The 54,970-nt window shown below is 43.7% G+C and carries 66 protein-coding genes (1 of these 66 running past the window's edge); 54 read left to right on the top strand and 12 right to left on the bottom strand.

Annotated features, from left to right (window positions below; translation table 11 throughout):
- Positions 1-204: 204 nt before the first annotated feature.
- The 6 genes from ybaK (at position 205) to RT034_RS03525 (ending at position 7,357) form a co-directional block, all read left to right on the top strand.
- Positions 205-675: a Cys-tRNA(Pro) deacylase gene (gene ybaK / locus RT034_RS03550; RefSeq protein ID WP_239743112.1), complete on the top strand. Its 471-nt coding sequence runs from the start codon at positions 205-207 to the stop codon at positions 673-675.
- A gap of 11 nt (positions 676-686) precedes the next feature.
- The gene (locus RT034_RS03545; RefSeq protein ID WP_313013755.1) at positions 687-1,067 is read left to right on the top strand and encodes a 5-carboxymethyl-2-hydroxymuconate Delta-isomerase; all 381 of its coding nucleotides are present in this window, start codon (positions 687-689) and stop codon (positions 1,065-1,067) included.
- Between the two features lie 319 nt (positions 1,068-1,386).
- On the top strand, positions 1,387-3,543 hold the full coding sequence (gene fadB / locus RT034_RS03540) for a fatty acid oxidation complex subunit alpha FadB (protein WP_313013752.1): 2,157 nt from the start codon (positions 1,387-1,389) through the stop codon (positions 3,541-3,543).
- Positions 3,544-3,573: 30 nt separating this feature from the next.
- Positions 3,574-4,746: an acetyl-CoA C-acyltransferase FadA gene (fadA, locus tag RT034_RS03535; RefSeq protein ID WP_007115528.1), complete on the top strand. Its 1,173-nt coding sequence runs from the start codon at positions 3,574-3,576 to the stop codon at positions 4,744-4,746.
- 234 nt (positions 4,747-4,980) lie between these two features.
- Positions 4,981-6,303 carry a polyamine export protein PaeA gene (gene paeA / locus RT034_RS03530; protein ID WP_050324660.1) on the top strand — a complete coding sequence of 441 codons (1,323 nt, stop codon included), beginning with the start codon at positions 4,981-4,983 and terminating at the stop codon, positions 6,301-6,303.
- A gap of 136 nt (positions 6,304-6,439) precedes the next feature.
- Positions 6,440-7,357: a LysR family transcriptional regulator gene (locus RT034_RS03525; protein ID WP_312535114.1), complete on the top strand. Its 918-nt coding sequence runs from the start codon at positions 6,440-6,442 to the stop codon at positions 7,355-7,357.
- Between the two features lie 156 nt (positions 7,358-7,513).
- Here the strand turns inward: RT034_RS03525 and RT034_RS03520 are convergent, their stop codons facing one another.
- Both RT034_RS03520 and RT034_RS03515 read right to left on the bottom strand, forming a co-directional pair.
- Positions 7,514-8,077 (bottom strand): DUF2382 domain-containing protein, encoded by a 564-nt coding sequence (locus RT034_RS03520; RefSeq protein WP_313013744.1) that lies wholly within the window; start codon positions 8,075-8,077, stop codon positions 7,514-7,516.
- 170 nt (positions 8,078-8,247) lie between these two features.
- A complete protein-coding gene (locus RT034_RS03515; RefSeq protein WP_313013742.1) occupies positions 8,248-9,081 on the bottom strand; it encodes a DUF2382 domain-containing protein in 834 nt (277 codons plus the stop codon).
- 497 nt (positions 9,082-9,578) lie between these two features.
- On the opposite strand from RT034_RS03515, the gene RT034_RS03510 reads away from it, so the two are divergent.
- Positions 9,579-10,220: a DUF1294 domain-containing protein gene (locus tag RT034_RS03510; RefSeq protein ID WP_313013739.1), complete on the top strand. Its 642-nt coding sequence runs from the start codon at positions 9,579-9,581 to the stop codon at positions 10,218-10,220.
- Positions 10,221-10,306: 86 nt separating this feature from the next.
- On the opposite strand, the gene RT034_RS03505 is transcribed toward RT034_RS03510, so the two are convergent.
- The 3 genes from RT034_RS03505 to RT034_RS03495 form a co-directional block, all read right to left on the bottom strand.
- Positions 10,307-11,485, bottom strand: coding sequence for a thiolase family protein (locus RT034_RS03505; protein WP_312522427.1), 1,179 nt, complete (start codon positions 11,483-11,485; stop codon positions 10,307-10,309).
- A 214-nt stretch (positions 11,486-11,699) separates the two neighbouring features.
- Positions 11,700-13,037 carry a homoserine dehydrogenase gene (locus RT034_RS03500; protein ID WP_313013736.1) on the bottom strand — a complete coding sequence of 446 codons (1,338 nt, stop codon included), beginning with the start codon at positions 13,035-13,037 and terminating at the stop codon, positions 11,700-11,702.
- 173 nt (positions 13,038-13,210) lie between these two features.
- A complete protein-coding gene (locus RT034_RS03495) occupies positions 13,211-14,053 on the bottom strand; it encodes a DsbC family protein (protein ID WP_313013733.1) in 843 nt (280 codons plus the stop codon).
- Between the two features lie 399 nt (positions 14,054-14,452).
- Between RT034_RS03495 and RT034_RS03490 the strand changes: the two genes are divergently transcribed.
- Positions 14,453-15,370, top strand: coding sequence for a DUF808 domain-containing protein (locus RT034_RS03490; protein WP_313013730.1), 918 nt, complete (start codon positions 14,453-14,455; stop codon positions 15,368-15,370).
- A 105-nt stretch (positions 15,371-15,475) separates the two neighbouring features.
- Here the strand turns inward: RT034_RS03490 and RT034_RS03485 are convergent, their stop codons facing one another.
- The gene (locus tag RT034_RS03485) at positions 15,476-19,255 is read right to left on the bottom strand and encodes an Rne/Rng family ribonuclease (RefSeq protein ID WP_313013727.1); all 3,780 of its coding nucleotides are present in this window, start codon (positions 19,253-19,255) and stop codon (positions 15,476-15,478) included.
- An 835-nt stretch (positions 19,256-20,090) separates the two neighbouring features.
- On the opposite strand from RT034_RS03485, the gene RT034_RS03480 reads away from it, so the two are divergent.
- The 34 genes from RT034_RS03480 (at position 20,091) to RT034_RS03315 (ending at position 39,415) form a co-directional block, all read left to right on the top strand.
- Positions 20,091-21,173, top strand: coding sequence for an RluA family pseudouridine synthase (locus RT034_RS03480; RefSeq protein ID WP_313013723.1), 1,083 nt, complete (start codon positions 20,091-20,093; stop codon positions 21,171-21,173).
- Positions 21,166-21,576: an Imm7 family immunity protein gene (locus RT034_RS03475; RefSeq protein WP_313013720.1), complete on the top strand. Its 411-nt coding sequence runs from the start codon at positions 21,166-21,168 to the stop codon at positions 21,574-21,576. Before RT034_RS03480 ends, RT034_RS03475 begins: the two co-directional genes overlap by 8 nt.
- Positions 21,573-22,226 carry an HAD family hydrolase gene (locus RT034_RS03470; RefSeq protein WP_313013718.1) on the top strand — a complete coding sequence of 218 codons (654 nt, stop codon included), beginning with the start codon at positions 21,573-21,575 and terminating at the stop codon, positions 22,224-22,226. The genes RT034_RS03475 and RT034_RS03470 overlap by 4 nt, the downstream gene beginning before the upstream one ends.
- A gap of 70 nt (positions 22,227-22,296) precedes the next feature.
- Positions 22,297-23,862 carry an Rne/Rng family ribonuclease gene (locus RT034_RS03465; RefSeq protein ID WP_050324672.1) on the top strand — a complete coding sequence of 522 codons (1,566 nt, stop codon included), beginning with the start codon at positions 22,297-22,299 and terminating at the stop codon, positions 23,860-23,862.
- Positions 23,863-24,196: 334 nt separating this feature from the next.
- Positions 24,197-24,508, top strand: a complete 312-nt coding sequence (rpsJ, locus tag RT034_RS03460; RefSeq protein ID WP_007115544.1) for a 30S ribosomal protein S10 — start codon at positions 24,197-24,199, stop codon at positions 24,506-24,508.
- 54 nt (positions 24,509-24,562) lie between these two features.
- Positions 24,563-25,201 carry a 50S ribosomal protein L3 gene (gene rplC, locus RT034_RS03455; protein ID WP_099834379.1) on the top strand — a complete coding sequence of 213 codons (639 nt, stop codon included), beginning with the start codon at positions 24,563-24,565 and terminating at the stop codon, positions 25,199-25,201.
- A gap of 14 nt (positions 25,202-25,215) precedes the next feature.
- Positions 25,216-25,818, top strand: a complete 603-nt coding sequence (gene rplD, locus RT034_RS03450; RefSeq protein ID WP_313013714.1) for a 50S ribosomal protein L4 — start codon at positions 25,216-25,218, stop codon at positions 25,816-25,818.
- On the top strand, positions 25,815-26,138 hold the full coding sequence (gene rplW / locus RT034_RS03445) for a 50S ribosomal protein L23 (RefSeq protein ID WP_007115547.1): 324 nt from the start codon (positions 25,815-25,817) through the stop codon (positions 26,136-26,138). The genes rplD and rplW overlap by 4 nt, the downstream gene beginning before the upstream one ends.
- A 10-nt stretch (positions 26,139-26,148) precedes the next feature.
- The gene (gene rplB, locus RT034_RS03440; RefSeq protein WP_007115548.1) at positions 26,149-26,979 is read left to right on the top strand and encodes a 50S ribosomal protein L2; all 831 of its coding nucleotides are present in this window, start codon (positions 26,149-26,151) and stop codon (positions 26,977-26,979) included.
- Between the two features lie 11 nt (positions 26,980-26,990).
- On the top strand, positions 26,991-27,266 hold the full coding sequence (rpsS, locus tag RT034_RS03435; RefSeq protein ID WP_007115549.1) for a 30S ribosomal protein S19: 276 nt from the start codon (positions 26,991-26,993) through the stop codon (positions 27,264-27,266).
- Between the two features lie 10 nt (positions 27,267-27,276).
- On the top strand, positions 27,277-27,606 hold the full coding sequence (gene rplV, locus RT034_RS03430; RefSeq protein ID WP_007115550.1) for a 50S ribosomal protein L22: 330 nt from the start codon (positions 27,277-27,279) through the stop codon (positions 27,604-27,606).
- A 1-nt stretch (position 27,607) separates the two neighbouring features.
- Positions 27,608-28,360 (top strand): 30S ribosomal protein S3, encoded by a 753-nt coding sequence (rpsC, locus tag RT034_RS03425; RefSeq protein ID WP_007115551.1) that lies wholly within the window; start codon positions 27,608-27,610, stop codon positions 28,358-28,360.
- Between the two features lie 5 nt (positions 28,361-28,365).
- Positions 28,366-28,779 (top strand): 50S ribosomal protein L16, encoded by a 414-nt coding sequence (gene rplP, locus RT034_RS03420; protein ID WP_007115552.1) that lies wholly within the window; start codon positions 28,366-28,368, stop codon positions 28,777-28,779.
- The gene (rpmC, locus tag RT034_RS03415) at positions 28,779-28,985 is read left to right on the top strand and encodes a 50S ribosomal protein L29 (RefSeq protein ID WP_007115553.1); all 207 of its coding nucleotides are present in this window, start codon (positions 28,779-28,781) and stop codon (positions 28,983-28,985) included. The genes rplP and rpmC overlap by 1 nt, the downstream gene beginning before the upstream one ends.
- A gap of 2 nt (positions 28,986-28,987) precedes the next feature.
- The gene (rpsQ, locus tag RT034_RS03410) at positions 28,988-29,272 is read left to right on the top strand and encodes a 30S ribosomal protein S17 (RefSeq protein WP_007115554.1); all 285 of its coding nucleotides are present in this window, start codon (positions 28,988-28,990) and stop codon (positions 29,270-29,272) included.
- Between the two features lie 116 nt (positions 29,273-29,388).
- Positions 29,389-29,757, top strand: a complete 369-nt coding sequence (gene rplN / locus RT034_RS03405) for a 50S ribosomal protein L14 (protein WP_007115555.1) — start codon at positions 29,389-29,391, stop codon at positions 29,755-29,757.
- 7 nt (positions 29,758-29,764) lie between these two features.
- Positions 29,765-30,082: a 50S ribosomal protein L24 gene (rplX, locus tag RT034_RS03400; RefSeq protein WP_036593426.1), complete on the top strand. Its 318-nt coding sequence runs from the start codon at positions 29,765-29,767 to the stop codon at positions 30,080-30,082.
- A 19-nt stretch (positions 30,083-30,101) separates the two neighbouring features.
- Positions 30,102-30,641 (top strand): 50S ribosomal protein L5, encoded by a 540-nt coding sequence (gene rplE, locus RT034_RS03395; RefSeq protein WP_007115557.1) that lies wholly within the window; start codon positions 30,102-30,104, stop codon positions 30,639-30,641.
- 18 nt (positions 30,642-30,659) lie between these two features.
- Positions 30,660-30,965, top strand: a complete 306-nt coding sequence (gene rpsN / locus RT034_RS03390; protein WP_313013697.1) for a 30S ribosomal protein S14 — start codon at positions 30,660-30,662, stop codon at positions 30,963-30,965.
- An 11-nt stretch (positions 30,966-30,976) separates the two neighbouring features.
- Positions 30,977-31,375 carry a 30S ribosomal protein S8 gene (gene rpsH / locus RT034_RS03385; protein ID WP_188874902.1) on the top strand — a complete coding sequence of 133 codons (399 nt, stop codon included), beginning with the start codon at positions 30,977-30,979 and terminating at the stop codon, positions 31,373-31,375.
- A 73-nt stretch (positions 31,376-31,448) separates the two neighbouring features.
- Entirely contained in the window at positions 31,449-31,982 is a 534-nt protein-coding gene (gene rplF / locus RT034_RS03380; RefSeq protein ID WP_036593421.1) for a 50S ribosomal protein L6, read from the top strand.
- Positions 31,983-31,993: 11 nt separating this feature from the next.
- On the top strand, positions 31,994-32,344 hold the full coding sequence (rplR, locus tag RT034_RS03375) for a 50S ribosomal protein L18 (RefSeq protein WP_007115561.1): 351 nt from the start codon (positions 31,994-31,996) through the stop codon (positions 32,342-32,344).
- A 2-nt stretch (positions 32,345-32,346) separates the two neighbouring features.
- Complete coding sequence (gene rpsE, locus RT034_RS03370) at positions 32,347-32,844, top strand: 30S ribosomal protein S5 (protein ID WP_007115562.1); 498 nt, start codon at positions 32,347-32,349, stop codon at positions 32,842-32,844.
- Between the two features lie 16 nt (positions 32,845-32,860).
- Positions 32,861-33,040: a 50S ribosomal protein L30 gene (gene rpmD, locus RT034_RS03365; protein ID WP_007115563.1), complete on the top strand. Its 180-nt coding sequence runs from the start codon at positions 32,861-32,863 to the stop codon at positions 33,038-33,040.
- Positions 33,040-33,480 carry a 50S ribosomal protein L15 gene (rplO, locus tag RT034_RS03360; protein ID WP_313013689.1) on the top strand — a complete coding sequence of 147 codons (441 nt, stop codon included), beginning with the start codon at positions 33,040-33,042 and terminating at the stop codon, positions 33,478-33,480. The genes rpmD and rplO overlap by 1 nt, the downstream gene beginning before the upstream one ends.
- 6 nt (positions 33,481-33,486) lie before the next feature.
- Entirely contained in the window at positions 33,487-34,824 is a 1,338-nt protein-coding gene (gene secY / locus RT034_RS03355; RefSeq protein WP_313013684.1) for a preprotein translocase subunit SecY, read from the top strand.
- A 19-nt stretch (positions 34,825-34,843) separates the two neighbouring features.
- Positions 34,844-34,960, top strand: a complete 117-nt coding sequence (gene rpmJ, locus RT034_RS03350; protein WP_040403280.1) for a 50S ribosomal protein L36 — start codon at positions 34,844-34,846, stop codon at positions 34,958-34,960.
- A 155-nt stretch (positions 34,961-35,115) separates the two neighbouring features.
- Entirely contained in the window at positions 35,116-35,472 is a 357-nt protein-coding gene (gene rpsM, locus RT034_RS03345; protein ID WP_007115566.1) for a 30S ribosomal protein S13, read from the top strand.
- A gap of 20 nt (positions 35,473-35,492) precedes the next feature.
- Positions 35,493-35,882, top strand: coding sequence for a 30S ribosomal protein S11 (rpsK, locus tag RT034_RS03340; RefSeq protein WP_007115567.1), 390 nt, complete (start codon positions 35,493-35,495; stop codon positions 35,880-35,882).
- A 10-nt stretch (positions 35,883-35,892) separates the two neighbouring features.
- Positions 35,893-36,534 (top strand): 30S ribosomal protein S4, encoded by a 642-nt coding sequence (rpsD, locus tag RT034_RS03335; protein ID WP_007115568.1) that lies wholly within the window; start codon positions 35,893-35,895, stop codon positions 36,532-36,534.
- Between the two features lie 29 nt (positions 36,535-36,563).
- Positions 36,564-37,571, top strand: coding sequence for a DNA-directed RNA polymerase subunit alpha (locus tag RT034_RS03330; protein ID WP_313013676.1), 1,008 nt, complete (start codon positions 36,564-36,566; stop codon positions 37,569-37,571).
- Between the two features lie 20 nt (positions 37,572-37,591).
- Positions 37,592-37,951 carry a 50S ribosomal protein L17 gene (gene rplQ, locus RT034_RS03325; protein ID WP_036593417.1) on the top strand — a complete coding sequence of 120 codons (360 nt, stop codon included), beginning with the start codon at positions 37,592-37,594 and terminating at the stop codon, positions 37,949-37,951.
- An 88-nt stretch (positions 37,952-38,039) separates the two neighbouring features.
- Positions 38,040-38,792 carry a TSUP family transporter gene (locus RT034_RS03320; RefSeq protein WP_313014134.1) on the top strand — a complete coding sequence of 251 codons (753 nt, stop codon included), beginning with the start codon at positions 38,040-38,042 and terminating at the stop codon, positions 38,790-38,792.
- 53 nt (positions 38,793-38,845) lie between these two features.
- Positions 38,846-39,415, top strand: a complete 570-nt coding sequence (locus RT034_RS03315) for a DUF4126 domain-containing protein (protein ID WP_313013671.1) — start codon at positions 38,846-38,848, stop codon at positions 39,413-39,415.
- On the opposite strand, the gene radC is transcribed toward RT034_RS03315, so the two are convergent.
- Positions 39,412-40,089: a RadC family protein gene (gene radC, locus RT034_RS03310; protein ID WP_313013668.1), complete on the bottom strand. Its 678-nt coding sequence runs from the start codon at positions 40,087-40,089 to the stop codon at positions 39,412-39,414. The two genes, RT034_RS03315 and radC, sit on opposite strands and share 4 nt — an antisense overlap.
- Positions 40,090-40,176: 87 nt before the next feature.
- On the opposite strand from radC, the gene coaBC reads away from it, so the two are divergent.
- Together coaBC and RT034_RS03300 are read left to right on the top strand one after the other, a co-directional pair.
- The gene (gene coaBC / locus RT034_RS03305; RefSeq protein WP_313013663.1) at positions 40,177-41,514 is read left to right on the top strand and encodes a bifunctional phosphopantothenoylcysteine decarboxylase/phosphopantothenate--cysteine ligase CoaBC; all 1,338 of its coding nucleotides are present in this window, start codon (positions 40,177-40,179) and stop codon (positions 41,512-41,514) included.
- Positions 41,515-41,559: 45 nt separating this feature from the next.
- On the top strand, positions 41,560-42,309 hold the full coding sequence (locus RT034_RS03300; protein WP_313013661.1) for a TSUP family transporter: 750 nt from the start codon (positions 41,560-41,562) through the stop codon (positions 42,307-42,309).
- On the opposite strand, the gene rsmI is transcribed toward RT034_RS03300, so the two are convergent.
- On the bottom strand, positions 42,306-43,151 hold the full coding sequence (gene rsmI, locus RT034_RS03295) for a 16S rRNA (cytidine(1402)-2'-O)-methyltransferase (RefSeq protein WP_313013658.1): 846 nt from the start codon (positions 43,149-43,151) through the stop codon (positions 42,306-42,308). The two genes, RT034_RS03300 and rsmI, sit on opposite strands and share 4 nt — an antisense overlap.
- 68 nt (positions 43,152-43,219) lie before the next feature.
- Here rsmI and RT034_RS03290 point away from each other — a divergent pair, with 68 nt between their 5' ends.
- The 9 genes from RT034_RS03290 to hisD all read left to right on the top strand — a co-directional run bounded on the left by RT034_RS03290 (position 43,220) and on the right by hisD (position 49,832).
- On the top strand, positions 43,220-43,777 hold the full coding sequence (locus RT034_RS03290; RefSeq protein ID WP_203172247.1) for a hypothetical protein: 558 nt from the start codon (positions 43,220-43,222) through the stop codon (positions 43,775-43,777).
- A 7-nt stretch (positions 43,778-43,784) separates the two neighbouring features.
- Entirely contained in the window at positions 43,785-44,189 is a 405-nt protein-coding gene (locus RT034_RS03285) for a YraN family protein (protein WP_313013653.1), read from the top strand.
- A 92-nt stretch (positions 44,190-44,281) separates the two neighbouring features.
- Positions 44,282-44,539 (top strand): BolA/IbaG family iron-sulfur metabolism protein, encoded by a 258-nt coding sequence (locus RT034_RS03280; RefSeq protein ID WP_065263076.1) that lies wholly within the window; start codon positions 44,282-44,284, stop codon positions 44,537-44,539.
- 20 nt (positions 44,540-44,559) lie between these two features.
- Positions 44,560-45,822, top strand: coding sequence for a UDP-N-acetylglucosamine 1-carboxyvinyltransferase (gene murA, locus RT034_RS03275; protein WP_313013649.1), 1,263 nt, complete (start codon positions 44,560-44,562; stop codon positions 45,820-45,822).
- On the top strand, positions 45,819-46,295 hold the full coding sequence (locus RT034_RS03270) for an Lcl domain-containing protein (protein WP_050324684.1): 477 nt from the start codon (positions 45,819-45,821) through the stop codon (positions 46,293-46,295). The genes murA and RT034_RS03270 overlap by 4 nt, the downstream gene beginning before the upstream one ends.
- A 10-nt stretch (positions 46,296-46,305) precedes the next feature.
- Positions 46,306-46,926, top strand: coding sequence for an Lcl C-terminal domain-containing protein (locus tag RT034_RS03265; RefSeq protein WP_050324685.1), 621 nt, complete (start codon positions 46,306-46,308; stop codon positions 46,924-46,926).
- Between the two features lie 293 nt (positions 46,927-47,219).
- Positions 47,220-47,870: an ATP phosphoribosyltransferase gene (gene hisG / locus RT034_RS03260; RefSeq protein WP_313013643.1), complete on the top strand. Its 651-nt coding sequence runs from the start codon at positions 47,220-47,222 to the stop codon at positions 47,868-47,870.
- 16 nt (positions 47,871-47,886) lie between these two features.
- On the top strand, positions 47,887-48,234 hold the full coding sequence (locus RT034_RS03255; protein ID WP_313013640.1) for a gamma-glutamylcyclotransferase family protein: 348 nt from the start codon (positions 47,887-47,889) through the stop codon (positions 48,232-48,234).
- A 302-nt stretch (positions 48,235-48,536) separates the two neighbouring features.
- Positions 48,537-49,832 (top strand): histidinol dehydrogenase, encoded by a 1,296-nt coding sequence (hisD, locus tag RT034_RS03250; protein ID WP_313013636.1) that lies wholly within the window; start codon positions 48,537-48,539, stop codon positions 49,830-49,832.
- 74 nt (positions 49,833-49,906) lie between these two features.
- On the opposite strand, the gene RT034_RS03245 is transcribed toward hisD, so the two are convergent.
- Both RT034_RS03245 and RT034_RS03240 read right to left on the bottom strand, forming a co-directional pair.
- Positions 49,907-51,007, bottom strand: a complete 1,101-nt coding sequence (locus tag RT034_RS03245) for a lipase secretion chaperone (RefSeq protein WP_313013633.1) — start codon at positions 51,005-51,007, stop codon at positions 49,907-49,909.
- Positions 51,008-51,017: 10 nt separating this feature from the next.
- On the bottom strand, positions 51,018-52,067 hold the full coding sequence (locus RT034_RS03240) for an esterase/lipase family protein (protein ID WP_313013631.1): 1,050 nt from the start codon (positions 52,065-52,067) through the stop codon (positions 51,018-51,020).
- A 304-nt stretch (positions 52,068-52,371) separates the two neighbouring features.
- Between RT034_RS03240 and RT034_RS03235 the strand changes: the two genes are divergently transcribed.
- Positions 52,372-53,940, top strand: a complete 1,569-nt coding sequence (locus RT034_RS03235) for a TerC family protein (protein WP_313013629.1) — start codon at positions 52,372-52,374, stop codon at positions 53,938-53,940.
- Between the two features lie 71 nt (positions 53,941-54,011).
- Here RT034_RS03235 and RT034_RS03230 read toward each other — a convergent pair whose 3' ends face one another.
- Together RT034_RS03230 and RT034_RS03225 are read right to left on the bottom strand one after the other, a co-directional pair.
- Entirely contained in the window at positions 54,012-54,485 is a 474-nt protein-coding gene (locus RT034_RS03230; RefSeq protein ID WP_313013626.1) for a hypothetical protein, read from the bottom strand.
- A 52-nt stretch (positions 54,486-54,537) separates the two neighbouring features.
- Positions 54,538-54,970 carry the 3' portion of a pantothenate kinase gene (locus tag RT034_RS03225; protein WP_313013624.1) on the bottom strand. Its footprint extends 308 nt past the window's final position, so the window shows 433 of its 741 coding nt (coding positions 309-741); its start codon lies off the right edge, out of view — the gene reads right to left on this strand; it ends in the stop codon at positions 54,538-54,540.

The raw sequence follows: 54,970 nt of genomic DNA, 5'->3' as shown, positions 1-54,970 counted from the left end.
GTAGTGCGCCATTTATAAAATCAAGGTTATACATTCAAGCCTAGGCAAAAACTAGCATCGAGCCTCTCACTAAATCCAGTCACTAGTAAAATAGTTGGCTGGTTTTTTTATACGTTTTTTATACCCAATGTGCTTTGTTTTAACCCGCAGTTTGGTTATGATGAATGACTATGTTCAATCACCAAACCCTGTTAAGAAACCGCCATGACACCTGCCGTTAATCTTGCCAAAAAACTAAAAATCAACTTCCAATTACATGAATACCATCATGACGCTAATAGTGAAAGCTATGGGCTTGAAGCAGCAGAAAAACTACAAGTTGAAGCTAAGCGGGTATTTAAAACCTTGGTGGTACAAGATGACAATGACAAACTCGCTGTTGCGATACTGCCTGTTGAGCATTTATTAAACCTAAAAAAAATCGCCAAGGCCATTGGCAGTAAAAAAGCCCAAATGGCAGACCCCAAATTGGTAGAACGTACCACAGGCTATGTGCTAGGTGGGGTAAGCCCGCTCGGTCAAAAAAAACGCCTGCCCACGGTCATCGATCAGTCGGCACAACACTTTGCAACCATTTATTGTAGTGGCGGTAGACGCGGCTTAGAGATTGAGTTGTCACCGTCAGATTTAGCAGGCGCAGTAAACGCCAAATTTGCAGATTTAATTCAAGAATAAAGGATAACACCATGCCCAATGTCATTATTGAAGTGAGTCACGACCATCTTATTAGTCAGCCTGATAACCTGCTAGCGCGGGTCAATGATACGCTATGGCAGTCTGGCAATTTTAAGCTACAAAGTGATATTAAATCACGTATTTACTACCCAAACCACGCTTTAGTAGGACTGACCGATAGCGGAGATGAAGCCTTTGTTATGGCGCATTTTTATCTGATGCCAGGGCGTGATGACGCTACCATTCAATCATTGGCGCAGCGCATCGCCGACGCTATCAAAGCGCATCTGCAGGAATTTAAAAGTGAGGTGCCTGCTGGCAATTTACAGATTTGCGTCAATTCCACCACGCTAAGCGCCAATTATGTCAAGCAGTATGTCGAATTCAAATAGAGGGGTTAGTGATAAAAATTGGCTGCTTCAAGGACATTTTTGCTGACTTTTGCCCAGTGGCAAGATAATAAGTTTGGCAACAAAACCCGCAGCAGCAGCGGCCCCGTTGCTAGCCAATGACTAAACAGTCATTTGCGTTATTCTCAACTTACCGCAAACATAGTAAACTAGTCAAGATTTTGTTTTGTCTGCGGTATGTAAAAATTTTAACAAGCATCTTTTCACAAGCATCTTTTAAAGACATCATATAAAGACATCGTGCAAAACATCATTTTTTCGGTTTTCCCCGTTGATTTCAACATAACTCAAGGAGTTAGCAATGATTTATCAAGGAAATAGCATCTCGGTATCGCTACTCGAAGACGGTATTGCTAAATTAAACTACGATAATCAAACTGAGAGCGTTAATAAATTTGACCAAGCCACCATCAAAGAATTTGGCGAAGCAGTCACGGCATTAGAACAATCTTCAGACGTTAAAGGTCTAATCGTTACTTCAGGAAAAAAAGTTTTCATCGCTGGTGCAGATATCACTGAATTTGTTGGTAACTTCAAAAAACCAGAAGGCGAGATTGCTTCTTGGGTATTTGACATCAACAAAACATTCAACCGTTTTGAAGATTTGCCTTTTCCAAAAGTTGCGGCAATCAATGGCGCATCCATGGGCGGTGGTACAGAGATGACGTTGGTGTGTGACTACCGTGTCATGAGTGACAAAGCAAGCATCGGTTTACCCGAAGTTAAATTGGGCATATTCCCAGGCTTTGGTGGTTCAGTGCGCTTGCCACGTATCATCGGTATCGATAACGCGCTTGAAATCATCGCAACTGGCGAAGCACAAAAACCAGCCGCTGCATTGAAAGTCGGTATGGTGGATGCGGTTGTTGCCGCTGACCAGTTAGAAGCTTCAGCGATTGATTTAGTCAAAAAATGTATCGCAGGCGATCTAGATTGGAAAGCACGCCATGACGAAAAAATCAATCCAGTCAAATTAAACGCCCTAGAACAAACCATGGCATTTAACTCAGCCAAAGGTGTACTGTTCTCAAAAGCCAATCCAGCCCAGTACCCAGCACCAAAAATTGCCTTAGAGTCCATCGAAAGACACGTGAACCTACCACGTGACAAAGCGTTAGAAATTGAATCTGCAGGTTTTGCAAAAGCAGCAAAAACCCCACAAGCAGAAAGCCTAGTCGGTCTATTCTTAAACGACCAAGCGGTTCGTAAACTCGCTAAAACTCACAGCGCCAAAGCGCATGATATTAAAGAAGCTGCTGTATTGGGCGCAGGTATCATGGGTGGCGGTATCGCTTACCAAGCTGCCTCAAAAGGCTTGCCCATCATCATGAAAGACATCAAGGCAGAGCAACTTGACTTAGGTATGCGCGAGGCCAGCAAACACCTATCAAGCGGTATGGCACGCGGTAAAGTAACCCCAGCACAAATGGGCGAAACTTTAAGCCGTATCCGTCCTACGCTCAACTACGGTGATTTTGGTGAGACTGACATCGTGATTGAAGCGGTTGTTGAAAATCCAAAAGTTAAACACGCGGTATTAAAAGAAGTTGAAGGTTTAGTGAAAAAAGATGCAATCTTGGCATCTAACACTTCTACCATTTCAATTACTTATCTTGCATCGGTACTTGAGCGCCCAGAAAACTTCGTCGGCATGCACTTCTTTAACCCAGTCCATCGTATGCCGCTAGTTGAAGTAATTCGTGGTGAAAAATCAAGCGAAGAAGCGGTAGCGACTACGGTAGCGTTAGCAGAAAAAATGGGTAAAGTGCCCGTGGTGGTAAATGACTGCCCAGGTTTCTTAGTTAACCGCGTATTATTCCCTTACTTCGGTGCGTTTGACTTATTGATCAAACAAGGTGCTGATTTTGTTCAAATCGACAAAGTCATGGAAAAATTTGGTTGGCCAATGGGTCCTGCCTACTTGATGGACGTTGTGGGTATCGACACTGGGGTTCATGGGGCAGAAGTCATGGCGGAAGGCTTCCCAGACCGTATGAAACCAGACTACAAAGTGAGCGGTCAGATATTGTTTGAAGCCAATCGCTTAGGTCAAAAAAATGGCGTTGGTTTCTACAAATATGAAACGGATAAAAAAGGTAAGCCAGTTAAAACTGCCGATCCACAAACCGTTGAATTACTAAAACCCTTTATCGATGCGCCAAAACAGTTTGAAGACCAAGAAATCATCGATCGTTTGATGATTGCATTATGTAATGAAACGGTTCGCTGCTTAGAGGACAACATCGTATCGACGCCTGCAGAGGCAGACATGGCGATGATTATGGGTATTGGTTTCCCGCCATTCCGTGGTGGCCCATGCCGTTACATCGACCAAATCGGTCTACAAAATTACCTAGCCCTTTGCGACAAATACGCAAGCTTAGGTAAAGCCTATGAAGCGCCACAAATGATTCGTGATATGGCGGCAAATGGTAAAACTTTTTACCCACAAGCGTAATCGACGATTATAAATTTTAAGGAGAATAGAATGACTACATTAAGTCCAAAAGATGTCGTGATTGTCGATGGCGTTCGTACCGCAATGGGCAAATCAAAAAATGGTATGTTCCGCAATGTACGCGCTGACAGCATGTCTGCGGAGCTTGTTAAAGCTTTGGTAGCGCGTAACCCGTTTGATACCAAACTTGTAGAAGATGTCATCTGGGGCTGTGTCAACCAAACCCTAGAGCAAGGTATGAATATTGGTCGTAACATTGGTTTATTGGCTGAATTACCACGTACTACGGCAGGTCAAACGGTCAACCGTTTATGCGGTTCATCCATGCAAGCGCTTCACACCGCAGCGGCACAAATCATGACAGGTCAAGGTGATGTGTTCATTATTGGCGGTGTTGAGCATATGGGTCACGTGGGTATGATGCACGGTATTGACATCAATCCAGAGGCTTCAAAATACTATGCAAAAGCCTCTAACATGATGGGTTTAACCGCTGAAATGCTTGGACGTATGAATAACATCAGCCGTCAAGAACAAGATGCGTTTGGTGTAGAATCACATCGCCGTGCCTGGGAAGCGACACAGCAAGGTCGTTTCAAAAACGAAATCATCGGCATTGAAGGTCATGACGAAAACGGTAACCTACAACTTTGCACCATCGATGAAGTGATTCGTCCTGATGCCAACATGCAATCATTTGCGGCATTACGCCCCGTATTTGATCCTAAAGGCGGTACCGTAACAGCTGCCACCTCATCAGCCTTATCTGATGGTGCATCTGCGATGCTTATCATGTCTGCACAAAAAGCCAAAGATTTAGGACTAACACCGCGTGCCCGTATTCGCGGTATGGCAGTTGCAGGCTGTGATGCCGCTATCATGGGTTATGGGCCAGTGCCTGCCACCAAAAAAGCCTTAAAACGCGCTGGCATGAGCATCGACGATATGCAAACCATCGAGCTAAACGAAGCATTTGCCGCACAAGGCTTATCGGTTCTTAAGGGCTTAAACCTACAAGACAAACTAGACATCGTTAACCTAAATGGTGGTGCTATCGCGTTAGGTCACCCACTAGGCTGTTCTGGTGCGCGTATCACCACCACACTTCTAAATGTGATGGAGCAACAAGACACCCAACTCGGTCTTGCCACTATGTGTATTGGTCTGGGTCAAGGGATTGCCACCATTATTGAACGTGTATAATCATGTTGTTATTAAAAAAACCCTTGATTGAAATCAAGGGTTTTTTTATGCGTGTAGTTTTTTACCCATATTTTTTTACCAATGTTTTCTTATCCCTTTTTCTTTATCATATTTCTTTATTATCGTTTCTTTATCAATGTTTGTTTACTACTATTGCTTTACTATAAAGTCTAAGAAATTTTTTGCCAAATCTGTTATGTTGTCTAGATAAAAATAGATAAATATAGGTGTATTGTGAGTTTATTCCAAAATCTACTAATTATTTGTATATTAGTGTTGATTTCCAGTTTTTTCTCCATTTCCGAAATTGCCTTGGCAGGTGCTAGACGCATCAAGCTAAAGTTGTTGGCAGAATCGGGTGACAATCGCGCCAATAAAATTTTACATTTACAAGAAAATTCTGCCGAATTTTTTGCTACCTCACAAATAGGGCTAAATGCCGTGGCAATTTTGGGCGGTATTGTCGGTGAGTCTGCGCTTCGTCCCTACTTTATTGACCTTATTTCGCCATTTTATCAAGGCAAAATGCTTGATAATATCGGTTTTATAATGTCATTTTTGCTAGTCACTTTGTTGTTTATTTTGTTTGCTGATTTGATTCCCAAACGCATTGGCATGATTAACCCAGAACGCGTGGCGTTAGCGGTGATTGAGCCTGTCTTGTTGTCAATCAAAGTATTTAAGCCGCTGGCATGGATTATCAACGGGCTGGCAAATCTGATTTTTAGAATTTTCAAAATCAACATGGTAAGAGAAGAAAATATCACCTTTGATGATGTTTCTGCCGTGGTGGATGCAGGGGCGCAAGCGGGGGTGTTGCTCAAGCAAGAACATCACTTTATCGAAAACGTTTTTGAGCTTGAAGAACGTAATGTGCCCTCTAGCATGACCACCCGTGAAGATGTGGTGTATTTCACTCTTGGCGAGTCTGAGCAAAGTATTCGCCAAAAAATCGCCAATTACCCGTATTCAAAATTTTTGGTATGTAAAGACCATATTGATGAAGTGATTGGGTATGTCGATACCAAAGATATTTTGGTAAAACTTCTTAGTAACCAGTCGCAAATTTTGCTCAATGAAACTACGATTCGTAATGTATTAATCATCCCCGATACATTAACCTTATCTGAGCTGTTAGACCGTTTTCGCTCCAGTAAAGAAAAATTTGCTGTGGTGATGAATGAGTATGCGCTCATTGTCGGTGTCATTACGCTATCTGATATCATGATGACAGTGATGGGAGATTGGGTCGCACCGATTGAAGATGAGCAGCAGATTATCCAGCGTGATGAATTTTCATGGCTGATTGAAGGTACCACACCGATTGAAAATGTCAAACATGCGCTCGGTATCGAAGATTTTCCCGATTGGGACAATTATGAAACTTTAGCAGGTTTTATGATGTACAAACTGCGCAAAATTCCTCGCCCTGCGGATTTTGTTGAATATCAAGGTTATAAATTTGAAGTAGTCGATATTGATCATCATAAAATTGACCAGTTACTTGTGACGCGTAATTTCAAAGATGAAGAAGAGCACATTATCAGTGATAGTTAGTCAAAGTGATTGAGTAATACGGCCGCTTTGACTTGAAATTGATTAACTTTTTTCACGTTTCTTGTTAAAGTAGTTCATGGTTTCACCAAATCATGAACTTTTTTCTTTTGGGCTTGGCAAACGGTAAAATTATTTTATGCTTGAAATCCGCCACCTTCAATTATTGACCGCACTACGTGAGCAAGGCTCGCTTGCTGCCGCGGCTGAGGACTTGTATGTCACGGCATCAGCGGTGTCCCATCAGCTCAAAGAAATCGAAAATTATTATGGTGTTAGCCTCGTCAATCGCCGCTCAAGACCGCTAAGCTTTACCCCAGCAGGCAAAGAAGTACTCAAACTTGCGGACAGTGTGCTACCGCAATTTAATCGTACCACCGCCAACCTTAAAAGACTGGGTCGTGGTCAAACGGGACAATTACGTTTGGCCTCGGAATGTCATAGCTGTTTTGATTGGTTGATGCCTATTCTTAATCGTTATCGCAGGGAATGGCAAGACGTTGAGCTGGACTTTAGCTCAGGCTTTGAACCTGAGCCTCACCAAATGCTACTCGATGAAGAAATTGATGTGCTTATCACAGCCAGTCGCTTACCCTTGGAGGGAATCAGTTATCTGCCGTTATTCCAATATGAAAGTCGCTTGGTGTTGTCACCAACGCACCCATTAGTCGATAAAAAATCGCCGATTTTGCCAGAAGATTTGATTGATGAAACGCTCATCGTCTATCCTGTGGAGGCCAAACGCCTTGATATCATCGCGCATTTTTTTGCCCCTGCAGGACTTGCGCCCAAGAAACTAAGAACCACAGAATTGACTGCGATGTTAATTCAGCTGGTTGCGAGTGAACGAGGGGTGGCCTCGTTACCAAATTGGGTGGTCAATGAATACGAAAAAAAAGGCTGGGTAATATCAAGAGCATTGGGGGAAGGCGTGTTTTGCCAGCTTTATGCGGCGACCCGTACCACAAGTAAAGAGGTGGCTTATATTCAAGGATTTTTGGATTTATTGCCAGAGATTACTCATAAATCTACAATACCTGCCCATCATCGAGCCTAATTGATTAAACCTAACCAATTAAAAATGCTAGGTGTGACATTATAATGCCACTATTATGTTGATGTATGCCACACCCAAATTACATACCAACACGCGCCAACAAAAGACACGCCAACAGAAGCTAAGGCGAGCTCATCCAAACAAAGTAGAAAGGAATTACTTTGAAACCAAGTTAACATCTTCAGGTGGGATATGCGTTGTCGCCAATACTGTTGGCTCATCGTATTCAACTTTTTCTTTAACCAATTCTTCATGGCGCAGTGTCACAGGAATTTGCGTTTCATGACTGACGTTTTGAGTCATTAACTGTACTTTTTCCGCCACAATGGTTTCAATATTCACTTTCGCTGTTTGTTGAAGTAGAGGAATCTCAATCGGGGTATCGCCTAAAGTAATCGCTTGCCCATTCACCATCAACTGTGGCACATTGACGTTATTAGTAACCACACTAACTAAATTATCATGAGAGGTGCTAGGCTGGGCAAATACATGTTCAATCACTAACACTTCTTGATTGAGTGTCACAGGAACGTTAACCGTTTGGCTGATGATTTTTTTTGATAATTTAATATTGTCTTTGATAAATCGCTCAATTTGCACTTGGGGGCGTTCAGCTAATAGCTCTAAGGTGTTAGTGGTATCTTCACGAAGATCGACGGTTTTAACAATGTTATCATGAGTATGGGTATCATTAGTGTTTAGTTCGGTAGTATTTGTCATCGGGTTTTTCATAAAGTGTTTTCCATTGCAAAGTTATTGTTCCAAAATTTTGTAATAATATATGACAACCACAAAAAAGACAGATGAAATCATCTGCCTTTTTCTAACCAATGGCAACACCGTTGGCAGAAGTTAAACTTTATAGTAGTTAACTTTAATGATATTTATTATTAAAGTTTACGGGGTGCATTTGTATCAATTGCAGGTGATACATTACCATCGAAGGTATCAACACCCGTTACACGCTCAACGCCATCTTTTTGTACATCTAACTCTTCACGGCGAACGGTTTCATTAAAGGTCTCAGTGCGAGTTTGTGCCACTTTATCTACGTTAACTTCTTCAGTGACATAAGTTTGTTTGTTGACATTTGCACGTTCTGCTTCAAGTTCAACCTCAATAGTGGCATTGTCATTATCACCGATGCTGCGGTCAGTAGGTCTGTTAACTGGCGTACGCTGGATATGCGCTTGTTCTTCAGTTAACTCAACGTTGACAGTGCGTGGCTCAGACACAACGTGTTTACCAACTTTTAGTAAACCCGCTACGATTTTGTCTTTATTGACTGAAATGCGTTCTTCAAGTAACTGTAATGTATTAGGTGATTGGTAATCGTTATCAGTAAGCTTAACAGGTGTGGCAGCACGGTCAAATACGTGACGGTCACGAACCGTTTGTTCTTCAATACTGTAGTTGTAGTCAGGATCGTAGCTATCCATTGTTTCTACAGTATCTCGGCTGAGCGAATCAAAGTATACATTGTCGTCTTGAATACGAGCTAAACCCGCTGGTACTAAAACTTCTTTCGAGCTAAACCAGCCACCTACATCAACAATGAAATAGCGAATACGGCCTGTGCTCTCATCAACTAAAGCACCTTGAATACTACCCACTTTGTCGCCATTGGCGCCATAAGCGGTTTTACCAGTTGGATCAAAATAATCGTTACCTAAAAGGTCAACGTGGGTGTCTTGGATATCGCGTAAACGTATTAAACTTGCCATGGAAAAATCTCCTTTAGATATCTTATTGTTTATTTTTTATTAAGGTAGTTAAGTTAAAAACTAAATAAATATAAGATAGTTTTTTATAGTTAAATGAAAATTGTTATAATAAAATTTTTAAGATTCAACAAATTAGATGTTTCACAGCTACTTGGTTGTTGAAACAGATGCTTAATTGTTGAAATCGCCGATGATAAAAACGATGGAAATTGCCATACGCTTAATCGTTCGACTTGCAAACAAGATTACTGAAAAAAGCTCCCATTAAGTAGTAGGATTTGATAAATTTTTGTTTAGAGGGTGTAATTGGCAGTTGTCTTAAGTAACTTTTGCAACCAAGCGTAAAAAAAATTGGCTTTTAGCAATAAATTAAAAACATATAAAAAAAGTTGGGTAGAGCACTTAGCGCGAAACACCATTGCCCACCCAATAAGGCGTTATAAAAGATAAGTAATAAAAAATAATAAGTTATCAAAACATATACTAGGTGATTTTCAATGACAAAATATCAGGGAAAAATAATCCACTGGCAAGATGACAAAGGCTTTGGATTTATTGAGCAAACCGATAACAATTGGCAAGACCCAGCTATTTTTTTTCATATCAGTGAATACCGAGCGAACCAACGTCCTGTGCTTAATGAAGCGGTAGTTTTTGAAATGGGGCAAGGCAGAGATGGCAAACCCTGCGCTGTCAACGTGCAGCAACAGACGTTTGTCAGACAAAAAATTGCCCAACAAAATGCCCGCCAAGTTCGTCAAGCTCAAAACGGCCTTAAAAATCAAACATTACTCACGTGGGTGGCTATTGGGGTGCTGTTTTTTATGTTACTGACCGCTGTTGTGCTGGTTAAGCACTTACCCTTATGGATTATAGGTTGGTATTTTGCGATAAGTTTGGCGACCTATCTGCTATACGCGCATGATAAAAAAGCTGCACAAAATGGAGATTGGCGCGTGCAAGAAGCGTCACTCTATAAATTAGCTTTTGCTGGGGGTTGGGTAGGGGCGGCGTTTGCCCATTGGTTATTGCGCCATAAATCAACCAAACCAGAATTTCGTAGGGCTTTTTACTTGACAGTGATGGGTAATCTTTTAGCTTTGGCAATCATAAGTTATATCAACCTAAAAATCAGATGATTGCTTGATAGATTGATTGTTATAGATCGATCGTTGAGTAAAAAAATCCCTAATATAGATTAGGGATTTTTTTTAGCATGAGACAATTAGATTAATTCAATCGCTAAGGCAACCGCTTCACCGCCACCGATACATAGGCTAGCAATGCCTTTTTTACCGCCTGTGCGTTTGAGTGAGTTGATGAGTGTGACTACGATACGCGCACCCGATGCCCCCACGGGATGACCCAATGCACAAGCACCGCCTTCGATATTAACCTTAGCATGATCAAGGTCATTTTCTTGCATAGCAAGCATGGTTACCATGGCGAATGCTTCATTGATTTCCCAAAGATCAACGTCTTCTTTGCTCCAGCCAGCTTTTGCTAAAACTTTTTTCACACACTCGATAGGTGCGATAGTAAATTCGCTTGGGTGTTGTGAGTGGGTGGCTTGGGCAACGATACGTGCGACTGGTTTTAAGCCTTTTTCCTTGGCTTTGTCTTCTGACATCAATACAACGGCGGCTGCACCATCAGAGATTGAGCTTGAGTTAGCGGCAGTGACTGTACCATCTTTCGAGAACGCGGGTTTTAAGGTTGGGATTTTGTCTACATTGGCTTTACCGGGTTGTTCATCCGTGTCAATGACCACATCGCCTTTACGAGTTTTGACAGTAACCGGAACGATTTCGTTTTTGAAGTGACCTTCATTGATGGCGGTGTTGGCGCGTTTTAGCGATTCAATAGCAAATGCATCCATCGCCTCACGTGTGATACCCCGTTTATCTGCCATTTCTTGCGCAAATGCACCCATTAACTTGCCGGTATCGGCATCTTTTAGACCATCTAAGAACATGGTGTCTTTGATCTCGCCATCTCCCATGCGATAACCACCACGTGCCTTTGGTAGTACATAAGGGGCGTTGGTCATTGATTCCATACCACCTGCTACCACGATATCAAACTCACCACTACGAATTGAGTTGGCACCTAGCATGATAGCTTTCATACCAGAACCACAAAGTTTGTTGACATTGACTGCGCCTGTGGCATCTGGGATACCTGCTTTACGCATCGCTTGACGCGCTGGGCTTTGACCTGCACCTGCGGTTAAGATACAACCCATGATAACTTCGTCAATCTCTTCTGGTTTTACGCCAGCACGGTTAACGGCTTCTTTAATGACGGTTGCACCAAGCTCTGGCATTGATACTTCGTTCAAATCACCTTGGAATCCACCCATTGGGGTGCGAACGCCATCTACGATTACGACTGAATTTTCCATATTAAATTTCCTTTGCGTTATGGTTTTTGTGGTGACAAGCAAACTACAACATAAATCACTAGGGTCTATAAACAGGGTTGTAAACGGCAACCATGCCAATCACAATAGATGTTTTAAGTTTTGCTAATGTGATACATTTCATATTATCATAGTTAAAATGTAAATTAAACTACTGAAAATACTGTAAAATATCTCAGTCAAGTCTACCTAAATTTTACTGCATTAACTCATCCAACCGAATGCGCACCACCTTATCTGTCACGGTATCTAACGCTTCGATTTTAGCAATCGCTTCATTCATATTGCGCTCAACAACGGGGTCAACCATAATAATGACTGGCAAATCAGTGCTAGTATCATCATGCGCTGGCTGTTGCAAAATTGCATCAATACTAATTTTAGACTCACTTAAAATGCGGGTGACTTCTGCTAGTACACCCAAATCATCTTTGACTTGTAGGCGCAGATAGTAGCCTGTGATCATTTCATCGCTTGATAAGATGCGTGTGTTATTGAGTGTCTCAGGCTGGAACGCCAGATGCGGCACCAAATTGGCGGTTGAATCATTGGTCTCAGCAAGGGCGCGTACCATGTCCACCACATCTGCCATCACGGCTGATGCGGTCGCGCCTGCGCCGGCACCCGAACCGTAATACAAGGTTTGTCCGACAGGCTCTGCGTCAACCATGATGGCATTTTTTACCCCATTCACATTGGCAAGTAACACCTGTTTTGGAATCAAAGTCGGGTGTACACGTAATTCAATACCTTCTTCGCCACTGTCTAAAATACGACGTTTGGCAAATCCTAAATGCTTGATACGGTAGCCAAGCTCGTTGGCATAACGCACATCTTGCTTGGTGATTTTGGTAATGCCTTCACAGTAAACTTTGTCAAATTGCAATGGAATACCAAACGCGATTGACGCAAGCAGCGTCAATTTATGCGCAGCATCAATCCCTTCGACATCAAATGTCGGATCGGCTTCGGCATACCCCAGCGCTTGGGCTTCAGCGAGGACATCTGCAAAGTCCCGCTTTTTATCGCGCATTTCAGTCATGATAAAGTTGCCTGTACCATTGATGATACCTGCAAGCCAATCGATTTTGTTGGCAGCTAAGCCTTCACGTAAGATTTTGATAATCGGAATACCGCCTGCAACCGCGGCTTCATACGCTACTTTGACGCCCTTGGCATCTGCCTTGGCAAAAATCTCATTGCCATGTTCTGCCAGTAAGGCTTTGTTGGCAGTCACAATATGTTTGCCATGCTCGATTGCCGCTAAAATCACCTCTTTAGCCGTGGTCGTACCGCCCATCAATTCCACCACAATATCCACATCATCTTGCTGAACGATATCAAGCAAATCGGCAGATTGTTTGATATCTGTTGGGATATCGGTACGGTTGCGACGCGTGCCTACGTGGGTAATTTTAATCTCACGTCCTGTGCGACGCGTCATTTCATCAAGGTTGTTTTGTAGTAGTTCAACCACCCCAGTACCCACAGTACCAAGCCCTAAAATCGCTAATTGAATAGGTCGATTATTCATAAAAAAAATTCTCAAATGTCAAAAATATAAAAATAAAAGTTCAAAAGTTGGCTAGGTAAATATACCATGCTAACTTGTGATTGGTAAGGTATAAAATCCAATTGCCCAAAAAAATTAAAATAAAAAAACCAGCTAATGAGCACTAGCTGGTTTTTATCCCATCAGGGGTGAACTTATTTGAGGTTGAGCGCCTGTGCCAATTCAGCCGGTGGCACATAACCGCCAAGTTGATGACCTTCTGTGTCAAACACGGCTGGGGTGCCATTGATACCCAAATTTGCACCTAACTCATAAATTTTACGTACGGGGTTACTGCAAGCCGGTGCATTGATAGGCATGCCCAATTTGGCATCGGTTAAGGCTTTTTTGCGGTCACTGCTACACCAGATTTTTTCCATGATTGGCATGGTCTGTTCACTACGTGGCCAAGGTAGATAACGCACTTCGATACCCAGTGCATTTACCTCATCAATTTCACTGTGAAATTTACGGCAATAACCACAATCTGCATCAGTAAACACATAGATTGCTGCTTTCGTCTGCCCCTTGGCAGGGAAGATAATCATGTCTTTTTTATCAATGGTGGCAAGGCTGGCTTTCGCATCTTGCGCTTGCAAGTTCGCTGAGATATGCTCAGGTTTAGCACCACCGACTTTGATGATATCCCCTTGTACCACATATTGACCTGTCGCATCGGTAAAAAACGCCGGTAAACCTTCGGCTTTGACCCAATAGATGTTTGGCATACTGGTCGCTGTCACCGAGGTGATTTTGGCGGTGATACCTGATTTGGCTAAATTTGCCGCCAGCAGTTGCTGTAGCTGTGATTCATTTTTTGCCGCGGGGGCTGAGCTGTTAGTCGCTTCAAGTTTCTGAGTTTCAGACTTGGCGGGTGTGCGCGATTGGGCATTATCACAACCTGCCAAACCAACCATGCCAGCCACGGCGATGACACTGGTAATTAAACGGGTAGCTAATGAGGTTTTAGCAGGATAAGTTGCAAAACGAATGAGCATGAGAAAACCCACAGAACGTTAATATAGGTTTTTATTTTACCATATTGTTATGGCGTATGAGCGCTACCCCTGTCAACTTATTGTTAATAATCTACCAGGTCTACTAGGTCGGGGCTCACATTTTTGACCGTTTCAATTTTTTGCTTGTCTCAATCTTTCAATCCACTAAAAGCAATCGGCTCAAAGCCAAGTTCTATCAATTGATTGAAAGTTTATTTAATAAAGTTTGTTTAACTGGGTTGATTGAAAAAATTCAACGTTTAAGCGAATAACTATTGATAAGTTGCGATACAATTTAGACATTGTGTTTGAATGACAAATTTGTAAACTAACTAATCTTCAGCCAGTTTAATAACTATTATTATTTTTTCATCTTTTACTATTTTTTAGGAATTTATCATGGCAATTGCTAGTTTGTTAACCTTACTCGACGATATTAGTGTCATCCTAGATGATGTATCGGTGATGACAAAAGTCGCTGCCAAAAAAACGGCGGGCGTGTTGGGCGATGATTTGGCACTCAACGCCAATCAAGTGTCAGGGGTAAAAGCCGATCGCGAGTTGCCTGTGGTGTGGAGTGTCGCCAAAGGCTCTTTAGTCAATAAAGCGATTTTGGTGCCGCTGGCTTTAATCATTAGTGCGATTTCGCAAGCCTTGGTGACAGGATTGTTGATGATTGGTGGTTTATATCTGTGTTATGAAGGGGCAGAAAAAGTGGTGCACAAATTTTGGCCCCACTCTGGTAGTAACGACCCCGAGCAAGCCGAGCGGGTAGCAGCCAATGCCGATGAAAGTGTGGATTTGGTGGCGCATGAAAAAGAAAAAATCAAAGGGGCAGTGCGGACAGATTTCATTTTGTCCGCTGAAATCATTGTGATTTCCCTCGGCACCATTGCGGCAACGGTGCCTTTACTGGATAAAGCAATAACACTGGTAGTAATTTCACTCATCATGACAGTGGGTGTGTATGGCTTTGTTGCCATGATTGTCAAGATAGATGATTTGGGGCTGCACTTGCAACAAAAGTCATCATCGGCGGCACAAAGTATAGGTAAGGCGTTATTAGCCTTTGCGCCTATTTTGATGAAAGTGCTATCAATCGCCGGTACTTTGGCGATGTTCTTGGTCGGTGGTGGTATTTTGGCACATGGCGTTGGCGCGTTACATCATGGGATTGAACATTTAGGTGACTTGTCAGGGGCGTTTTCAGGCTTAACCACCAACCTATTAAATGCACTGGTTGGTTTGCTAGCAGGTTTGGTGGTAGTTGCGATCATGACAGTCATTTCAAAAATTCGTAACAAGCCTGCCCATTAGGAAAGCCCGTTCATTTATTGTAGCTAAAATTTGTCGCTAAAATAAAAAAGCAGTTCATGTTGAACTGCTTTTTTATTGCTATACGAGCACGCAAACGCGATTGATTTACTGATTGTGCTGCGGCGTTACCGACTCATCGTGAGAGGACGCTACGTCAGTTTGGGCGGTGGTCGTCGATTTTTTAGTGACAACCACGGCATTTTCCACCTTTTTACTGGTACGCGTTTTGGGTTTGGCTGCTGGTTTTTCGCTCGCCTTAGCTTTACGCGTACGGGTTTTCGGTGCTTTTGGGGTTGCCAAGGTCAGCATACCAACGGTTGCCGGTTTCATTTGTTCTGCCACACTTTCAATCATGTTCTTATAACTAACGGGTGTGGTTTTACGTTTTTGTGCAGCCGCTTCTGCGCTATCTTCTACGTCCGTTTGTTCAAGCGCTTCGGTGGCAGTGTTATGGTCTAATGCGGGTTCATCAGCTGTTGGCACTGAGTCAACGTCCTGATCCACTATAGCATCATCAGCTATTGTTGTCGCAGAGACTGGCGTATTGTGCGCTTGCAAGTAAGCTTCGACCAATTTACCTTGCTCAATCAACGCATGACCTTGCTCGCCCAAGCGCGCCACAATCCATGCGCCTACGCTACCTGTTTGATATGGCAGGTGGTTTTGGCTAGGCGACGCTGATTGAGTTGAGGCTGCTTCTACTTGACCGGTGACGCTGTCAGTTACATTGGAGTTAGGCTCAGCAACTGGCGGGTTTGAGTCAGTCGGCGCTTGAGTGACAGCAGTATTAACCAAGGAACCGCGTGGATCATTAATGGCACGTTTAGTTACCGCTGGTAACGCAGCGTCAGTTTTGCCTGCTTGGCGTTGGAACTGATTAGCTGGCAAAATGGCTGTATGATAATCATCCAAGTTTTGCGCAGAGAGACTGGCATAGCCATAGTTTCTAAAGTACTGCCCAAAACGCTGTTGTTCAGCCACTACGACATTATCTTTTGCTGGGGTAGTGGTGGTCGCAGCTTGATGATTAAAAGCATCGATGGCTTGGATAAAGCAGCTAACCACGCTGCCGGTTGCCATTTTTTCAGCGGCATTATCTAAGTACTGGTTAATAAACTGATTGACCGTACCTGAAATTTTTGTCACCGAAGTGCTCACGACAGAGGCAACTGGGCTAAATTGCGCTTGATAAGCCTTATAGACTTCGCGTGGGTCATTTTTGGCACGACCTTGGCTCGGTGTCACTGCCAGCTGTGCTGTGGCTGGCTCAGCGGATGGCGCAGATGGTGTGGATGCTGTAGAAAGCTCTGCTACCTCGTCATTGGACACTGTAACGCTGCTAGGGTTAACTGGCGTCTGAATTGCCTGTTCGGGTGTTGTGGGTTCGGTTGTCGTAGCCGATGCTAGTGGCTGCACCTCAGGTTTTGCAATTTCCCTTTTGCTGGCATCTAGCGAGAGATGCGTTGTTTCAACCGCAGCTATAGGCTGCTGTTGTTCAGTTTTAAATACTTGAACTTGCACACTGTTGGGGTCACGTTGTTTTGTGGCTTTTGTTTTTTCTGCTTTGGATAGGTTGTTTTTTCTACCATCGACAGGGGCAACAGCAGTATCAGTCGCTGTCACCTCAATGACTGCCGTGTTACTATCATCGTTTGCCAATGTCGGACGGCGTTCTTTGACCCCGCGGCTGTCACGGCGACTATTCGGCTCGCGTTTTGGCAGCTCACTAGTTTTGGCAGTTTTTGACGCATCGTTTGATTTGTCTTTGTTGCTGTCATTGTCCTGTGATGAAACTTCCGCCTCAGCCGCCTCAGATTGATAACGATTTGGTTTTTTAGCTTTTGGCTTGCGGTTACCACGTTTACGGCGCTCGGCATCTTTATCGCTTGATTCAGCCGTGGCTGAAGGTTGTTGAGACGCTTCTTGATAAGGATTGGCGCTGGTTTCACTGGTGTTTGCGCTCACCGCAGGGATACTTGCCGTCAATGCGGCGTGATTGATTTGACCTTGCACCCCCAAGCTTTGTGCGCCGGTATTGACGAGACTTTCAATCGCCGAAGCGGCATCTTGACCACTAAAGTGTGGGGTGACTTGTGCTTGCTGGGTAGGGGCAAACAAGTTCGATAGCCAAGCGACTGCAGAAGTTGCAGGCACAGTTGCGGCCGGCTGCACGGGTTGTGGCGCGGCAGCTTTGGCGGCAGTCGTATTGTTAGCAGTTTGCTGAGGCTTGTTGGATGGCGTTGCAGGGCTAGGCGTGGTGTTGGCGGCGTTGCTAGCATTGCTCCAGGCATTATGATTACCTGTCGGTGCTACACGGCTGACTTCATTGTCATCCGTGTGCCAGTTGCTAGTATCGTAGCCACGGTCTTTATATTCTTGTTGTTGGCTTTCGGCGACACGCTCATAGCTCGATGGCGCAAACCCGTCACTGTTATAAGTGATATTAAACTCGGGGGATTCAAGATGTGCATGCGGCAAGATAGTAATGCGCGTGCCACTTTCTTGCTCAAGACAAACGAGCGTTTCACGTTTTTCGTTGAGTAAAAATGCGGCGATATCGGTTGGCACTTCGGCTTGTATTTCGCCATGACGCTCTTGTAGCGCCCGTTGTTCGATTTGACGCATGATTGATAAGGCAAGTGAACGCAAGTCACGAATCATACCGGTACCGTGACAACGGGGACAGAGGTAACCTGTCGCTTCTTCAAGTGACGGACGCAAGCGTTGACGACTCATTTCAAGTAGTCCAAAACGTGAAATTTCAGCGAATTGGATACGCGCGCGGTCGTTTTTAGTGGCTTCTTTGAGACGATTTTCCACTTGTTTTTGGTGGTCATCGGTTGCCATGTCAATAAAGTCAATAACAATCAAACCACCCATATCACGCAGGCGTAATTGACGGGCGATTTCATCTGCCGCTTCCAAATTGGTATTAAACGCCGTTTCTGAGACATCCGCACCTTTGGTAGCTTTTGATGAGTTGATATCGATCGATACCAGGGCTTCAGTTTGGTCAATTACAATCGAACCACCGCTTGGCAAACGTACTTCACGTTGGTAGGCGGTTTCGATTTGTTTTTCAATCCCAAAACGGGCAAACATCGGCTCATAGTCAGTGTATTTGCGCAGTTTATTCGCTTGCTGCGGCATCACCGCTTCAATAAAATTCGCCGCTTCATTATAGGCGTATTCATTGTCGACCCAAATTTCCGTGATATCATCACGCAAGTAGTCGCGTACGGCACGGGTGACTACGCCAGCTTCTTGGTGCAACAGGCGAGGTGAGGGAAATTTTTGGCTTTGTTGTTGGATGCCTTTCCAAATGTTTAATAAATGGTCAAGGTCTTGTTGTAATTCATCCGTGGTTTTACCAATCCCTGCGGTACGGATGATAACGCTCATGCCTTTGGGTAGTCTTAGATCACTTAACGCTTGCTTCATCTCATCGCGCAACTTACCAGAGATTTGGCGAGAGATACCGCCGCCACGCGCATTGTTGGGCATCAATACCAAATAACGACCCGCCAATGAAATCAAAGTAGATAACGCAGCGCCTTTGTTACCACGTTCTTCTTTTTCCACCTGAACGATGAGTTCATCGCCTTCTTTAATCAGTTGTTTGATGTTATTGGTAGAGCGAGGGTCACCTGCTAGATACTCTGGGGCGATTTCACGAATCGGTAAAAAACCTTGACGTTGTGAACCGTATTCGACAAATACGGCTTCAAGCGATGGCTCGACACGGGTCACATGACCTTTATAAATATTGGCTTTTTTTTGCTCGCGGGTACGGTTTTCTAAATCGAAATCATACAAATGATTGCCATTGCACAGGGCAACACGGATTTCTTCAGCGTGGGTAGCATTGATGAGGATGCGCTTCATGTGTTTTCTCCTAAACACACAAAACATACGAGCGTAGATAAATGTTGCTATCAAACATTTAATGAAACAACGTCAAACAGTTTTGACTAGACTCGCTGATAGCAAGCGTAAGTGGCTTGATAACAAGGTTTGTTGTTCACCAAAAATTGCATGATTAAGTTGGATTATTGCCATAGCGAGGTTGTAAGCCTGTTAGGTAAATACAGCCATCATGCTGGATTGGGGGTTGTTGCCCAAAACAATGTGCGTTTTAGGACAAATGAATGAACCCTTTTTCCCTATTGGTCAAAAAGTGTTAGCGTTAGTTTTCGCTTTAAATGGCAAGCCTGATAAGTTAGGTTTTACAAAGGCGTGGGCAATTTAAAATGGTAAATCATCCAAAACCGTAAACGTTTATCTCAAAATCGCAACTACTGAGTTCATTTACCTAGGCGCATAATACGCTAATCGTTACCAGCAGTTTTGTGGTTGTAAGGCACAAAACCCACCATTTATCTGTTATCTCTATATATCACTAATCTTTACAAACTATTTGAACATGTTTTCAAATGACAATTATCTTCGTTACTCGTATGTCGTGTGCTGATATTGATTAAAATCAGTCTTAAAATCTATAAATATTGGCAGTTTAGTGCGCCCTATCGTGAGTCATACTGCCATGAATAAATTTCGGCTGTATGGGCGACAGCAAAGGCGACAGTTTAATTATCCCGCATACACTACTTTGAAATGAAGCTTAACAGGGTTTAAGTCGAATTGATGGCGCGAATTCATAGCGGCACAGGCACTAAACTGCTAAACTATAGCAAATTTTTATGTAAACGGCTATTAAAATATGACAGAGCAATCGCAGTCTCCCAAACGTCCTGCCTATCCTAGCAAAAAACCCGACACCCCATCGCAACAATCGGCTCATCAAACCCCAAAACGCACGCCTAGCAAACAACCCCAGTCTGCAGATGACGATATTTTAGATTTTGCTAAAGTCAATTACTTGACTGTCACGCGCCAGCAGCATGACCAACGTGTGGATAATTTTTTGTTGGGTCGTCTTAAAGGACTGCCGCGCTCACACGTCTATAATATGATTCGTTCTGACGAAATCCGTGTCAATGGCAAACGCTGTAAACCCCACGATAAACTGCAGCGTAATGACGTGGTGCGCATTGCACCCATCAAGCTTGCTACGCGTGAAAAACCCGTGATTAGTCCTGACTTTGCCCAGAGTTTGCTTGAGCGCATTGTGTATGAAGATGAGGGTTTAATTGTGCTCAATAAACCGTCAGGTATGGCGGTGCATGGCGGCAGTGGCGAGAGTTTTGGCGTGATTGAAGCGATGCGAGAAGCAACGGGTAAAAAATACCTTGAGCTCGTACACCGCATTGACAAAGATACCTCTGGCTTACTGATGATTGCCAAAAAACGCTCAACCCTTAAAACTTTACAAGAGCATTTGCGAGAAAAAACCTTGCAAAAAACCTATTTGTGTTTGGTGGTAGGTTGGATAAGTAGCGAAACACAAACCATTGATAAACCGCTGTTAAAATACACGTTGCCTGCCACACCAGAAGGCAAAAGCGGTGAACGCCGTGTCAAAGTGGATGTAAAATCCGAAGACAGTAAGCCAAGCCAAACCCAAGTTAACGTGTTGCAAAAATTTGAGTTGAATGGTCAAAAAGTCAGCTTAATTGAAGCCAAACCGCTCACAGGGCGTACCCACCAAATTCGGGTGCATTTGGCGAGTATCGGGCATCCATTATTGGGTGATGATAAATACAATCCGAATGTGGTTAAAGGCGATAAAAGCGTGCGCCGCTTGTGCTTACATGCTTATCAGCTTGCTATTCCAGAATATGAAACAATTACAGCCGAATTGCCAGAGGATATGCAAAGTTTAATTGGTAATGAAAATGATTGAATATTATGGTTGGGTGTGTGTCCGAGAAAGTTTTAATGAAGCCAACGAATCTGAAGAGATGATAGGTAAAATTTGGCAAGAATTTCTTTCTAAAATAGATATGACCTTTAAAAATTTAGAAAATCCACAGATTAAAACGGGTATTCTAAATGGCAACTATCAATTTATGATTTTCGGGTTTCATAATCATAAATCGCAAGAATTTTTTGACGTCTTAGAAATTTATCATTGGCTTGCTAAAAATGCTGTTGGCTCATATGGGTTGCTTCATTATTTTGACGATGAAGATAAAGCAGGATTCGACAATCAATTTCAAGTGTATAGTTTAAAAAAAGGTAAGTTTGAATGTCAGCAAGACAAATTATTATCTCCCTATTTTAATGAAATTGAAGATAGAAAATGACAACAAATAATTTCAAAAACAAATCCCTAATCATTTTTGACTGGGATGGCACGTTGATGGATTCGGTTGGCTTAATCGTCGATGCCATGCGCTATGCTGCTAAAAAGCACAGTTTAACCGTCACCGATGACGCCACCAAATCCATTATCGGCATTGCGTTAGTCGATGCGTTCCCCATGCTTTTCCCCAATGATAGCGATAAATATGATGAACTTTTAGCGACTTACTCAGAATATTATGTCAAGCATTGCGACAACGACAAACTGTTTGATGGTATTAAAGAATTGATTCAAGATTTACACGCTCAAGGCAAAACACTAGCGATTGCAACAGGCAAGAAACGTAAAGGGCTGCAGCGAGTATTGCCAAACTCTGGAATTGAAGCCTTTTTTACAACTACCAAAACCGCTGACGAAACCGCAGGTAAGCCAAATCCCTTAATGCTTGAGCAAATCTTGGTAGAAACAAGCACAAGAATTGAAGACGCTGTTTTTATCGGTGATAGTATTCATGACATCCGTATGGCAAATAATATTGGCATGGACAGCATAGCAGTGAGTTATGGTTGTGAAAAAGCCGATGTTTTGGCAAAAGAACATCCAACCAAGCTTGTGACCATAATCAATGAACTAAAACAACAGCTTATTTAGTTTAGCTTTGTGCAGATAACTAACTTCGAGTAGAATAACGGCAACTAAAAATTTTAAAAAGCTGTTTACAATGACCGAAGAACTACTCATCAACATCAGCCCATCTGAGAGCCGAGTCGCGGTGCTCGAAGATGGGATACTGAACGAAATCTTTATCGAACGCCATAGCAAACTTGGCTCAGTGGGCAATATCTACCTTGGCACAGTGGTGCGCGTACTGCCAGGCATGCAGGCGGCATTTATCGATATTGGGCAATCACGCACCGCGTTTTTGCACGTCAATGATATGCAGACCCTGCGTCCTAAGCTTTCAGCCATTGAACCGCCCAAACCGCAAAACCCCGCAATTGACAACACCTTAGACCCTGACACCACTACGCTTGCGATGACCACAACCACCTATCAGCCACCGCCTAGCGAGTTGATAGAAAACCGCTTGTATGAAGGACAGCGTATCTTGGTACAAGTGATTAAAGACCAATTAGGCAGTAAAGGCGCACGACTGACGACGGATGTGTCATTGCCCTCGCGTTATTTGGTGTACTTGCCGTATGGTGAACATATCGGGATTTCACAGCGGATTGATGGCGATGAGCGAGAGCGGTTAAAAACACAGCTTGGCGAGCTGATGCACCAAGTCAATCTGCAAGGCGGATTGATTGCCCGTACCGCTGCCGAAAATATCCCACAATCCAAACTTGAAGAAGATATTTATTATCTACTGCAGCTTTGGCGTATGGTACAAGCCCGCCGTGAACAAACGCCGACCCATCGCCGTTTTGAGCTGATTTATCAAGATTTATCGCTACCTTTGCGCGCGATTCGAGATTTGATTGGTGAGCAGACTGAAAGGGTGACGGTCGATAACGCCCGAGTGTTTGACGCTATTCGTCATTTTGCCAAAGAATTTGTCCCACTGATTTATCCACGTATTCAATTGTATGAAGGCGAGCAGGCGTTATTTGATGTTCACCGCGTTGAAGAGGATTTAAAAGACGCGCTCAATCGCCGTGTTAATCTCAAATCAGGCGGTTATCTCATCATTGACCAAACCGAAGCCATGACGACCATTGATGTCAATACAGGCTCATTTGTTGGTGGGCGTTCTCTTGAAGATACGGTGTATAAAACCAATCTTGAAGCCACCCACGCCATCGCCCGTCAGTTGCGACTGCGTAATTTGGGCGGGATTATCATTCTTGACTTTATCGATATGCAAGAGCAACAACACCGCGATGAGGTATTAGCAAGCCTGCAAGAACAGCTCAAACGCGATTATGCAAAAACCAACATCAGCGAAGTCTCAGCGCTTGGGCTGATAGAGATGACCCGCAAACGCACGCGAGAGAGCTTACAACAACAGCTTTGTGAGCCGTGTCCAACCTGTGGCGGTAAAGGCTTTGTCAAAAGCGCCGAAACCGTGTGTCTGGAGATTTTCCGCGAATTAATGCGCTGCGCCAGAACCTACAACGCCCCTAAGAAATTTACCGTGGTCGCAAATAGTGGCGTGATTGATTTGCTTGAAACCATTGAAGCGGATACAGTGGCAGAGATGGAATATTTGCTGGGTCGTCCGATTAATTTGGAGAGTGATAACCGTTTTAATCAAGAACAATATGATATTTTGCTAGATTAGCCTATTGCTTTTACCCAAAAAATCGGTATAATACAGCCCACTTAACTTATTGTAGGGCGACGAAGATGATTCGTCAATTCATAAAAGAATAAGCCCTTTAATACAGTCGCTCCATTGTTTGCGACACGAAATTAAAGAATACAGTTTCACCGACTATTAATAATGCTATCTATGTATTGCAAGTTAATAGTTTGAGTGGGACTGAAATTTTTTTATTTTCAAAAAGCGCCTGTCAAAAACAGGTAAAAAATGCAAGTTAGGTGTTTACTCAATAACAGCTTAACACCCAACGCAAATTAACCCATATCAAACTTTATATTAGGAGCTTACTGGCATGGCTAACCAGAAAATCCGTATCAGACTTAAATCTTTTGACCATCGTCTGATTGACCAATCAGCTCAAGAGATTGTTGATACCGCAAAACGCACAGGTGCACAAGTTCGTGGTCCAGTACCGCTACCAACTCGCATTGAACGCTTTAACATCTTAACCTCACCACACGTGAACAAAGATGCCCGTGACCAATACGAAATCCGCACATTTAAACGTATGGTAGATATCGTTCAGCCTACTGACAAAACAGTCGATGCACTGATGAAGTTAGATTTGGCGGCGGGTGTTGATGTACAAATCGCATTAGGCTAACCCCTTAGGGTAACACCTATATTGAATAACAGTAAAAATTAAGAGGTTAACAACATGGCGATCGGTTTAGTCGGAAAAAAATGCGGCATGACTCGTATCTTCACAGAAGCAGGTGTTTCAATTCCTGTAACTGTTGTTGAAGTTACTGCCAACCGTATCTCTCAAATCAAAACACAGGACACAGACGGCTACCAAGCTATCCAAGTAACAACGGGTGAGCGTCGTGATTCTCGTGTTAATGCAGCTCAAAAAGGTCACTTTGCAAAAGCTGGCGTTGCTGCAGGTCGCGGCACTTGGGAATTTCGCGTCGAAGACAGCGAACTTGAAGGCCGCGAAGCAGGTAGTGAAATCGCTGCTGACTTGTTCCAAGTAGGTCAAATCGTTGACGTAATTGGTACCAGCAAAGGTAAAGGTTTCCAAGGTGGTATCAAACGCCACAACTTCCGTTCACAAGATTGGACACATGGTAACTCAGTATCTCACCGCGTTGTGGGTTCTACAGGTCAAAACCAAACACCGGGTCGTGTATTTAAAGGCAAAAAAATGCCAGGTCAAATGGGTAACAAACGTGTGACCGTACAAGGCCTAGAAGTGATTTCAGTTGATGCTGAAAAAGGTATCCTAGTTATCAAGGGTGCAATTCCTGGTGCCAACGGTGGCGACGTTTTAGTACGTCCATCAGTTAAAGCTTAATCAAGGGGATTAACGTGAATCTAAATACAGTAACAGGTTCGGCGGTTGAGCTATCAGACGTAGCATTTGGTCGTGAATTCAACGAAGCACTTGTACACCAAGTAGTTACCGCTTATTTAGCGGGTGGTCGTCAAGGTAGCCGTTCTCAAAAAACGCGTGGTGAAGTATCTGGCGGTGGTAAAAAACCATGGCGTCAAAAAGGTACTGGCCGTGCACGTGCTGGTTCTATCCGTAGCCCAATTTGGGTCGGTGGTGGTCGCGCATTTGCCGCCAAACCACAAGATTGGTCACAAAAAGTGAACCGTAAAATGTACCGTGGTGCCATGCAATGCATTCTTGCTGAATTGATTCGTCAAGACCGTTTGGTATTGGTTGATGACATCAGCATTTCAGCACCAAAAACTAAAGAGCTTATCGCTAAACTTAAAGACTTAAATGCCCCTAAAGCATTGATCGTTACCAATGAAGTTGACGAAAATCTTTACTTAGCTGCTCGCAATATTCCATACGTCAGCGTACTAGGTAGCACTGAAGTTGATCCAGTTAGCCTAATTGCGTTTGACAAAGTCATCATGTCTGTCGCAGCCGCCAAAGAAATTGAGGGAGTGTTAGCATGAATAACGCAAGACTATATCAGGTACTAAAAGCACCTGTATTTTCAGAAAAATCTCAAATCTTGGGCGACACCTTAGGTGTGCAAGTGTTCAAAGTTGACACCAACGCGACAAAAAAAGAGATTAAAAAAGCCGTAGAATTAATGTTTGAAGGTGTTGAAGTAGTTAAAGTTAACACTTTGAATGTTAAAGGTAAGACAAAGCGATTTGGTCGCACGGTAGGTCGTCGTCAAGACTTCAAAAAAGCCTATGTGACCTTAAAAGCTGGTCAAGATGTTCAAGTAGCCGACGTAGCAGAACAACCTGCTGCTGACAACGAATAAGGATTACACAATGCCTATCGTAAAAGCCAAACCGACATCACCAGGTCGCCGATTTGTCGAGAAAGTGGTGCATCCACACCTTCATAAAGGTCGTCCTTATGCAGCATTAGTAGAGTCAAAAGGCAAAACTGGTGGTCGTAACAACAACGGTCGCATCACTACCCGTCATATCGGTGGTGGTCATAAACAGCATTACCGTGTTGTTGACTTCAAACGTAACAAAGACAATATTCCTGCTGTTGTAGAGCGTATTGAGTACGATCCAAACCGTACTGCACACATCGCACTACTTAAATATGCAGACGGTGAGCGTCGTTACATCATCGCACCAAAAAAATTGCAACAAGGCGATACCGTTATTTCTGGTGAAACTGCACCAATTCGCCCAGGTAACTGCTTGCCACTACGTAGCATTCCAGTAGGTACAGTGATTCACAATATCGAACTTAAAATCGGTAAAGGTGCACAGATCGCTCGTTCAGCAGGGGCTGCGGTTCAATTATTGGGTCGCGATGGTATCTATGCAATCGTTCGTTTACGTTCAGGCGAAACTCGTCGTATCCACGTAAATTGTCGTGCGGTTATCGGTGAAGTATCAAACACTGAAAATAACCTTAAATCATTGGGTAAAGCTGGTGCCAACCGCTGGCGTGGCGTTCGTCCTACCGTTCGTGGTACTGCAATGAACCCAGTTGACCATCCACACGGTGGTGGTGAAGGTCGTAACTTCGGTAAACATCCAACCAGCCCATGGGGTCAAAAGGCTAAAGGCCTTAAAACACGTTCTAACAAACGTACTGACCACATGATTATCCGCCGTCGTCGCGTCAATAAGAAATAAGGAATAATTTCATGCCTCGTTCATTGAAAAAAGGTCCATTCATCGATGCGCACTTGTTTGCCAAAGTTGAGAATGCGTTAGAAACGAACTCACGCAAACCAATCAAAACTTGGTCACGTCGCTCAATGATTTTGCCACAAATGGTCGGCTTAACTATTTCTGTTCATAACGGTCGTACACATGTACCTGTTATCGTAAACGAGCAAATGGTTGGTCATAAACTTGGTGAATTCGCCCCAACCCGTACATATCGTGGTCATGGCGTTGACAAGAAATCTAAGAAATAAGGTGCTCATCATGGAAGTAACTGCAAAATTACGCGGTGCCGCCATTTCGGCACAAAAAGTACGCTTAGTTGCTGACGAAGTTCGCGGCAAATCAATCGAGCGTGCATTAGATATCTTAACCTTTAGTAACAAAAAAGCCGCTAAATTGGTTAAAAAATGCTTAGAATCTGCGATTGCTAACGCTGAGCATAACAATGGTTTAGACATCGATACATTGCGTGTTTCTACCATTTATGTGGATGAAGGCATTACGTTAAAACGTGTTTTACCACGTGCCAAAGGTCGTGCTGACCGTATTAGCAAACGTACTTGCCACATCACAGTTAAGGTAGGAGCATAATATGGGACAGAAAGTTCATCCAATCGGCATCCGTCTTGGCGTAATCCGTAAATCAAACGCTAACTGGTATGCAGATCCAAAAAAATACTCTGAATACTTAATCAACGATTTACAAGTTCGTAAATATTTAGAGAAAAAGCTTAAAGCAGCGATGATCAGCGGTATTAGCATCGAACGTCCTACGGGCGCAGCTAAAATCACTATCGCCACGGCACGTCCTGGTATCATCATTGGTAAAAAAGGCGAAGATATTGAAAGCCTACAAAAAGAACTTACCAAATTAATGGGTGTGCCAGCACAAGTTAGCATTGAAGAAATCACCCAACCAGACTTAGACGCACGTCTAGTGGCTGACGGTATTGCTTCACAACTTGAACGTCGTGTCATGTTCCGCCGTGCTATGAAACGTGCTGTTCAAAACAGTATGAAAGCTGGCGCACAAGGTATCAAAGTTGAGCTATCAGGTCGTCTTGGCGGCGCTGAGATTGCTCGCTCAGAGTGGTATCGTGAAGGTCGTGTACCTTTGCATACATTACGTGCAGACATTGACTACTCAAATGTACGCGCAGAAACCACTTACGGTACTATCGGTGTAAAAGTTTGGATTTTCCGTGGTGAAGTGCTTGACGGCATGAACCGTGTATATAATCCAGTCAAAGAAGAAAAGCAAGCACGTGCACCTCAAAAACGCCGTGCTCGTAATGATCGTAGCGACCGCCCACGTAGTGAGCGCCCAGCTAAAGACAGAGGTTAATCGATATGTTACAACCAAAACGTACCAAGTTTCGTAAAGTACAAAAAGGACGTAATACGGGGTTAGCTCACCGTGGTAGTAGCGTATCTTTTGGTACAATCGGACTTAAATCAGTAGAACGTGGTCGCATGACTGCACGTCAAATCGAAGCTGCTCGTCGTACGATTTCACGTCGTATCAAGCGCGGTGGTAAAATTTGGATTCGTGTATTCCCAGACAAACCAATTACCGAAAAACCACTAGAAGTTCGTATGGGTAAAGGTAAAGGTCCAGTAGAATACTGGGTATGCGAAATCAAACCAGGCAAAATGCTTTATGAAATCGAAGGGGTTTCTGACGAGCTAGCAACTGAAGCGTTCACGCTTGCAGCTGCCAAGTTGCCTTTCAAAACCACCATTGTTAAACGGACGATAATGTAATGAAGATCAGTGAACTTAAAGACAAATCAGTCGAAGAGCTGACCCAATTACTAGACGAAAAACAATTAGAAACATTTCGTCTTCGTATGGCAAAAGCCACTGGTCAGTTAGGCAACACCCATGAGATTAAAGCAAATCGTCGTACGATTGCTCAAATCAAGACTCTTATCTCTGAAAAACAGAACACCGAAAACCAAGGGGCTTAATCATGAGTGAGCAAAATACAAACCAAGCTAACGCTACCGAACAAAGTACCGTCACTGGTAAAGTTGTCAGTGACAAAATGGATAAAACCATTACTGTACTTGTTGAGCGTCGTATTCGTCATGCCAAATATGGCAAAATGATTCGCCGTTCTACCAAACTACATGCTCATGACGAAAACAATGAGTGTGGCGTTGGTGATACTGTTCGTATCAAATCAACACGTCCACTATCAAAAACCAAATCTTGGGTGTTAGTAGACGTTGTAGAAAAAGCAGTTAATATTTAATTTAACTTAAATAGATAGTTATAATTGCAAAGCAAGTCAGTAACTGCTACAATACGCCACCTTAAAAATGGCTTATTGTGGCAAAGACTTGTTTTGCCAATTTATGGAGTAACGCGATGATTCAGACTGAAACAATGCTGGAAGTTGCAGACAACAGTGGTGCAAAACGAGTTATGTGCATTAAAGTGCTAGGTGGCTCACATCGTCGTTATGCATCAGTAGGCGACATCATTAAAGTGACTGTGAAAGAAGCAATTCCACGCGGTCGTGTCAAGAAAGGTGATGTAATGAACGCGGTAGTCGTACGCACGAAGTTTGGCGTACGTCGTCCTGACGGTTCAGTACTACGTTTTGATGATAATGCAGCTGTGTTGTTGAACAACAATAAAGCACCAATTGCAACACGTATTTTTGGACCAGTAACCCGCGAACTACGTGGCGAACAATTTATGAAAATTGTTTCATTAGCCCCAGAAGTATTGTGAGGAAAACATGGCAAAATTACGTAAAGGCGACCAAGTGATTGTAATTGCTGGCAAAGATAAAGGCAAGCAAGGTACAGTACTAGCAGTAAAAGAAGACCGTGTAAAAGTTGAAGGCATCAACATCGTTAAAAAACACCAAAAGCCAAACCAACAGACTGGCGTTGAAGGTGGTATTATCGAGAAAGAAGCATTTTTACACATTTCAAATGTTGCAATTTATAATGCAGCAACCCAAAAGGCAGATCGTATTTCTTACCAATTGAATGACGAAGGCAAAAAACAACGCGTTTATCGTTCATCTGGTGAAGTTGTGGCGACTGCATAACCATCTAAGGGTATCAGTAATGGCAAGACTTAAAACACAATATAACGAACAGCTTAAGCAAAAAATTCAGCAAGAGCTTGGTTTAGCTAACGTTATGGAAATCCCTAAAATCACCAAAATCACTCTAAATATGGGTGTGGGTGATGCAGCTCAAGACAAAAAAGTTCTTGAAGGCGCATTAGCGGATATGACGGCAATTGCCGGTCAAAAACCTGTAGTAACCAAAGCTCGCAAATCAGTTGCAGGCTTTAAAATCCGTGAAGAATGGCCAATCGGCTGTAAAGTAACGTTACGTGGCGAACAGATGTACGAATTTTTAGATCGTTTAATCTCCATCGCTATTCCACGTATCCGTGACTTCCGCGGTTTTACAGATAAAGCATTTGATGGCCGTGGTAACTATTCACTAGGTATCAAAGAGCAAATCGTTTTCCCTGAAGTTGACTTTGACAAAATCGACCGTATTCGTGGTTTAGATATTACCATTACGACTACCGCAAAAACTGATGATCAAGGTCGTGCATTGCTTAAAGCATTCGGCTTCCCATTCAAGGGCTAACAGCAAGGATAAGGCAATATGGCAAAGAAAAGTATGATTAATCGCGAATTTAAACGCGAAGCGACTGTTGCTAAATATGCTGAGAAGCGTGCAAAGCTTAAGGCAATTATCAGCGACATCAGCGCAACTGATGAAGAGCGTATGGACGCAATGCTTGCATTACAAGCATTGCCACGTGATGCTTCACCAGTACGTTTACGTAATCGTTGTGCATTGACAGGTCGTCCACACGGTTATTTCCGTAAATTTGGTCTTTCACGTAACATGATTCGTGAAAAAGTAATGCAAGGTGATGTACCTGGCGTTCATAAAGCAAGCTGGTAAGGGGAAACAATATGAGTATGCAAGATACCGTTGCTGATATGTTGACTCGTATCCGTAATGCACAAATGGCTCAAAAAGCGTCTGTGACTATGCCAAGCTCAAAACTACGTAAATCAATTGCTGATTTGCTAGTAAAAGAAGGTTATGTTGCGACCGCAGAAACTCAAGAAGTTGGTACAGGTAAAACTGAATTAACCATCGAGTTAAAATATTTTGAAGGTAAACCAGTTATTGAGACTATTAAACGTTATAGTCGTCCAGGTTTACGTCAATACCGTGGTAAAGATGCACTACCAAGCGTCCAAAAAGGTCTAGGTGTAGCAATCATCTCTACCAGTAAAGGCATCATGAGCGACCGTGAAGCTCGTGCAGCTGGATTAGGCGGCGAAGTTATTGCGTTCGTAGCTTAATTAACATTAAGAGGGACAGGCATAGTTTGTTGTGCCTGTTCGTTTTTTTATCACTTTTATAGGAATTACCCGTATGTCTCGTGTGGCTAAAGCCCCTGTAGCACTACCAAATGGTACAAGTGTTACTTTGAACGGTCAGCAGGTTGAAGTTAAAGGTAGCAAAGGTACGCTAACTTTACGCCTGCATGATTTGGTCGAGCTAAAACAGGAAGATAATCAACTTATTCTTTCACCAAAATCTGACACCAAAGACGGTTGGATGCACACTGGTACAGTTCGTGCATTATTAAGCAACATGGTTAAAGGTGTTACTGAAGGCTTTGAACGTCGTCTACAATTGATTGGTGTTGGTTATAAAGCCGCTGTTGCTGGCAATAAAGTTAACCTAAATTTAGGTTACTCACACCCAATCGAATATGTACTACCTGAAGGTGTTACTGCTGAAACTCCAACTGCGACTGAAATCGTGTTAAAATCTAGCGACAAACAAAAGCTAGGTCAAGCAGCAGCAAACATTCGTGGCTATCGCCCACCTGAGCCTTACAAAGGCAAAGGCGTTCGTTATAGCGATGAGTATGTCGCTCGTAAAGAAGCTAAGAAAAAATAAGGTGAAATGACATGTTTGATAAAAAAGCTGCTCGCCTTCGCAGAGCGAAAAAAACCCGTGCACATATCCGTGGTTTAGGCGTAAATCGTCTATCTGTTAATCGTACTAACACCCACATCTATGCACAAGTTATCTCACCAACGGGTGGTGAAGTATTAGCCCAAGCTTCAACGTTAGATACTACTTTACGTGCTGGTCAAACTAGCAACATCGAAGCTGCAACTGCCGTTGGTAAATTAATTGCAGAACGCGCTAAAGCTGCTGGCATTACTAAAGTTGCGTTTGATCGTAGCGGTTTTAAATATCATGGTCGTGTTAAAGCATTAGCTGAAGCCGCTCGTGAAAATGGATTGGAGTTCTAATCATGGCAAAAGTTGAACAAACAGACGGTTTAGTAGAGCGCTTAGTCACAGTTGGCCGTGTATCTAAAGTTGTAAAAGGTGGTCGTATCTTTTCTTTCACCGCACTCACAGTGGTAGGTGATGGCAATGGTCGTGTTGGTTTTGGTCGTGGTAAAGCGCGTGAAGTGCCTGCAGCGATTCAAAAAGCACTAGAAGCTGCCAAACGTAATATGATTACCGTTGATTTAGCGGGCACAACCCTTCAACATCCTATTACTGCTAGCCACGGTGCAAGCCGCGTGTATATGCAACCAGCCTCTGAAGGTACCGGTGTTATCGCGGGTGGTGCAATGCGTGCAGTATTAGAGGTTGCAGGCGTAGAAAACGTATTAGCAAAATGCTATGGTTCAACCAATGCCGCTAACGTTGTACGTGCAACTTTCAACGGGTTAAAAGAAATGTCTTCTCCTGAAAAAGTTGCGGCAAAACGCGGCAAATCAGTTGAAGAAATCTTGGGCTAAGCTAAGGTGAGCTAACATGAAAAAAATGAAAGTTACTCAAGTAAAATCGAGTGCCCATCGCCTAGCAAGCCATAAAGCTTGTTTGAAAGGTTTAGGGTTACGTCGTATTGGACATACTGTCGAAGTTGAAGATACCCCTTCGACCCGTGGTATGGTAAACCGCGTTAACTACTTAGTTAAAGTGGAGGAAGTATAATGGGTCTACGTTTAAATGAATTGAGCCCAGCTGAAGGTTCAAGAAAAAATAAACTTCGCCGTGGTCGTGGTATCGGTTCTGGTATCGGTAAAACCGGTGGTCGTGGTGTCAAAGGTCAAACCTCACGTACAGGTTCTGGTATTCGCTCAGGTTTTGAAGGTGGTCAAATGCCTTTATACCGTCGTTTGCCAAAATTTGGTTTCACCAGTAAACTTGCAATGGTAACGGCAGAAGTGCGTTTATCAGAATTAAACCAAGTTGATGGTGACGTGGTAAGCGTTGAGTCTTTAAAAGCAGCGAATATCATTCGCCACGATATGCAACGTGTTCGTATCATCCTTTCAGGTGACGTAACCAAAGCATATACTTTTAAAGGTGTTAAAGTGACTAAAGGTGCTAAAGCGGCTATTGAAGCAGCTGGTGGTACTATTGAGGAGTAATCCTACATGACTAAGCATTCAACATCGATGAATCCTCTAGCATTTATTCGTAAGTACGATGAATTATTTAATCGTTTACTATTTTTGTTGGGTGCTTTAGTCGTCTATCGTTTCGGTTCACACGTACCTATTCCTGGTATGGATCCAGAAAGCTTATCGAAATTTTTTCAAACTAATGAAAATACTATTTTAGGTTTGTTTAATATGTTTTCTGGTGGGGCATTAGAACGGATGTCAGTCATGGCACTCGGGATTATGCCTTATATTTCTGCTTCAATCATTGTCCAGATGATGACAGCGGTTATACCATCACTAGATGCATTAAAAAAAGAAGGCCAAGCCGGTCAACGCCAAATCAACAAGTATACACGCCAATTAACCCTTGCCTTAGCCTTGGTTCAATCAATTGGTATGTGTACAGGTCTGATTAGTCAGAATCTTACATTGACCAGTGGTCTTGGTTTCTATATTCCTGCGGTAACCTCGTTGGTTGCAGGGTCGATGTTTTTGATGTGGTTAGGTGAACAGATTACTGAACGTGGTATTGGTAACGGTATTTCAATGCTAATTTTAGCAGGTATCGTAGCGACTTTTCCACAAGTGGTCACGCAGTCAATTAACTCTGTTCAGCAAGGTCAAATGAACATGATTGCCTTGTTGATATTTAGTTTATTGGCATTAGCGGTGGTGGCAGGGATTGTGTTTATTGAGCGTGCCCAGCGCCGTATCCCAGTCAACTATGCCCAAAAGCAATCGCAAGAACGAAAAATCTATGCACAGCAGCAATCGCATTTGCCATTAAAAATTAATATGGCAGGGGTTATTCCAGCGATTTTTGCCAGTTCATTGTTGTTATTCCCAGCGAGTTTGGGACAATGGGTGGGTCAATCCCCCAATCCCAATATTTTTCAAAGTTTCTTGCAGAATATGGCATTAGTGTTATCACCGGGTCAGCCGCTGTATTTGGTAATTTTTGCAGCCTTGATTATTTTCTTTTGTTATTTTTATACCGCGTTGGTGTTTAGTCCAAAAGAAGTATCAGAGAATTTGAAACGAAGTGGGGCGTATATTCCAGGTATTCGTCCAGGTTTACAAACTCAACGTTATTTAGATCATGTATTAAATCGTTTAACCTTTATTGGTGCGATTTATATGACAATTATTTGTTTGATGCCGATGATATTGCAATCTGCGTTTGGTATTCCATTTCATTTAGGCGGTACCTCAGTACTGATTAGTGTGGTCGTGATTATGGACTTTATTGCCCAAGTTAAAGCGCACTTAATGACGCACCAATACCATGATTATTCGCTGATTCAAACCATAGAAGTCAAGCATTCATAACTACTACTAGGAGCTGAAAATGAAAGTTCAAGCATCTGTAAAAAGAATCTGCGGTAGCTGCAAAATTGTACGCCGCAAAGGCGTTGTTCGCGTTATTTGTAGTGCAGAACCGCGTCATAAACAACGTCAAGGTTAATCTAAATTGTTAGATTAGACTTGAAATCAGGTAGCGGATACTGTATTATCCGCTACTTGTCGTTATTTTGACACATTTGTAGATAACCAAGTGTTTCAAAATGCTACATCAGTAGATGATTAACTCATCTTTTCCTTATAATTGGAGAAATGTCAATGGCTCGTATTGCCGGTGTAAACATTCCGGACAACAAGCACGCTATCATTTCACTCACTTATATTTTTGGTATTGGCCGTACCACTGCTGCTAAAATTTTAGAAGCGGTAAACATTGCGCCAACTACTAAAATCAGTGAACTAAATGATACTCAGCTTGATGCTGTCCGTACCCAAGTTGCAGAATATGCGACTGAAGGTGACTTGCGTCGTGAAATCTCGATGAATATTAAACGTTTAGTAGACTTAGGTTGCTATCGTGGCTTGCGTCATCGTCGCGGTTTACCAGTAAATGGTCAACGCACAAAAACAAATGCGCGTACTCGTAAGGGTCCACGTAAAGCAATCAGAAAATAATTAACTTAGGAAGCTAAAAGATGGCAAAAGACACTCGTAGTCGCAAAAAAGTGACTCGCCGCTCGGTAGCTGAGGGCGTAGCGCACATCCATGCGTCTTTTAATAACACCATTGTAACGATTACCGATCGTCAAGGTAATGCTTTGGCTTGGGCCACCGCTGGTGGACAAGGCTTCCGTGGTTCACGTAAATCTACACCATTTGCTGCACAGGTTGCGGCTGAAGTTGCTGGTAAAGCAGCACAAGAATATGGTGTCAAGAATGTTGATGTCTTGGTTAAAGGTCCAGGACCTGGTCGTGAGTCTGCGGTAAGAGCCTTAGGTGCATTGGGTTATAAAATAAACAGCATTAGCGATATAACCCCGATTCCTCATAACGGAACTCGTCCACCGAAAAAACGTCGCGTATAAGGAGACTTTCATGGCCCGTTATCTAGGTCCAAAATTAAAACTTTCTCGTCGTGAAGGTACTGATTTACAATTAAAATCAGGCGTAAAAGCGTACGAAGAAAAAACCAAAAAAGCTGACCGTGCCCCTGGTCAACATGGTAATCCACGTAGCAAAACGTCAGAGTATTCTGCACAGCTTCGTGAAAAACAAAAAGTAAAACGCATTTATGGTGTGTTAGAGCGTCAATTCTCAAACTACTATAAAGAAGCTGCGCGTATGAAAGGCGCAACTGGCGAAAACTTGCTTCAAATGTTAGAACGTCGCCTCGATAACGTTGTTTATCGTATGGGTTTTGGTGCAACTCGCGCAGAAGCTCGCCAATTAGTTAGCCACCGTGCTATTCTAGTAAAAAAAGCGGGTCGTGATGAGTTTGTTCGTGTGAACATTCCTTCAATCCAATTGCAAGATGGTGATGTGATTGCCGTACACGAAAAAGCCAAAGAACAATTACGTATCAAAAACGCAATTGAATTGGCGGGTCAACGTGGTACACCCGTATGGTTGGAAGTGGATCACAGCAAATTGCAAGGTACTTTTAAACAAGCGCCAGAGCGTGCTGATTTACCAACCGAAATCAACGAAAGCTTAATCGTTGAGTTGTACTCTAAATAATTAATTTTACTATAAAGTCGAGGTGACAAATGATGCTAAATGCTACTGAGTTTCTTACACCGAATGCCATTCATGTGGACACGGTCAATGAAACACACGCCAAAGTCACGCTCGAACCGTTAGAACGAGGTTTTGGGCATACATTAGGTAATGCCCTACGTCGTATTCTATTATCTTCATTGCCTGGTGCAGCTGTAATCGAAGCTGAAATCGAAGGCGTTGATCATGAGTATTCAACCCTTGAAGGGTTGCAAGAAGATGTGCTAGATCTATTGTTAAATTTAAAAGGTTTAGCGATCCAATTGCATGATCAAAATGAAGTATTCTTGACCCTTGACAAACAAGGTCCTGGCACTGTACTAGCCTCAGATATTGAGTTACCTCACAATGTAGAGATTATCAATCCTGATTTAGTTTTAGGTACATTAAGTGATCGTGGTCATTTAAAAATGCGTTTGCGTATAGCAGTAGGTCGTGGTTATGAGCCTGCCAATGTACGTAAAGATTCTGGTGATAATAAAGTTATTGGTCGTTTAAAATTGGACGCTAGCTATAGCCCAATTTTACGCGTGGCATATCAAGTTGAAAATGCCCGTGTTGAACAACGTACTGACTTAGACCGTTTGGTTATCGAACTTGAAACCAATGGTACCATCGATCCAGAAGAAGCGATTCGCAAAGCAGCAACGATTTTGCAGCAGCAAATTGCCGTATTTGTTGACCTTGAAGCGGAAGCTACACCAGAGCCTGTTAAGGAAAAAGAAGAAGTTGACCCTGTGCTACTTCGCCCAGTGGATGACTTAGAATTAACGGTTCGCTCAGCAAATTGCTTGAAGGCGGAAAATATCTATTACATTGGCGATTTGGTACAACGCACCGAAACTGAGTTGTTAAAAACCCCAAATCTCGGTAAGAAATCATTAACTGAAATCAAAGACGTCCTTGCTTCTAAAGACTTAGAACTCGGTATGCGCCTTGAAAATTGGCCACCTGCTGATTTACGTGTTGATGACCGCTTCTCTTACCGTAGCCGTTAAAATTTAAAGGAAGTTTGACCATGCGACATCGTAACAGTGGAGTTAAGTTGGGTCGTACCAGCAGCCATCGTAAGGCCATGTTCCAAAATATGACGAACTCACTATTTGAACATGAACTCATCAAAACTACTCTTCCTAAAGCTAAAGAGCTTCGCCGTGTGGCAGAGCCGCTAATTACTTTGGCAAAAGAAGATTCAGTTGCTAACCGTCGTCTAGCGTTTAACCGCTTACGTAATAAAGCGACTGTAGGTAAATTATTCACGACACTAGGCCCACGCTACAAAGCGCGTCCAGGTGGTTATTTACGTATCATCAAATGTGGTTATCGCGATGGCGATGCTGCGCCGATGGCATACGTTGAGTTAGTAGACCGTGACTAATCATACTGATTAAAAAAACCCCATAGGTTCGCGCTTATGGGGTTTTTTGTTTATAGTGATAAATCCTCAATTTACCTTTGGAAATATGATGCAGCTGAGTTTTGATGTGCTAGTGATGTTAACGTTGGTCGCGGGGATTGCAGGATTTTTAGATGCCATGGCAGGGGGTGGTGGCTTATTGACCATTCCTGCCCTGTTAATGGCAAATGTTCCTACGCTTTATACCTTGGGCACCAACAAGCTGCAAGCGACTGCAGGTTCGCTTTCTGCTTCTATTACCATGATACGCAAAGGCAAAATTCACCCTAAGCAAATTTGGCGTTCGATTATCGCCTGTTTTGTGGGAGCCGTGCTAGGCGCCATGGCTGTGCAGCTTTCTCCGCCAGTGCTATTAGCCAAAGGCATTCCTTTTTTAATCGCGCTTATTGGTATTTATTATCTGTTTGCACCCACTATCGGTGAGGTCAAATCTGCACCACGAATCAGCAAAAATACATGGCAATATGGGATGTCACCCTTGATTGGCTTTTATGATGGCTATTTGGGCCCTGGTACAGGGATGTTTTTTGCACTAGGCGGTATCACCATGCGGGGCTTGGATATGATTACCGCGACTGCCAATGCCAAATTACTCAACTTTACCAGCAATGCCGCATCGTTGATGTTTTTTATGTTGGGTGGAAAGGTGCTTTGGTCAGTGGGGCTTGCTATGATGCTGGGGCAATTTATCGGTGCTTCATTGGGCGCGCAGATGGTGGTCAAAGGCGGTACCAAGTTTATTCGACCGGTGATTGTGGTGATGTGCTTTGCGATGCTAATTAAATATGTGTTTTTTTCTTAATAATTTTTATTTATCATAGCGGTAAAATTATTCATACTTTGAGTATCGAGAATATGACAACTGAAATGATTTTAAGTATCTTTCTTGGGATTGGCTTGGCTGCAAGTAGCGGGTTTCGTGTGTTTGTACCGCTGTTTGCCCTCAGTTGTGCCGCGTATTTTCATATTATTTCGCTCAATGACAGCTGGCAGTGGGTAGGCTCTACGCCTGCGTTAATTATTTTAGGCGTAGCCAGTATTGCAGAGTCGATCAGTTATTTAATCCCGTTGGTTGATCATGTTTTGGATACGGTTGCTGTACCGCTCGCAGGGGTTGCAGGAACATTGGTCATGGCTTCGACATTGAGCGATATGAGTCCTGCCATGACCTGGGCGCTAGCGATCATTGCTGGCGGCGGCGCCGCGGCTACGATAAAAGGTACAGCTGCCACCACGCGCGTGGCTTCGACTGCGACGACGGGCGGTTTGGCAAATCCTGCCGTATCGGTCGCAGAGACCGGGACAGCGATAGGGCTATCGGCTTTGTCGATTTTTTCACCCATTTTTGCGATGATTGCGTTAATCATTGGTTTACTGATGATGATTTGGGTGGTAATAATGGTTAAAAACCGCGTCAAACGCTAAGGCATCTTGCCTGTTTCTTGTAAAGAAAGCGTGCCATCTTGACCTACGATAATATGGTCAATCAAAGTCATATCGACAAGCTGACACGCTTTTGCCAAACTTGCGGTAATCTCTAGATCTGCTTGTGACGCTGTGGCAGAGGTGCTTGGGTGATTGTGGGCGATAATAAGCTGACTTGCCCCGTATTTTAACGCACAGCGCAACACTTCGCGCACACACACCGAGCACGATGAAATACCACCTGTGAACAACACCTCATACTGGATTAAGGTGAGCTGATTGGTCAAAAACAGCACCGCAAACACCTCGCGATTGAGCGGTCGCAGCTGCGTAGTCAGATAGTCTTTGACCAATTGGCTAGCATTAAGAGTAGGGGCTTGTTTGACTTGGCTGGCAAGGTAGCGTTTGCCCATTTCAAGGCTTGCCAAAATCTGCGCGTATTTTGCCATGCCGATACCATGACATGCCATGACTGCTTCACTCGGCGCAGATAGTAACTGAGCCAGACTACCAAATTTTTCAATCAAGCCACGAGCCAGTTCGATAGCGGATTGGTCTTTGGTGCCTGTGCGTAAGAATATTGCCAAAATCTCACTATCTGATAGACTCTCAGCGCCCTTTTGCAGTAGCTTCTCTCGGGGGCGCTCGTCTTGGTGCCAGTCTTTGATTGCCATAGGCATTTCCTAATAAATGATGATTAATCATACCTAAAGTGGCGGAAAATTGTTACTATAGGCGAAATTTTTTAGTGCTTTTATCTTATGAAAAATATTCTTCTTGGTATCACAGGCGGTATTGCTGCCTATAAATCTGCCTCATTTGCCCGACTATTGATTAAAAATGGCTATGACGTCCGTGTTATTATGACGGCAAGCGCGCAAGCCTTTATCACACCGTTAACGCTGCAGGCCTTGACGGGCAACCAAGTGCATATCGACTTGTTGGATGAGAGCGCTGAGCTGGGAATGGGGCATATTGAACTGGCAAAATGGGCGGATTTACTGATTATTGCGCCTGCTACCGCGAATACGATTGCTAAATTGGCCATGGGAATAGCGGATGATTTACTCACTACCGTTTGCCTTGCTACCGCTGCCCCGATTTTGGTGGCACCTGCTATGAATCAGCAAATGTGGCAACATCCATCGGTCAAACTTAATTTGCAGACGTTAACCGATTATGATTATGAAATTATCCAACCAGCCAGCGGTGAACAAGCCTGTGGTGATATCGGTGAGGGAAGATTGCCAGAGCCAGAGCAGTTGCTTGAATACGTGCAATATTTCATCGCAGTGCAAATCACCCCGCAAGTATTGGCGGGTAAAAATGTGACAATCACCGCAGGTCCGACGATTGAAGCCATAGACCCTGTGCGCTATCTATCCAATCATTCCACGGGCAAAATGGGTTTTGCGCTGGCAAAAGCGTGCCGTAATGCAGGCGCGAGGGTAACTTTGATCGTTGGGGGTAAAGTACCGCTGCCAACGCCACTACTGGTCAATCGTATCGATGTGTTATCAGCTGAAGAAATGCTAATGACCGCTCGCCAATGCGCCAGTGACGATATATGTGAGTGCCATGACGATCACCACCATGACCACCCTCATCATGACCATCACCACCATCATGACCATGATGAATTCGGCAACGATATTGAAGTCGAACCTGTTAGCACAGCGACCGATATTTTTATTGCCACAGCTGCGGTCGCTGATTATCGCACGCGTGATGTCGTGCCGCAAAAGATTAAAAAAACGCAAGATCAGATGTCGCTGGATTTGGTGAAAAATCCAGATATTTTGGCGACCATTGCCAAAGAATTCCCTGAGGTTTTTGTGGTAGGATTTGCGGCAGAAACCCAAGATGTAGAAAAATACGCTCGTGGCAAGCTTGACGCCAAAAACTTAGATATGATTGCTTGTAATGATGTGTCCCGCACCGATATTGGTTTTGGCAGTGATGACAATGCCATGACGGTGTTTTTTAAGGGCAAAGATGCCGCAGTCAGCCTCGAAAAAGCCAGCAAGGATATCATTGCCAGTCAGCTGGTCAGCTTAATTGGTAAACAATTAGCGGGTAAATTCACCTTGGTAAGATAGTCGCTGATGGCGATTTTTTCCGTTCAGCAAGGCGTTATGCTTTCGATGCTCATGATCCCCGCGATATTTGCCATCGCCAGTATGTTTCATGGGCTGACAGGGATTGGCGTGACGCTGATTGCGACCACAGCATTGGCAAGTTTTTATCCGATGTCGCATGTGCTGCTGCTGACGGTCGTGCCATGTTTAGTGATTAGCTTGGTGGTGTTTTTGGAGGGTGGCAATATTGGCTACTACCTCAAAAAATATTGGCTATTGGTGTTTACTAGTTTTGTGGGCAGTCTGATCGGCACAAAGTTGGTGTTTCTCATCGCACCGCATTATTTGCTGATCGGCCTTGGGCTATTGATTGTCGGATATGTGCTGACCCAGTTTTTGGCAAGTCAAACGGGCAAAAATATTCGACTGCCCAATAATCAACCAAGTTTAATCTTCAGTGGGTTGGTGGCAGGCGTGCTCGGCGGTGCGACCAATGCCATGTCGCCGCTACTGGTGATGTACTTGCTATCGGCTACCGAAGACAGCCTAGACCCCAAAATCGAGCTGATTAAAGCCAGTAACCTGTGCTATGTGGTCGGCAAAATCGCTCAGCTTATCGTGTTGTGGCAAGGGTTTGTGAGTCTACCAACGACAGAATTGGGCGTGATTGGCGTGGCGACGCTGTTGTCGTTGCTGTGTTTGTATATCGGGTTTTATTTTCGTTATAAAATCTCACAAAAAATGTTCAAAAATATGACGTTGGTGATTTTATTAATGTTAGGTGTTAACGCCTTATTCAAAGCTTTTAATGGTTAATCACTATCGTCTTTTAACATCAACGCCCTTTCATACAAAGCATTTTTTTTCGTTCCTGTGATATCGCTGGCGAGCTGTGCGGCTTTTTTCACCGACAAATCTTGCAATAGTCGTTTTAGCAATTCATCGTGTTGATTATCATGATTCTGTAATTCACTTGCCCCAGCGACCACCAGTACCATTTCTCCTTTTTGCTGATTGGCATCGCTTGCAACAAACTGCTTTAGTTCACCGAGCGTTGATGGATAAATGGTTTCAAACGTTTTGGTTATCTCACGGCAAAACGTCACTTGTCGATTGTCGCCAAGCACCGTAATCATGTCATCGATACATTCAACAATACGATGGGGCGCTTCATAAAAAATCAGCGTGGCGGTTAAATCCTTGATTTTAGTCAATTCGCTTTGGCGTCCTGCGGTTTTGGCAGGCAAAAAGCCATAAAAATAAAACTTGTCTGAAGGTAATCCTGCGACCGATAGGGCGGCTATGGCAGCACTGGCGCCGACAACCGGCGAGACTTTGATACCGGCTTGGTGACAGGCGCGCACCAGTCGAAACCCAGGGTCGCTAATGAGTGGGGTACCGGCATCACTGATAAGCGCGATACTTTGCCCTGACTGTAATATCTCAATCAGTTTAGGGGTTTGTACTTCGGCATTGTGGTCGTGATAAGCCCAAGTTTTGGTGGGGATGTTAAAGTGGTTGAGCAGTTTGCCCGAGGTGCGAGTGTCCTCACAGGCAATGATAGCCACGGTTTTTAGGCAGTCGATGGCGTGGGCGGTGATATCGGATAAATTGCCAATCGGGGTGGCGACGATATAGAGTGTGCCGTTTTGCTGCATGATTTTCTCAAATTTTGCTAAATATTGGTGGTATTATAAGGTGTTTTCTGCGGAAAAAAGGATTTGTCATGAAAACAATTTGCTTTGCTATTTTAAGTGTAAGTTTAATTTCAACGGCAGAGGCTTGTTTACCCTCATCCCCGGCTGATGTGTTGGTCGGACGAATTGCCAGTATCGAAAAAGGCGGTGAATTGCAACGTGAAAGCCAATCTAAGCAAGGTTTTGGCTTAAAATTCACCGATTATTACTGGGCATTTCGCACATGGCGTCAACGGCTTATTTTGCCATCGGCGCAGCGTTTTGAAGGTGTTTTTGCCATTAGCTCATTAAAACCCAACGATATCGTTGTGGCATTAGCCAGTCATTATGATGGGGGTAAACCGCATAATTACCGCATTGATAGTGTGGCAAAGCTGACTTGTCAAAACAACAAGCTGATTTTACAAAAGCCGTTGGTGATACCGGTCAGTTGGAATCGACAACAGCAACGATGTGGGATTGGTCAAAATTACTCAGGGATTTTGGATGGCTTTATCGACAACAACCAAGCCTATTATTTGGCAAAATTACAGCAAAAATACCCAACTTGTGCCGCTTTAGAAAAAACCTTTGCAACAGTAAAATAACCCAACAATGAAACTCACCGCCCCAAAACAGCGCCAAGGCGACTATTATGAAACCCTCGCCAAACACTACCTTGAAGCGCAAGGCTTAACGTTTTTTGCCAAAAACTGGCACTACAAAAACTTGGGCGAGCTTGATTTGGTGATGCTTGAGCCGACGCAAAAAATCCCTTGCCTCGTCATTGTCGAAGTGCGTCAACGAAAAGTCAGCCAATTTGGCACAAGTTTAGACAGTATCACCCCCGCCAAACAACGTAAAATCATTAAAACCACCGCAGCTTTTTTACAAGCGCATCCACAATTTGATACCTTTGACATTCGCTTTGATGTAGTAATTTATGAAGGCGTTTTAGCTGCACGGCAGGCTGTCATGCCAACGCCTACGTGGATTAAGGACGCTTTTAGCGTAAATTAAGCATTTTGTATAACGTATAAACTTAGCAAAAATTATGCTATGCTACGCAGCAAAATAGTATAATTTTACCCCTCTTTTATTAGGTATTTCCCATGAACGCACAAGATTTAATTACTTTACTACAACCCCATTTTCCGAGTGGCAAAATCGAAGCTGCCAATCAAGGCAACAAATTTGATGTGCGCGTGGTGGATGACAGCTTTGAGGGTAAACGTCCTGTCGCACGTCAACAAGCCGTATTGGGGTTGGTGTCTGATAAATTTGCGTCAGGTGAAATCCATGCACTCAATATCCAAGCGTTGACCTATGCCCAGTGGCATGAGATGCAAGCCAAACAAGCTGCGCAATAAGCCATTTTTAGGAGAAACACATGGATAAATTTTTAATCACGGGTGGCACCCAGGTCAAAGGTGAAGTGGTCATCTCTGGTGCAAAAAATGCGGCATTACCCTTGCTTGCGGCAATGATTTTGGCAGAAACCCCCGCCACCCTGCACAATGTACCGACACTCAAAGACGTCAATACCTTGGTCAAATTGATTGCGGGAACGGGTATCACCATTGAAAAGAACGGCGATACGGTGACTTGCGATACCAGTACCATCAATAGCTACTATGCCCCGTATGAGCTGGTCAAAACCATGCGTGCATCGATTTTGGTATTGGGACCGCTGCTTGCGCGCTTTGGGCAGGCTGAAGTGTCGCTACCTGGTGGCTGCGCAATTGGCTCACGCCCTGTCGACCAACATCTAAAAGCCTTGGAAGCGATGGGAGCGACCATCACCGTTGAAAATGGCTATGTCAAAGCCAAAGCACCCGCGAGCGGTCGGCTAAAAGGTTGTCATTTCACCTTTGATATGGTCACGGTTGGCGGTACTGAAAATACCATCATGGCAGCGGCATTGGCAGAAGGAACCACGCACCTAGAAAATTGTGCGCGTGAACCAGAAGTAGTTGATTTGGCTAATATGCTTGTCAAAATGGGCGCAAAAATTGAAGGCATTGGCACCGCTTATATGACCATTGAGGGCGTTGACAAATTAAATGGCTGTGAGTATTCAGTAGTACCTGACCGTATCGAAACAGGCTCATATCTTGCGCTTGCCATGATGACAGGCGGCGAAGTAACTGCCAAAAAAACCGAAGCAAGCTTGATGCAATCCGTGCTTAAAAAATTTGAAGAAATGGGCGCCCAAGTTACTGTTGGCAGCGACTGGATTAATGTCAAAATGGCAGGTCGTCCAAAAGCGGTTGATATCCGCACATTACCACACCCTGCGTTCCCAACCGATATGCAAGCCCAGCTCATGACAGTTTGCTGTATTGCAGAAGGTACCAGCACCATTATTGAAAATATTTTTGAAAATCGCTACATGCATGTCCCTGAGCTGCAACGTATGGGCGCAAATATCAAAGTCGATGGCCATACCGCTGTTGTTCAAGGCGTCGATAAACTCAATGCCGCGCCTGTCATTGCAACCGATTTACGCGCGTCTATGTCGCTGGTAATGGCAGCGGTGGCAGCCCAAGGCGAGACCTGTATCGAGCGCATTTACCACATTGACCGTGGTTATGAATATGTGGAAGATAAACTGCGCGGCTTGGGTGTAAAAATAGAAAGGATATCTGAATGAACATCAATGAAATGAACTTATGCTATAAAAAACTTGACAAAAATGGTCAACCCTTGGATTTTAATTCTAATGAATGGTATTCTGTTCAAGAAAAAAATTCTAATATAACTCAACACATTACATTTGCGAATTGTGTTTCTGATACAAAATTAACAAAAGAGGAGGCTTTAGAATATATTAATACTTTGAATAAACAAAATTATGCAGGGTTTAATGATTGGAAATTACCAATAGAAGATGATTTTTATAGCTTTCTTAAGAGTATGGGTGAATTTTCTGTTGAAAAATATAAAGTGATTTTCCAACAGTCAGATGTTGAAATGCAGTTTTGGACAGCTACGTCAATTGATACTATTTTAAATAATGAAACTCATGTAAAAATTTTATCAATTGAAAATGATAAATACTCATATATTATGCCTGAAACATCAGGTAAATTTTTTGTAAGAGCTTGTAGAAAAACCAATCTTTAGGAGAAGGATCATGACAAAATTTGATTTTAAAAATATTAAGCCTGTTGATGTAAAAGCAGAAGCACTTGAGCAAAATAGAAGTTCGTTATCCAATCGCTTTGTTAAAGCAGATTTGGACGGTAAAGAATTACTCTTTGAGGCAACCCAATGGGCGACCCTTACTGATAAAGAAACAGGATTGATGTGGGTCAATAACTGGAATGCGGATGACACCTTTCCTGTCTGTCAAGTAAAATGGTTTCAAACAGGTGATAAATTTTGTGATAGAAATCATGACGACACATGGAACAATGGCTATAACACCGAAAACTGGATTACCACCATTAACCGTCATGGTTGGGCTGGGCATAACGATTGGCGATTACCGACGATTGATGAATTAAAAACGTTAATGTTGCAAATCAGCCATGCTGGCAAAACAGAATTTGATAAAGTCAACTATGACCAACTATTTTCAGATGACAATAAGAATGGTCTGTTTTGGTCGTCTTCGCTTAGTGACAGTAACCCCTATTTTCCTAGTGATGATAGTGTGAAGGTAGTGGACTTCAATCATGGTAGTGTCGACAACTCCATCGAGAAGTCCTATAAGTTCGATAGCCATTATGTGCGCGCTGTGCGGTCAGTTTAGTTTTTGATTTTGGAATTTTCGTCCGATAATTAGAAATTTTTTTCAAATTTGAGTCTAAACCAGAACGAGTGAAAAATTAAAGTTTAAGGATAAATAAAGACTTACATTTTAGAATTGCACGAAGTTAAGGAAGAAAATGTGGCTATAGTTGAACAGCAACACAATATCAAATTAGCTGTTTTTATCGTTAAATTGATTTAGTCAGCAAAGCCCTTGCTTTTCTTTTACTAAGAATGGCAAGCTAATGAAGAATATAACCGTGAAAATTCTTATTTTTTAATAGACTAAAAACCATGACAGACACTTACAACGGCTTAACCTTAGCGTTATCCAAAGGGCGAATCTTAAAAGATACCTTGCCCCTGCTAAAAAAGGCAGGTATCGAACTACTTGAAGACCCAGAAGAATCACGTAAACTTATTTTCCCGACCACGCATGCTGATGTGCGGATTTTGATTTTACGCGCCAGTGACGTGCCAACCTATGTGGAGCATGGGGCGGCGGATTTTGGGGTGGCGGGTAAAGATGTGCTGATGGAGCATGGCTCAAGCAATTTATATGAATTGCTTGACCTACAAATTGCCAAATGCCGTTTGATGACGGCAGGTAAAGTGGGGCTACAATTACCCAGTCGTCGTCTTCGAATTGCTACCAAATATGTCAATGTGACGCGCGCGTTTTTTGCCAGTCGCGGTGAACAAGTGGATGTGATTAAACTCTATGGTTCGATGGAACTTGCGCCCTTGGTGGGCTTGGGTGATTTGATTGTGGATGTGGTCGATACCGGTAATACCTTAAAAGCCAATGGTCTAGAGCCGCGACAAGAGATTTGCCAAGTCTCTTCGCGTTTGATTGTCAATCAGGTCAGTTATAAACGCAAATTTGCGCTGCTTGAGCCCATCATCGAAAGCTTCAAACAAAGCATCGCTGATAACAGCCAGTAATGGTTCAAAAATCACCATGATGCAGCATCTTTTTGTGTATGGCACGCTAGCGCCCAATCGCGACAACCACGCTATCATGACACCCATCAACAATGGCAGTTGGCAGCCTGCGACTATTCGTGGGCATTTGATGCCAGATGGCGGTTGGGGTTCGGCACTCGGATTTCCTGCAGTCATCCCAGATGAACAAGGCGACATGGTAGCGGGCTTAGTGTTTTCGTCGGATGATTTGGTCAATCATTGGGCGCGGCTAGATGAGTTTGAAGGTGAAGCCTATCAGCGCATTGAAGTAACCGCCACGCTTGATAATGGTGCAAAAATCCAAACCTTTGTGTATGCACTCGACAATCTACAGCATTATTGAAGCTGGCTATGCCGATTAAAACATGGAAGATGAAAACATGGAAAACTAGAACATTGAAGATTAAAAAAAGACGTTATTAAGACGTCTTTTTTTAACTGGGTGAATTTTAACTGGGCGAAAACTAAAAGCGGTGACGGGTTGGCTCAGTTTAGCTGATTTTGATGCGTCGATTTTGATGCGCTAGCTTTGATGCGCGAATTTTGATGGGTTGGCGAATGGCTGTGCAGGCTAAAAAGCCGCTTTCATCCATGATAAAATTTGTTATGCTATGGGTTAGTCATTTTTATTTTTAGGGGAATACCATGCGATTATTAAATAGCCAACAAGCCAGTTTTGCGCAGGAATTGACAGAGCTGCTTGCTTTTGAAACGGTAAATGATCCAGCGCTACTGGCTACGGTCGATGATATTATCGCGCAAGTGCGTCAGGGTGGGGATGAGGTGGTGTTAAAGCTGACCCAACAATTTGACAACCATCCTGCCAAAACTTTTGCTGAGCTAGAAATTTCACAAGAAAAGCTCAAACAAGCATTTGATGGGTTAAATCCTGCAATCAAGCAAGCGCTTGAACTGGCGGCACAGCGCGTCACATCTTTTCACGAGCGCCAACGGCAAGAAAGCTGGACGTATCAAGATGCGCTAGGTAATACGCTTGGACAACAAGTTACGCCACTCGATAAAGTGGGTATTTATGTGCCAGGTGGGCTGGCAAGTTACCCCTCCAGCGTCCTGATGAATGCGTTACCCGCCAAAGTGGCAGGGGTCGGGCAAATTATCATGGTGGTGCCTGCCCCTCATGGTGAACTAAATCCCTTGGTATTGGCGGCCGCTTATTTGGCGGGTGTCGATAAAGTCTTTACCATTGGGGGCGCGCAAGCGGTGGCAGCGTTGGCTTATGGTACTAACACCATCCCACAAGTCGATAAAATCACAGGACCTGGCAACAAATACGTGGCAGCCGCCAAACGCGCCGTGTTTGGGCAAGTGGGCATTGATATGATTGCAGGCCCCTCGGAAGTACTGGTATATGCCGAAGGTGTGGCAAATGATAAAGCCGACTGGTTAGCCATGGATTTATTATCGCAAGCTGAGCATGACACCGTCGCACAAGCGATTTTTGTCACCCCATCTGAGCCATTACTCAAAAAAGTTGCGCAGGAAATCGAAAAAGCCTTAGCAGATTTGCCAAAAGCTGAAATTGCTAAAGCGGCGATTGCCAACCGTGGCGCGCTGATTTTGGTGAAAGACCGAGCAGAGGGTATTGAGGTGATTAACCGCATTGCGCCGGAGCATTTGGAATTGTCGGTAGATGACCCAGAAGCGATGGTCAAAGATGTCCGTCATGCGGGCGCTATCTTTATGGGTCGCTATACCCCTGAAGCAATTGGCGATTATTGCGCTGGGCCTAATCACGTGTTGCCAACGTCAGGTACCGCACGCTTTAGTTCACCGCTCGGCGTATATGATTTTCAAAAGAAATCTTCGATTATTTATTGTAGCGAGCAAGGTAGCCAAACGCTGGCAAAAACTGCCGATATATTGGCGGTGGAAGAAAATTTGGATGCCCACGCGCGTTCAGCCCGTTACCGTGTAAAATAAGCTCAAACGCGCCTGTGGTAATTCAACAGCTTATGGCAATTCAACAGGGCATTTAACTCATTTTAACGGGGAAGTTAACGTTGCTTTGTCAATACATCGAGGCGTAGCCGTTCTTCAGGCGTAAACATCGTCTGCTGTAATGCCACAATTTGTTGCTGTGCTTGCGGCACATTACCCAACTTGCTCAATATTTGGTTAGACTGTGTCTGATAAGTTGCCACACGCTGCGCAAATTGCGCTTCGGATTGGTCAAGCTGCTCAAGCCGTTTGACCGCTTCAGGGGAGACGTATTGACTACGCATGGCATTGATTTGGCTTTGCGTAGCCCCTTGCTGCTGCATTTGCTGCGTTTGCGCTAATAACTTGTCAATATTGCGCTGCTGGGTTAGCTTTGTCTGTAGATTTGGGTCTTTAACACTGGCGATATAGGCAGTTTGCGCCTTATCAATGATGGCTTGGCGCTGGTCATTGCTCAGTTGCGCGTTTTGGTTGGCTTCGACGACCGTCATGTTGTAGTCATTGAGGGCTTGTTCATCCCCAAAAAAGGCTTCACGGGTTTTGGCGTCAAAATAGCGGGCTTGCAGCTGTTGTACTGCGCGTAATTGGTTCCTAATGGCAGATAAATCTAATGCGCTGACGTTGGGATTGGACTGTGCTTTAGGCTTATCTAGCTGGCTGACAGCAGTCAAATAGGTTAGATAATTTTGAAAAATGTTAACCGCTTGGCTTGCGGCAGGCTCAGGCGTATGTTCACGAATATACACAATCACCCGTTGTTCAATCTGGCTTAACGGCTCTTCCCCTTGTGCTGACAAAAAATAATCAAACAGTCGGCGCAAACCGGCGGTCACCACCAATTGCTTGTTTTCATCGATAATAATTTCGCCATCGACTTGGGTGCCTTGTAGTGATTTGGGCAGCGATGTGGGTGAGGCGTTAGCGTTCGCGCTGACGGAGGATGCATTGGCGAGCGTGATGGTTTGATTGGAGGGCATTACACCAGATGGCATCGTACTAGCAGCATCATGCTGTAAATTATTGGCTGTTTTGACAGCGTCCTTAGGTTTTAACCAGAGTATGCAAGCTATCAATAATGCGATGATGCCACTGGCTAATACGATTATTAGCCAGGTTATCGGTCGTTGGTTTGTGTCAGGGTTATTTGAAGGAACCATAGGCATAAGCTTACAACGATTGACCTTTTAAGCGATTGACTTGGTTGCGATAGACAGTCAATGGATTGGTATCTAGCAAACTGACAATGCCAAATACCTGATTCACTGAATCCATGTGGTTCATTTTATAGTTATCACGAATCACTTCGCCGAGACGACTTGAACAGGGTGAGACAAGACCATCATTCGCTTCGCCATTGAATGATAAACCCGTCAACCCCAACACTGCATCAGACGGATCGACAAGCATGGTCATAGTTTGGGCGCCACTAAATGAGTAGTAACGTACATTATTGACCACCGTGTTTTTTGGGTATCCACAATAACTGGTCGGCATGGCTGCAGGGAATTTTTGGTTAAATTTGGCTGCATAATTGGTGGTGAGTGCATTGACGGCTGCCCAGCCATCTTGCTGCTGTAGTTGATTGAGCGGCACGCCAGATCCGATGTCCATCACACCGCCCACCAATTCAAAAAACTTGATTGCCATTAAAGAGGCGGTATTAAATTCGCCAGCGGGTAAGCCATCAGCCGCGCTGCCTTCAGTCACCATTTTGACCGTCCAATCCGCCATTTTTGAGCCTTGCTCAGGGCTGGAAATCGCCGTCACAGATGAGACTAGCGATGGCGCAACCCCCGCCACATAGCGAATATCAATCCCACCATGGCTATGACCGATTAAGTTAACCTTCGGGCTGCCGGTGATGGCAATGATGGTTTTGACTTGTTGCAGTAGCTGCTCACCGCGTACTTCGGTGTCATTGACACTTGATGTCTTGGTCACATACACACTGGCGCCATTTTTGGTGAGATCTTGAGGAATGCCATTAAAATAATCGACCAAACCAAACATTTTGCTCCAGCCCCCAAGCCCATGAGCAAGTACGATAGGGTATTTGGTTTTTGCATAATCTGAGGTGGCGGTGAGGGAGGGGACTGCGACACAGCCAGTGGCATTGGCACAGTTGTAATAGCTTGAGGCATAAGAAGACGCAGAAAATGCGATGGAAGAAAAAAGCAATCCTTTGGCGGCACGGCGCATAAAGCGATGATTTGACATATACTTATCCTTGTAAAGTCATAATGAAGTTTCGCTGTCCTATGGATTAATTTAACCTAAATCAAGAATTTGTGAATCAAATGAAATGACTGATCAGTATATTTTTCTGCAATGTCAGTGGATGCAGTAGCTATGTAAGGTTACAGGTAAAGTGGTGTATTGGCACAATTGGCGTGCCATCTACAAAAGCAGACACAAATTATCATTGATTTTTTGCTATGATTTGCTAAGGTAACGGCTGATTTTTCGTTTTTGCTGTTTGTTGATTTTTTGCCCCTCATAATAAGAGAATAACTGACCCACTATGTTAGAACTACTATCTGACCCGTCCGCGTGGCTAAGCCTTGCGACGCTTGTCATTCTTGAGATTGTTTTAGGTATTGATAATCTTGTCTTTATTGCCATTTTAGCCAATAAACTCCCGCCGCATCAGCGCGCTAAAGCCCGAAATTTAGGTCTTGGCTTGGCATTGGTCATGCGGCTGTTCTTATTGTCGATTATGTCATGGCTCATTACCTTAACCGATCCTGTTGTCACCTTGGGAAATTTTGATTTATCGGTTCGCGACATTATTTTATTGGTAGGCGGGGTGTTCTTGCTGTTTAAAGCAACCACTGAGCTGCATGAGCGGCTGGAAGGAAAACCTGAGCATACCAACCAAAGCAAAGTGCAAGCAGGGTTTATCGCGGTTGTTGCACAGATTGTGATTTTAGATGCGGTATTCTCGTTTGATGCGGTGATTACCGCTGTAGGCATGGCAAAACACCTTGAAATCATGATGGCGGCAGTGATCATTGCCATGGCATTGATGGTGGCTGCCTCTAAAGCGCTCACGGAGTTTGTCGGTCGTCATCCGACGGTAGTGATTTTATGCTTAAGTTTCCTACTGATGATTGGCTTTAGCTTGATTGTTGAAGGACTAGGCTTTCATATGCCAAAAGGTTACTTGTATGCGGCGATTGCGTTCTCAATTTTAATTGAAGCGTTTAACCAAGTAGCCAAACGCAATAAAACCAAATATGAAAATCAAATTCCAATTCGTGACCGTACCGCGGATGCGATTTTACGTTTAATGGGTGGTAAAACCGAAGAAGCGGTTACCCCAGAGAATAATTCAGAACATTTTGATTTTGATAGTATGCCCTTTGCGCAAGAAGAGCGTTATATGATTAGTGGTGTACTGGCACTAAATGAGCGCGATGTACATACCATCATGACGCCGCGCAATGATATCTCTTGGGTCAATATCAACGGTAGCCGCGAAGAAATGCGCGCGCAATTGCTTGATACGCCGCATAGCTTGTTCCCTGTGTGCCGAGATACCATTGATAAAGTGCTCGGGGTAGTACGCGCCAAAGACTTTTTGGATTTGCTCGATAACAATGTCGCAGATATTGAAACCGCCATTAAACCCTTACTTAACAAGCAGCAGCCTGTGTTTGTGTCAGAGAGCATTGACAATCTAAAACTGCTCAATATGCTCAAAAAAGCCAAAGGTAATTTGGCAATGGTGATTGATGAATACGGTCAAGTCGCAGGGCTAGTGACACCACTTGATGTGCTAGAGGCGATTGCAGGTGAGTTCCCTGATGAAGATGAAACCTTAGAAATTATCCCCTATGATGATTATTGGATTGTGGAAGGTACGGCAAGCTTGCACCAACTACGTTTGGAGCTTGACGATCCAGATTTGCTACTAGATGCCGATCAGTTCACCATTGGCGGGTATTTGATTTCGCAGTTGACCGATCTCCCAGAAGTCAATCAAACCATTGATATCGGTGCCTATAAGTTTACCATTCTAGAAACTTCAACATCGCGCATTTTGAAATTAAAAGTTGAACGTGAAGCCCCGATGGTGGCAACGGTTTAAATCACTGATTAGGTATAAAAAAAGGGGCAATTAACCCCTTTTTTTTTATTACTTTTTTAGGGGTATAACAATTAAGGAATTTGCTTAATCGTCAAGGTGATAGTAGGCAAATTGCTCGTTGAGGTGGTAGCAGATTGACTGGACACAGGCGTGGATGATAGCGCAGTCAAGGTAATATCCATATTGGCAAAACGCTGCGTTTGACGCAAGTCACCGCGCAAAGCCCCAATCGATAGATTGAGAGTTTGTGGGCGAGAGGTGGTTGTCATAGCCGTGACCGCTACCGTGGCATTGCCTGCCCAAATACACTGTACGCCTGTGGCACAGCGGCTATCATTGAGCACTTTATCAAAAGTCAGATTTAGCTGGTGTTCTTTAACAAAGATGTTTTGACCCAGCGCAAGCGTGACCGTGCGAGTGGCATTGGCGGGTTGGTTGACTGTTGAAGGCGTTGGCTTGGCGGGCAACGTAGGCGCAGTCATACAGGCGGTTAATAGGCTCGTAGTGAGTAAGGCGATACTTGTGGTTTGAATGGTTTTTTTCATCGGTGATTTCCTTTTTTTCTTAACGGTTAATTTTTAGTTTTGGTTTTTATTTCTAGTTATTAGTGTTATTTTTGGCGGCAAAAAAACGCTGTAGTCCCGCCAATACCAAGTCTTGCCGAATTTCCACGCTGGCTGATAGGTGCGGCTCAAAAGTATGGGCATCACCGCCTGTCATGGTGATTTCAAATTGTGGGTAGCGATGAATGGTTTCATTGATGGCCCCAACAATGGATAACATAATACCATGATGCACCGCGTCTTGGGTATTGGTGCCTGAATCTATACTATCAAAAGTGCCATCAATAATACTAATCTGGCGCGTTCCTGAGAATAGCGACTCGCGCTGCAAATAGATACTGGGAAAAATATAGCCCCCCAAGTGATGACCCTGATCGACCAAATCAATGGTAACGGCAGTGCCGCAGCCAATCACGCATTGTTTTTTGCTAGGTTCGATGATACCGAGCATTTGTAGCCAGCGGTCA

Origin of the sequence: Moraxella sp. CTOTU48841, assembly GCF_032061225.1 — a bacterium.
Lineage (GTDB): Bacteria > Pseudomonadota > Gammaproteobacteria > Pseudomonadales > Moraxellaceae > Faucicola > Faucicola cinerea.
Note: the sequence above shows the minus strand (reverse complement) of the source record. Positions and strands in the feature narration are given on the sequence as shown.

Excerpts from the sequence above, each read along its gene's own strand:
- ybaK (WP_239743112.1), top strand. The coding sequence starts at position 205 with ATGACACCTGCCGTTAATCTTGCCAAAAAACTAAAAATCAACTTCCAA.
- RT034_RS03545 (WP_313013755.1), top strand. The coding sequence starts at position 687 with ATGCCCAATGTCATTATTGAAGTGAGTCACGACCATCTTATTAGTCAG.
- fadB (WP_313013752.1), top strand. The coding sequence starts at position 1,387 with ATGATTTATCAAGGAAATAGCATCTCGGTATCGCTACTCGAAGACGGT.
- fadA (WP_007115528.1), top strand. The coding sequence starts at position 3,574 with ATGACTACATTAAGTCCAAAAGATGTCGTGATTGTCGATGGCGTTCGT.
- RT034_RS03525 (WP_312535114.1), top strand. The coding sequence starts at position 6,440 with ATGCTTGAAATCCGCCACCTTCAATTATTGACCGCACTACGTGAGCAA.
- RT034_RS03520 (WP_313013744.1), bottom strand. The coding sequence starts at position 8,077 with ATGACAAATACTACCGAACTAAACACTAATGATACCCATACTCATGAT.
- RT034_RS03515 (WP_313013742.1), bottom strand. The coding sequence starts at position 9,081 with ATGGCAAGTTTAATACGTTTACGCGATATCCAAGACACCCACGTTGAC.
- RT034_RS03510 (WP_313013739.1), top strand. The coding sequence starts at position 9,579 with ATGACAAAATATCAGGGAAAAATAATCCACTGGCAAGATGACAAAGGC.
- RT034_RS03505 (WP_312522427.1), bottom strand. The coding sequence starts at position 11,485 with ATGGAAAATTCAGTCGTAATCGTAGATGGCGTTCGCACCCCAATGGGT.
- RT034_RS03500 (WP_313013736.1), bottom strand. The coding sequence starts at position 13,037 with ATGAATAATCGACCTATTCAATTAGCGATTTTAGGGCTTGGTACTGTG.
- RT034_RS03495 (WP_313013733.1), bottom strand. The coding sequence starts at position 14,053 with ATGCTCATTCGTTTTGCAACTTATCCTGCTAAAACCTCATTAGCTACC.
- RT034_RS03490 (WP_313013730.1), top strand. The coding sequence starts at position 14,453 with ATGGCAATTGCTAGTTTGTTAACCTTACTCGACGATATTAGTGTCATC.
- RT034_RS03485 (WP_313013727.1), bottom strand. The coding sequence starts at position 19,255 with ATGAAGCGCATCCTCATCAATGCTACCCACGCTGAAGAAATCCGTGTT.
- RT034_RS03480 (WP_313013723.1), top strand. The coding sequence starts at position 20,091 with ATGACAGAGCAATCGCAGTCTCCCAAACGTCCTGCCTATCCTAGCAAA.
- RT034_RS03475 (WP_313013720.1), top strand. The coding sequence starts at position 21,166 with ATGATTGAATATTATGGTTGGGTGTGTGTCCGAGAAAGTTTTAATGAA.
- RT034_RS03470 (WP_313013718.1), top strand. The coding sequence starts at position 21,573 with ATGACAACAAATAATTTCAAAAACAAATCCCTAATCATTTTTGACTGG.
- RT034_RS03465 (WP_050324672.1), top strand. The coding sequence starts at position 22,297 with ATGACCGAAGAACTACTCATCAACATCAGCCCATCTGAGAGCCGAGTC.
- rpsJ (WP_007115544.1), top strand. The coding sequence starts at position 24,197 with ATGGCTAACCAGAAAATCCGTATCAGACTTAAATCTTTTGACCATCGT.
- rplC (WP_099834379.1), top strand. The coding sequence starts at position 24,563 with ATGGCGATCGGTTTAGTCGGAAAAAAATGCGGCATGACTCGTATCTTC.
- rplW (WP_007115547.1), top strand. The coding sequence starts at position 25,815 with ATGAATAACGCAAGACTATATCAGGTACTAAAAGCACCTGTATTTTCA.
- rplB (WP_007115548.1), top strand. The coding sequence starts at position 26,149 with ATGCCTATCGTAAAAGCCAAACCGACATCACCAGGTCGCCGATTTGTC.
- rpsS (WP_007115549.1), top strand. The coding sequence starts at position 26,991 with ATGCCTCGTTCATTGAAAAAAGGTCCATTCATCGATGCGCACTTGTTT.
- rplV (WP_007115550.1), top strand. The coding sequence starts at position 27,277 with ATGGAAGTAACTGCAAAATTACGCGGTGCCGCCATTTCGGCACAAAAA.
- rpsC (WP_007115551.1), top strand. The coding sequence starts at position 27,608 with ATGGGACAGAAAGTTCATCCAATCGGCATCCGTCTTGGCGTAATCCGT.
- rplP (WP_007115552.1), top strand. The coding sequence starts at position 28,366 with ATGTTACAACCAAAACGTACCAAGTTTCGTAAAGTACAAAAAGGACGT.
- rpmC (WP_007115553.1), top strand. The coding sequence starts at position 28,779 with ATGAAGATCAGTGAACTTAAAGACAAATCAGTCGAAGAGCTGACCCAA.
- rpsQ (WP_007115554.1), top strand. The coding sequence starts at position 28,988 with ATGAGTGAGCAAAATACAAACCAAGCTAACGCTACCGAACAAAGTACC.
- rplN (WP_007115555.1), top strand. The coding sequence starts at position 29,389 with ATGATTCAGACTGAAACAATGCTGGAAGTTGCAGACAACAGTGGTGCA.
- rplX (WP_036593426.1), top strand. The coding sequence starts at position 29,765 with ATGGCAAAATTACGTAAAGGCGACCAAGTGATTGTAATTGCTGGCAAA.
- rplE (WP_007115557.1), top strand. The coding sequence starts at position 30,102 with ATGGCAAGACTTAAAACACAATATAACGAACAGCTTAAGCAAAAAATT.
- rpsN (WP_313013697.1), top strand. The coding sequence starts at position 30,660 with ATGGCAAAGAAAAGTATGATTAATCGCGAATTTAAACGCGAAGCGACT.
- rpsH (WP_188874902.1), top strand. The coding sequence starts at position 30,977 with ATGAGTATGCAAGATACCGTTGCTGATATGTTGACTCGTATCCGTAAT.
- rplF (WP_036593421.1), top strand. The coding sequence starts at position 31,449 with ATGTCTCGTGTGGCTAAAGCCCCTGTAGCACTACCAAATGGTACAAGT.
- rplR (WP_007115561.1), top strand. The coding sequence starts at position 31,994 with ATGTTTGATAAAAAAGCTGCTCGCCTTCGCAGAGCGAAAAAAACCCGT.
- rpsE (WP_007115562.1), top strand. The coding sequence starts at position 32,347 with ATGGCAAAAGTTGAACAAACAGACGGTTTAGTAGAGCGCTTAGTCACA.
- rpmD (WP_007115563.1), top strand. The coding sequence starts at position 32,861 with ATGAAAAAAATGAAAGTTACTCAAGTAAAATCGAGTGCCCATCGCCTA.
- rplO (WP_313013689.1), top strand. The coding sequence starts at position 33,040 with ATGGGTCTACGTTTAAATGAATTGAGCCCAGCTGAAGGTTCAAGAAAA.
- secY (WP_313013684.1), top strand. The coding sequence starts at position 33,487 with ATGACTAAGCATTCAACATCGATGAATCCTCTAGCATTTATTCGTAAG.
- rpmJ (WP_040403280.1), top strand. The coding sequence starts at position 34,844 with ATGAAAGTTCAAGCATCTGTAAAAAGAATCTGCGGTAGCTGCAAAATT.
- rpsM (WP_007115566.1), top strand. The coding sequence starts at position 35,116 with ATGGCTCGTATTGCCGGTGTAAACATTCCGGACAACAAGCACGCTATC.
- rpsK (WP_007115567.1), top strand. The coding sequence starts at position 35,493 with ATGGCAAAAGACACTCGTAGTCGCAAAAAAGTGACTCGCCGCTCGGTA.
- rpsD (WP_007115568.1), top strand. The coding sequence starts at position 35,893 with ATGGCCCGTTATCTAGGTCCAAAATTAAAACTTTCTCGTCGTGAAGGT.
- RT034_RS03330 (WP_313013676.1), top strand. The coding sequence starts at position 36,564 with ATGATGCTAAATGCTACTGAGTTTCTTACACCGAATGCCATTCATGTG.
- rplQ (WP_036593417.1), top strand. The coding sequence starts at position 37,592 with ATGCGACATCGTAACAGTGGAGTTAAGTTGGGTCGTACCAGCAGCCAT.
- RT034_RS03320 (WP_313014134.1), top strand. The coding sequence starts at position 38,040 with ATGCAGCTGAGTTTTGATGTGCTAGTGATGTTAACGTTGGTCGCGGGG.
- RT034_RS03315 (WP_313013671.1), top strand. The coding sequence starts at position 38,846 with ATGACAACTGAAATGATTTTAAGTATCTTTCTTGGGATTGGCTTGGCT.
- radC (WP_313013668.1), bottom strand. The coding sequence starts at position 40,089 with ATGGCAATCAAAGACTGGCACCAAGACGAGCGCCCCCGAGAGAAGCTA.
- coaBC (WP_313013663.1), top strand. The coding sequence starts at position 40,177 with ATGAAAAATATTCTTCTTGGTATCACAGGCGGTATTGCTGCCTATAAA.
- RT034_RS03300 (WP_313013661.1), top strand. The coding sequence starts at position 41,560 with ATGCTCATGATCCCCGCGATATTTGCCATCGCCAGTATGTTTCATGGG.
- rsmI (WP_313013658.1), bottom strand. The coding sequence starts at position 43,151 with ATGCAGCAAAACGGCACACTCTATATCGTCGCCACCCCGATTGGCAAT.
- RT034_RS03290 (WP_203172247.1), top strand. The coding sequence starts at position 43,220 with ATGAAAACAATTTGCTTTGCTATTTTAAGTGTAAGTTTAATTTCAACG.
- RT034_RS03285 (WP_313013653.1), top strand. The coding sequence starts at position 43,785 with ATGAAACTCACCGCCCCAAAACAGCGCCAAGGCGACTATTATGAAACC.
- RT034_RS03280 (WP_065263076.1), top strand. The coding sequence starts at position 44,282 with ATGAACGCACAAGATTTAATTACTTTACTACAACCCCATTTTCCGAGT.
- murA (WP_313013649.1), top strand. The coding sequence starts at position 44,560 with ATGGATAAATTTTTAATCACGGGTGGCACCCAGGTCAAAGGTGAAGTG.
- RT034_RS03270 (WP_050324684.1), top strand. The coding sequence starts at position 45,819 with ATGAACATCAATGAAATGAACTTATGCTATAAAAAACTTGACAAAAAT.
- RT034_RS03265 (WP_050324685.1), top strand. The coding sequence starts at position 46,306 with ATGACAAAATTTGATTTTAAAAATATTAAGCCTGTTGATGTAAAAGCA.
- hisG (WP_313013643.1), top strand. The coding sequence starts at position 47,220 with ATGACAGACACTTACAACGGCTTAACCTTAGCGTTATCCAAAGGGCGA.
- RT034_RS03255 (WP_313013640.1), top strand. The coding sequence starts at position 47,887 with ATGATGCAGCATCTTTTTGTGTATGGCACGCTAGCGCCCAATCGCGAC.
- hisD (WP_313013636.1), top strand. The coding sequence starts at position 48,537 with ATGCGATTATTAAATAGCCAACAAGCCAGTTTTGCGCAGGAATTGACA.
- RT034_RS03245 (WP_313013633.1), bottom strand. The coding sequence starts at position 51,007 with ATGGTTCCTTCAAATAACCCTGACACAAACCAACGACCGATAACCTGG.
- RT034_RS03240 (WP_313013631.1), bottom strand. The coding sequence starts at position 52,067 with ATGTCAAATCATCGCTTTATGCGCCGTGCCGCCAAAGGATTGCTTTTT.
- RT034_RS03235 (WP_313013629.1), top strand. The coding sequence starts at position 52,372 with ATGTTAGAACTACTATCTGACCCGTCCGCGTGGCTAAGCCTTGCGACG.
- RT034_RS03230 (WP_313013626.1), bottom strand. The coding sequence starts at position 54,485 with ATGAAAAAAACCATTCAAACCACAAGTATCGCCTTACTCACTACGAGC.